Source organism: Marinobacter persicus, from assembly GCF_002934325.1.
Taxonomy (GTDB): Bacteria; Pseudomonadota; Gammaproteobacteria; order Pseudomonadales; family Oleiphilaceae; genus Marinobacter; species Marinobacter persicus_A.
On the sequence record NZ_PTIV01000026.1, the window covers coordinates 1 to 55,332 of the forward strand.

Consider the following 55,332-nt stretch of genomic DNA (forward strand, 5'->3'; position numbering starts at 1 on the left):
GGGCAACCCATATCTCTGGCAGCCTGAGCCAGGAAAACAACCGGATCATAGCTTAGGGACACCATCAGGTTGTCCAACTGGTTGGGTCCACCTCAGACCGTGATCCGGATATGCCAAACGATATGGCGTTAACCCCGCTCAATATCTGGAATTGGGGCATAAAGAATCGAACTGGTCGGTTGAAGAACGTATCGGAACAAGCCCTGCGGATTGCTTTGTTGCCGCGTCAAAAAGTCTATCTTTCTGATCTGGGGGTTAGTTGTTTTGGCGCTTACTACACGTCGAAGGAGTTGTTAGCCTCCGGATGGCTCCACCGTAACGGAGAACGCAGAGTCACAGACCTTCAGGCAGCCTACGATCCTGCAGTGGCTGATCATATTTATCTGTTCCCGGAAAAAGACAGTTCGGAATACTGGGTGTGTTCTCTGACCGATCGCTCACGCCAGTTTCGCGGCAAGTCCATGTGGGAGTTATGGACCAGCCAGGAAGAACAGCGAAAAGCCACGAGCGCCGCAAAAGTGGCCGAGACAATCAGTAAACGGGACCTGGAAAATCTGGTCAGCAACACCATCAAAAACGCCGAGCGTTCCCGTCCCACCATCAATAAACAGCAATCCAAAGCCGAAACGGTCAGGGGCATACGAGATAATCGCAAGCAAGAGCGAGATGCTCAAAGGGCCGAACAGACAAAAGCCCGGCAGCCCGACAATAGGAAACCGAAATCTGATGTAACCTACCTACATGGCAAACCCGACGATGGCGCCTATCCGGATTTACTGGATGAGCTGTTTGGAGACGACGAATGACCTTACCTTCCGGCATGGTAACTGCTGTTTACCAGGACACGGGAATACCGTCATACCATGGAAATCCACTGATTGAGGCTTTACCGCCAATTCCAGACCGTAAACAGCTCATAGCCGGGCTCAGTGAGACCACGGAGCTCCGACCGTCCGAAATATATCTGGACGGTCAGAGACGGGTTCATATCATCTCCCAGCTACTGGACGGCTTCTTTCAGCCGCTGGCACGCCATATTGAGCTGGAAGCAAAAATCTCGATCATGCTGCGCCAGGGGTACGTGGGTCGAAACATTGCTACTGGTGACCTCTCGGCCCACTTACAGAACGGCTATGAGCGCATCAAGAGTGGAGACTTGAAGGCATTCCGGTTTGACCATGTTGAGTCGACTGCGAAAAGCTTGGCGTTTATCGGGTGCTCGGGCTCCGGGAAAACCAGCTCTCTGAACCGTATTCTGGCAACGTATCCGCAGATGATTCACCACCCGGAACACAATTTCACACAGATTGTCTTCCTGAAAATCGACTGCCCCCACGATGGTGCTCTCAAGAGCCTATGCCATAACTTTTTCCGGGAAATCGATTCCATTCTAGGAACAGATTATGTCCGGCGCTACGGAGAAAAACGCCACGGCGTAGAAACAATGATTGCGTTGATGTCGCAGCTGGCAAACACCTATGCGATTGGCTTACTGGTCATTGATGAAATTCAGCACTTGAATGTTCGCGCCTCAGGCGGAGCGGAGAAAATGCTGAACTTCTTCGTAACGTTGGTAAACGAGATCTCCGTGCCGGTGGTAATGGTCGGAACACCAAAGGCTCGACCTGTCTTTGAAACCGACCTGAGGTCTGCTCGGCGCGGGGCGGGGTTTGGCTCCATATTATGGGAACCCCTGCGCCAGCCCACAGCTGAAGAAAATGTAGATCGAACCGAATGGGGCGCATTCACAAAAAAGCTCTGGAAGTACCAGTGGCTGACCAAAGCCAGTGACACTATGCCGGATGATTTAAGGGATCTTTGGTTCGACTTGTCTCAGGGCATCATGGATGTCGTCATCAAGTTGTTCGTGTTGTCCCAGATACGGGCGGTTGTAACAGGCACGGAACGAATCACGCCCAATATCATGAAAAAGGTTTATCACGACGAACTGAAGCCGATACACCCGATGATGGAAGCTCTGCGTTCCGGAGACCCGAGCAAGATAGCCCAATACTCAGACCTCACGATCCCTGATGTGGATAAGAAGATTTTGGAGCTCAGTACCCTCCTGGATTCAAGCAAAGACCAGATCCGGAAATCCGTTCAGTACAACGGCAACGATCAGGCAATTCGGCTGCACAACCTGCTGGTTGATATGGGCCATGAATCAGACCTTTTGGAACCGTTAATTCAACGAGCGTTCGAGGAGTACCCTGACCTACAGCTGAAAGACCTGATGCCCATCATTCTTAACTGGTACCAGTCTTCCGAGAAGACGCTACCGGTGACGGGAAAGCAAAAAATCAAATCGATTAAAATGAAAGAATGGCACACCCTTGAGTCAGACGATTTGCGCTTTATGCACTCCCAGGCGGCGAACGAGGACGAAATGCTGGATGCCGCGCGTCAATCGGGTCTGGTTTTTAACAGCGACGAGTGGCTCGGTTTTGGTAACCAGGCTTAGCTGCCATGCTGAACTTCCCGGTTCCGTACCCTGAGGAGCTGATATATAGCACAGTGGCCAAGGCAGGTATTCGGAAAGGAATTGCCAGCCCCAAGGAATTACTGACCGAAATTTATGGCAACCGCAATGTTATTGCAACGCTGGATTTGCCCAATCAATTGTCGAGGATTTCTCGGTGGCTGCCCCCTGATTATAGCGTTGAAGTGATTGCCTACTGCCACACGCTATTCCCCTTGTATGCCCCGTTTATCCCGGAAGAACGCCGAAAACGGTGCCTGGCATGGATGGCTGGAAAATGTCGAGGTGCGGCCCACCTGGCGATGGGTGTCGCTGCATCGCTTGTAAAAGTGCCTGGCCGTGTTCGATATTGTCCCGGGTGCCTCAAAGAGCAACAACGTACCTATGGAGAGTATTTCTGGAAGCGGGAGTGGCAGATAGCCGGAGTGGACTGTTGTGAGAAGCACGGCGAACTCTTACATACGGCCATTACCCGCCCCTTAGTCGATCAGCACCGCTACCATGACGCTTCGCCAGCCACTTGTCCGATATTCCCTCAAAAACCTGCTCGTAACGAATCAAAGATGGTTCTGACTCAGGTTAGGGAGCTATTGGAACAGCGACCGGCCATTTCACCGAGTTATGACCAGTGGTCTTCTCACTACCACCGATTGGCTCAACAGTCTGGTTTTATTCGCGGCCAGGCTCACATTGACCATGCCGCCATTGCCAAGTCTGTTTCAGATCACTGGCCTGCGAGGTTTTTGCGCCGATATGGTTTGGGAATAGATCGGAATTCGGATTACTGCTGGCTACGAGCGATTTTCCGGAAGCACCGGAAATCCTTTAGCTATCTGCAGCACATCGTTGTTCACCAAGCGTTGATCCCTGAGTGCTGGTCTATTACCGATGTTATTGAGGGTGTCAGAGAGTTGCCCTTGCCCGTACCTCCAGAATCATTAGAGTCAACCGGAAAGGCACACATTGGGTCTAAAGATGGTTTGACGCCAGATCAGAACGACTGGATTAAAATGCTGGCAGACCGGTCACCGAAAAAGGCCCGTGTGGCGGCCCCGGCACTTTACGCCCGGTTGTATCGGTACGATCGATTGTGGCTGAAGCAGGTCAATCAAGCTCAACCACGAACACAGGTTCTTAAAAGAAAACCGAGAATTGATTGGCGGCAGCGGGACCGGCATTATTTAACCAAACTGCGGGAAATTCTCAGGTTTTTGCGTGCGGCCCCACGCGGCCCCCGGCATTCACAAACGTATTTGCTGAAACAACTGGGTAAGCTCTCCACGCTGGAAAAGACACTCGATCGGTTGCCGCGAACCCGGCGACTGCTGGCACGTTATACCGAAAGCGTTCCCGAATACCAGGTACGGCGGCTGAGAAACGCTTGGTGGGAATTAAAGCAGGAGTTTCAGTACCCACCACGTTGGCGTTTGATCCGTATCGCCGGGCTAAGTGAAACACGGCTTACCGACCAAGCACGGGATTACTTGCATGGCCTCGAAGAGAACGAAGAAGACACCAACGATCAAGGGAATCAAGGACAACAGCCAGGTTAAAGAAATTGGCTCAATGGTTCGTGATCTGCGAACTCCAAACTGGTACATCGAGGTGAAGCTGGATCCGGCCCAAGAAAAGGAAAAGTTTGGCATATCCCAGCTGGGCCTGATACCGAGGCGGCGTGCGTTAAATGTGACAAAGGCCGGAGGCTCCAAAGTTGCCGGTTATGAAAAGGACTTAAAGATAAACAGTACCAGCACCTGGTCGTCTTGCCGGATAGCCGACTGTCCAATAGTAAACATTCGCAGGCAGGGAGACCGGCAGCAATGGTGTTTTAGCTTTGAAGCCGGCGATACACAGTTTTTCCTGCCACAAATAGAAATGGCCCGGGCCCTTTTTTTCCATTCTGCCTACCTGACTCGCCTAGCAATGAACCCGAATGGATTAGACGAGGAATTCGACGTTCAGATGGGTGAGAACCCGAATAGGGCAGAGATCCATATCTTGCCAAGTAGCTCACTGCCTAGGGTAGTGCGAGGTAACCCCAGCCAACGCAGAATGCTGGCGTGGCTTCTGTTGGATAAAAAGGTTCGGAACTCGTTTCAAAGCATCGCCCAATACCAACTGACAGAGGGCGAAGTTAGAAATGGTCGCCGGTACTGGCCGTTCCGTTTCGATCCCCCGCCTTTAGAAAACGTGAAAATGAAGGTGCGAGGTCAATACGCCAAAGAGTCTGAGCTTTTTTTCGTGTATGAAATACACAGTCTTACAAACCTGAGCAGCCAGATCCCGAAAGAGATAGAGTTCTTCGATCCGAAATTCAAGGAGCAAAAAGCAGGGAAAAAAGGCAGTACCACAGAAAGAGGGGGAACGGATGGCCCACCGGAGATTAATGATGACGAGCTGCCAACTACCGGTGCAGATGAGTACGTGCTGGAGGTCCCGGAAGTAGAATTGGAGTTCTCCGAGCCTGCTTACACTACCCGCAAGCCTTCGGATGGCAGACGTAAGTCTGCTGCCAGAAAGGGAAAATCAGAGGGAGGCGTTGTTGATCTGGCTGACGGCACAACGGATGTCAGTACTGATGAGCCAACCGTTCGAGGAGAGCTGCCAGCGGGTGTTTCTGATGGCATTGATGACCAGAGTGAGGATTCACATCTATTCACCCACAAATTTGAAGCATTTATTGCCATGAGCGACCTGTTGGAAATCAAAGGTTGCCGAATCGTGGCTGAAGAATGATTCCGCTACCGGCGCTGAAAGGTCACTCGAAATATCGACTGCCAGATGGCAACCCAAGATACTTGCTTTACCGTGTGTTCAGATATCAAAACCAGAATTATGCATTGGTGGAGGTTGATACCGTAGGCTCTGAAGCAAGACTCTCGACACTGCTTCTGAAGCAACCATCTGAAAAATACGATTGGCACTCAAAGCTTTCGGCTATGGGCTGGTCGTTGGTGAAGACTTCCTTACGTTGGCCCACCAATAAGAGGCTTGAAAAGGACTTTCCTGCCGGGTTTCGTCGAGTTCCTCATCAACAAAACATCCAATCAAGACTGGGCCGAAAAGACACCGCTACATTGAGCCATTGGATGGGCCGGCTCTATTCTGTACTTGCTGATTTACATACATCCATTTGATCCAGTATGATTGGCGGAGCAAATCGCGGGCGCTCAATGATTACATGGCAGAGATGGCCATGCTTGGCTAAGCTATTGTTTCATTGATTTATGTGTGGCGTGATTGATGGTTTACCGGCAGTAATAATGACCCAGTCAAATTTCTTCAATGATAAAGCGCGCTGCCTAATTGCTGTTATAAATCAGGGAGTAGCGATCAATGGAATGGCGCAAGGATGATTACCTAATAACTGACGATACATCCAAGGTGCAACTGGATGTCGTTCACCGCTTGCTTGCTGCAACCTATTGGGGTGACCGCCGTCCCACGGAAACAGTAGAGCGCATGGTTGCTGGCTCTATTTGTTTCAGCCTTTACCATGGTCCCACACAGATTGGTTTTGGGCGGGCAGTCACCGATAGTGCTACGTTCACCTGGGTAGCGGATATTGTGGTTGAGCCCGAGTATCGGGGCACTGGCTTGGGGCAGTGGATCATGGAATGCTTGGTTGCTCACCCGGCTGTAAAAGGAACCCAAATGGTATTGCAAACCCGCGATGCTCAGGGGTTGTACGAGAAGTTCGGCTTCTCTGGAAACAGCGCTCTCATGAGCACCAAAGTCACTGATTTATAACACATATGAGCCTTCTCGGAATCAACAGGCAATAGTCATTTTTTTGGCCGCGCCAGCGGCCAACCTAAACCCATGAGCAAGAACGCCTGCTTCGTCAGTCTCGCGGAGCTGTCAGGCACTTACAGCAAACACATATAGGGGCTCTCTTACGTGGCTTTAGGCCACCGCCTGACCGGTCGTTCCATCAGTGGGTCAGGGGCACCAGACATTCATCGGTTAACCGGTCACTGGCACTATTCAAGGTGTCGGGCTGCATGGCTCCAGTTAGTGTCAGGCTCAGGACCGGTGTAAGCGCACTGGCTCATGGTATTAAGGCACGCCCACGGGCTGGCCAATCAAGGCATCTGGTTTCGACATCGGTGACAGAAAACCGCTTCGGCATCGGCGTACCAGTCAGCGGACTCGCAGTCTTCGGTGTCATCCTTTCTGATCCAGTTAGACGTCATGCTCAGCCCGAGGCGTGACTAACCTTTCAGGAACCGTTGTTCATCGAACACCCGTTTGTCTTTGAGCATGAAGTACACCGCTCGTCCCAGCTTGTGGGCCAGGGCCGACAGGGCCTTGGCCTTGTTCATCCGCCTCTGAAGCTTCTCAACGTAGCGCTTGGCCTTGTCGTTGTTACGGATGAACAGCACAGCAGCTTCTGAGAACGCCCACTTCAGATGGGCATTGCCGATCTTGTTGCCCTGAGTGCCGTAAACCTTGCCGGCGGATTCCGCCTTGCACTTCACCAGGCGAGCGTAGGACGCGAATTTCTGAACCGATTCGAAGCGCTGGATATCGCCGACTTCGTAGAGAATGGTCAGGGCCAGGATTCGACCGACTCCTGGAATGGTTTTCAGCACATTGAGTGATGCCGGGTCGTGTTTCTTGGCTTGCTGCTCCAGGTGCCATTCAAGCTTTTTGAGTTCGTGCTGGTAACAGTCGACGATCGCCAGGTCCAGATCGACGTTGCGCTGAACATCTGGATCGGTAAACGCAGCGGTCAGTTGTGAGCGGCCGCCAGGGTTGTTGAGGTTGGCTTTGCTGGGCGGCATATTGTACTGCCCCAGAGTGTTCACAGCGTGGGCCTTGAGCATGGCCCCATGCCGGACGATGCGAGTGCGACGGCGCAACAGATCGCGGGTGGCCCGCATCTCCTTGGGGTAGACGTAAGCCAATGGGAAATTACCGCCCCGCATGAGCATCGCGATCTTGAAGGAATCGATGCGGTCGTTCTTGGCTTTACCGCCGTGGATCGCCTTCATGTACAGCGCATGGCCCAGAATGAAGTTGATGCCGTGTTCTTCGCACAGGTCCGAGATCCAGTACCAGCAGTGCATGCACTCGACCCCGACCACCAGGTCATCACGAAAGGGTTCCAGCAGAGCCAACAGCGATTCCGGGCGGGCTTTGACTTCCTTGTGCAGCAACACCTCGCCTTGCTGGTCGATGATGCAGACATACAGGTTGCGGGCGTGCAGGTCGATTCCACAATAATGGCGTTGCTCTCGGAGACTCCACTGCTCTTCTGTTTTCTCTACTAGGCTTGGGAGCTCTTTTAACCACCTCAGCGTTTTGGTTCACAGTGGTCAAGTGGGCCGGAGGTCTTTACCTCCTTTACCTGGGAATTAAGCTTCTACGTTCTGGTGTTCAAATTGGAGGAATCGAAAAGACAGCAGGGGGTGGATCGAGATGGAAATTGTTCCTCAATACCTATCTGGTAACCGCCCTTAACCCAAAAGGAATTGTTTTTTTCGTTGCGTTCTTGCCCCAGTTTGTGACGCCAGCCGCGAACGTTACGCAGCAGCTCTGGCTTCTGGCGATTACATTCGTGGTCTTGGCCACGATCAACGCAACACTGTACGCTCTGTTTGCCGCATCGGCCCGTCGGTTTCTCACCTCGCCCAGAGCACAACGTCGTTTTAATGTGGTGGGCGGCACTCTCTTGTCTTCTGCTGGGGTGTGGGCATTGCTGGCAAAAAGGTCGGTTTGAAACGTATAGGACATAGAAAAGAGATCAGGAAGCTGGGAGCATGCAGTTGTTCCGTGGTTCGAACCCGTGAAGAAGTTAGTATCTCGGTGATGCTGATTGGCAACACTGTGGGGATGGTAGAAATAGGGTTAGAGAGTACGAAGCATGTCACCATCTAGAACGTGGAGCATCACCTGGTGTTGCTGGACGAGGCGCCCCGGATACGCATCTCATTAAATCTTCCATTTGGCACTGATAAATACGTAGACAATGCCTTGGTGAATGCCCGCTGGTTAATTGCAGTGACGGCGCGTCAGGCGGCACCTCCTTGCTGTTAGCCGGATGCGAACGAGAGCCTTAGTAGCACTAGGATGCTGCCGCTATTAGCACCTCATAATTGACATTTCCTTGTTCCTTTTGTAGAACGTTCTATAAATGGAACATTGGAAGTGGTTTACATGGATCAGCATTCTCTCGAAACCCTGGGGCGACACCTTCAGTCCCTTCGGGTAGCTCGCGGATGGTCGCTCTCGGGGCTGGCCGCCGCTGCAGGTGTTGCCAAGTCGAATCTTTCCCGCCTGGAACAGGGAAATGGGAATCCGACCCTGGATACCATCTGGCGACTGGCGGTTCAGCTTAATGTCCCCTTCGGCAACCTCGTTGCCCCGATCCGTGTGCCGGTTGGTGAGGAAGGTGTGCAGGTCCGGCTTGTGGATCAGGGGGAAGACAATCCCCGGGTAGACGCTTACTGGATGTCGTGCGCTCCCAATACCACACGCATGGCGGAGAGCCATACGCCGGGAGCAGAGGAATCCGTTACCGTTGTCAGTGGTCAGCTGGAAGTCGGTGTCACTGGCCACAGCCAGCATTTGCGGGCTGGGCAGAGTCACACCTTCGATGCGGAGCAACCTCACCTTTATCGCACCCGGGACTCCTGGGCCACGTTACTGGTCACCATCGTGTATCAGAAAGAAGGTGAGGAATCATGAGCGACCAGGCAATCAGTGCGGGCGGGCGCGCGTGGGTGAGTGGGGTACGGGATGCGACTCCGCTGCTCGGTGGCTACATTCCGGTGGCGATTTCGTTTGGCCTGATCGCCAATCAGGCCGGTTTCAGCAGCTGGGAAGCCATCATCATCTCCCTGGTTATCTATGCGGGTGCCTCCCAGTTCCTGTTTGTTGGCATGGTGGCGTCGGGAGCCCCCTTGTGGCTTGTGGTTGTGATGACGCTGCTGATCAATGCCCGGCATCTGGTTTATGCCCCGAACCTGGCCCCCTGGCTCAACGGGAACCGGTGGTGGTTCTGGTTGATGCACGGGCTGACGGATCAGGTCTTCGCTCTGGCGCACACCCGCCTGCCGGCGTTGCCACCCTCGGAACGCCTGGGGTGGTTCACTGGCGCCATGTTGCTGGCCTGGTTCAGTTGGGTAGGGGGCACGGCCCTAGGAGCTTTTGTGGGGCAGGAGCTGACCGGGCGCTGGCCATTACTGAATGACGTTATGCCCTTCGCGCTACCGGCCCTGTTTGTGGTTCTATTGGCCCCGAGATTCACTTCCTGGTTATGGGCTGCAGCGCTCGGGTGTGCCATTGTCGTGGCGTTGTTGTTCGCGGCTAATGGCCTGCCCAATATGGCGATACCGGTTGCGGCGCTTCTGGGCGCGGCGGTGTTCTTTGTGATGCAATCCAATACACGGGCGGAGGTTTAACGCATGGCTGGTGAGCTGTGGGTTGCGGTGATGGTTGCCGCAGCGGGTACATTGTTAATGCGTTTGTTACCACTGGTGTGGATGCAGAGGCGTCTGGCTCGGGAAGACAGTCAGGGCGGTACAGCGGCCATGCCCAGGTGGCTCGGGGTGCTCGGCCCGGTGATGATTGCGGCCATGCTGGGGGCTTCGCTGGTTCCCGCAGCCGGCACCCTGAATGCCTGGGTTGCAACGGCTGTTGGGGGATGCGTAACCCTGCTAGTCTGGTGGAAAACAAAGTCCCTGGGGTGGCCGGTTGTCTCGGGCGTTGTGGTGTTTGGTGTGGTGCGGTTTCTCAATTTCGTTGTGATTTAACTGATCAAGGATTGAAGTGGACCCCAAATTTTGGACAGGAGCCTAAGCTCTGATTCATCATCTCCAGAAGGAGGAGAATCATGAGCAAGAAACGCAAGCAATACAGCGCATCATTCAAGTCCAAAGTTGCCCTGGCCGCCATCAAAGGTGACCAGACCACATCCGAAATTGCTGCCCGTTTCCAGATCCACCCCACCATGGTCAGCACCTGGAAGCGCGAGTTGCTGGAGAATGCCCCGGGTCTCTTCGAAGGCAAGAAGAAGGCCGGCAAGCAATCCGATGAACCCAGCACAGACGAGCTGTACCGCGAGATTGGCCGACTGACGGTGGAACGCGATTTTTTGTCGCGCAAGCTCGATCAGTAAGCCGTCAACAGCGGTTGGCGATGATCGAGCGAGGTCATCCCAAGATCAGCCTTTCGCGCCAGTGTGAGCTGCTCAAGCTGAGCCGCTCATCGGTGTACTACGTCCCTCGTGAGCAATGTCAGGAGGATTTGCATCTGATGTATCTGATTGATCAGCAGCACCTGGAAACGCCGTACTATGGCTCTCGCAAGATGCGGGTCCACTTGCAGCACCAGGGCTACCGGGTCAATCGGAAACGGGTGCAGCGGCTGATGCGCACCATGGGCATTCAGGCCGTGTACCCGCGACCAAGAACCAGTGTTCCGGGCGACGGGCACAAGGTGTACCCGTACCTGCTCAAGGGCTTGAAGATCGATCGTCCCAACCAGGTTTGGGCAACTGACATCAGCTACGTGCCGCTGGCCCGGGGCTTCATGTATCTGGTCGCCATCATCGACTGGTACAGCCGCAAGGTGCTGTCCTGGCGGATCTCCAACACCATGGACACAGACTTCTGCGTCGATGCACTGGAGGAGGCCCTACAGCGCCACGGAACACCGGAGATCTTCAACACCGATCAGGGCGTCCAGTTCACCAGCGAGGCCTTCACAAGCGTTCTCAAAGAGCATGGCCTCCGGATCAGCATGGACGGTAAAGGCTGCTACCATGACAACATCTTTGTGGAACGGCTCTGGCGCAGCGTCAAACACGAGTGCGTCTACCTCACTGCCTTCGAGGATGGCCGACACTTGAAGCAGGCGCTCCACCGGTACTTCCGGCATTACAATCAGACCCGGTACCACCAAACCCTTGATTACCAAACGCCCGATGAGGTGTACTACGGGCAATCCATATCTCTGGCAGCCTGAGCCAGGGAAACAACCGGATCATAGCTTAGGGACACCATCAGGTTGTCCAACTGATTGGGTCCACCTCAGATAGGAGTGAATATGAGTACTCATACTTCCAGCCAGAAGATAACAACCTCTAAGATTCAGGCCATGAAAGGACGAGGTAGCATTGTTTCCCTTACAGCATACACGAAGCCCATGGCAGAACTCATGGACCCTTTTGTCGATCTGATCATCGTCGGGGATTCCACAGGGATGGTGGCTTACGGATACGATTCTACGCTGCCCGTTACTCTGGATATGATGATTAACCATGGTGCAGCAGTGGTGCGTGGCAGCCAGAAAGCCTGCGTCGTTATCGATATGCCCTATGGCTCGTATCAAGAAAGCAAGGAGCTGGCTTTCCGAAACGCGGCGCGCTTACTGACAGAAACTGGTGCTCAGGGCATCAAGGTTGAAGGTGGGTTAGAGCTTGTTGAAACGGTGGAGTTCCTGGTCAGTCGTGGTATACCGGTAATGCCACATATTGGCTTGCGTCCTCAGCATGCAAACACTATGGGCGGATTTAAGGCCCAGGGCAGAGATGAGGCTGCAGCCAAACGGTTGGTTGAAGAAGCACAGGCTTTTGAGTCTGTAGGCGCGTTCTCAGTCTTAATTGAAGGGGTATTTGAAGCCGCCGCGCGGCGTGTTACGCAATCTTTAACCATTCCTGCCATTGGTATTGGCGCATCTCCCGAGTGTGATGGCCAAGTGCTGGTAACGGAGGATATCCTAGGCTTGTTCTCTGACTACACGCCGAAATTTGCCAAAAAGTACGTCGATCTGAGCGCCCAAATCAAGGATGTGTTTGCGCTGTATGAAAGAGAGGTCAGAGCCGGCGAATTTCCCGCAGAGGAGCATTGCTTTGGGATTAAGAAGCAACCAACTTAGATTGTCGGGAGGGCCAAGGGGTTGTGTGTGAACAAGTGCGAAACAAAGGGAATGAGCCGAACCTGGGCAAGCCTGAGTACCTCTATCACGGTAGTCGACAAAAAACCGTTCGGCTAGGAGTCTGCGCGGCAGAAGTATTTTAAGCCAACATTCCCACTGCACCTGACAAACGGTTGGGCTCATGGTCGCGGCCGACCGAGATATCCAGCCAGGCTAAATCTCGATTTTCCGCCACCGTCCTGGCTACAGGCAAGATGACAGCCGTACATTGGGCACTCTATACGGCAAAGTATCCCTCAGATTTTCTACATCAGTCTCATCAGTGTGCTCATCCGCCTGAGGTTGAGCGACAGGCAGACCAGATCCCATTCACCTTGTACCGCGTTGAGACCTCGCAGACTGAACTGCCGGAACCCCAGCACATTCTTGATCCAGCCGTTGACCGCTTCAATCAAGTGCTTGCGCTGCCCATAAACGGATCGTCCGGCTGCGGTGGCCAGTTTCTCCGCCATCCGCGCCGTCGCCGGATACCGGGTCGCATCTATTTCTCCGGGTTTTCTGCCTTCCCGTCGCAGTGACACATAACCATCAATATCCTTGGACTCCAGGGTCTGAAGATCATCTTCCTTACGGTAGCCGGCATCGGCCAGACACTGCCGGGGATAGGTACCCAAGGTGTCTTTCACCTCGTTCAGTAAGGGCAGCAAACAACCGTTATCACTGGGATTACTACCCTGATGATTGGCAACAATAAGCTGGAACTCACCATCAACGGCCAGCTGGCCGTTGTAGCATTGCTGGAACCCATCTGAGGTTTTCATAATCCGGCTTTGGGGATCGGTGAAGTTACTCTGATCCTTGTCGTCCGGTACCCCGTAATCCCGTTTGAAATTCCGGCCACCACGGGGTGAGCGGCGATCGTCGTCCGGAGAGCGGCCCCGGGCCTTGTCCCGCTCCTTCTGGTCCGCTTCCAGCTTCTCCTTGGCGGCACGGATCTTGTCCAGTCGTGCCTGGCGGTGCTGAAGCTCTTCAGGGAGTTCATCACCGCGTTGATCCGGGCCGAACTGCTGATCTTCCTCTTCATCCGTTCGACGAGCCTGGCGGCACAGCTCATCCACCTCTTTGGACAGGCGTTTCTCTTCTTCCTGCATACGGCCATAACTCATGGCCTTGTGTTTGCTCGCGTTGGCCCGAACCTTGGTGCCATCAATCGCAAGTGTCCCCAAAGTGATCAGTTCCGCTTCCTGGGCGATCCGGACGACCTGAATAAACACAGCCTTGAACGCCGCCAGATGCTGTTTGCGGAAATCGCAAATGGTTCGATGCCTGGGAAAATTGCCTGCTGCCAGTACCCGGAAGGCCACGTCCTCTTCCAGCTTCCGGGCGATTTTGCGGGATGAAAATGTGCCCGTCGCGTAGGCGTAGATCAGAACCTTCAGCATCATCCGTGGATCGAAGGGGGAATTGCGCCGGCCGTCACCGTCGTAACGGGCATAAAAGGGCCACCTCACGAGACGGAAAATATCGCACGCTAAGCCTCTCGCGGCGTTCGGAGCGGCCACACCGGGCAATGACAGCCGGGAAGCGCTAGAGGGGTATGACCAGTGGCGGGAGGAAAGGGCCGCTTGAACTATATAGATGCCTAATGTTTATACTATAAGGCGTTTTAGCCCGATTCTGGCCAACCAACCATGAGATACGCCCATGAAAATCGTTAAAGTTCAGGACATCATTGGTACCGAGCGTGAAGTCAGCGACAAGCAGTGGACCAGCCGCCGCCTGCTGCTCAAGAAGGACGGAATGGGATTTTCCTTCCACGAAACCATCATCAAGGCAGGCTCCGAGCACACTTTCTGGTACAAGCACCACCTGGAAGCCGTTTACTGCGTTGCCGGTAACGGGCGCATCAAGGACCTCGCCACGGGTGAAGTTCACGAGATTACCGACGGTACCCTCTACGCCCTGGACAACCATGACAAGCACACTCTGTACGGTGGTACCGAGGACATGCGCCTGATCTGCGCCTTCAACCCGCCGGTGACCGGCCAGGAAGTCCATGACGAGGACGGAGCCTACCTGGCGGACACCAGCGATAACTGATCCGCCCTGATAGGGCGGCTGATCTGACCGCTGGCACACCGCCAGCGCGCCTGCTGCCGGTGTTGCTTTGGCTGGCACGCCCTTACCAGCGAGCCCCGATCTTGGTGGCGCCACCACTGGCACGTTTGTCCGGCCTGCGCCTGGGCATTGGTAAAGAATGAGACGGGCTATGACCACAGCATGGCTGCGGCTAGCATGTGAAGGCGCTATCGGAAGCACGCAAGTGAGTTAAACAGAGTTTCCACAGAGGTCCACACCACCGCAATAGAGGAGGGGGTCCATACACGTCCAATAATTTCCTATGGTGACATGGGCCCGTGCAAGCTTCTGTAAAGCGCGTTTTCAAAAATGAAGGGATCTCAACGGCGGAAGTAACCACCTGGAGATTAGTGGCAGACGATCAATAAGCCATTGGTTTACCGAGCGAACTAACCAAAGCGCTCAGTGCGTCTCTTCAAACTGACTTTCCGCTGTAGATCAGGGGCGTGGTTGTTGTATCGGGGCTTTCTTAACACCCAATTTATGAACGCTTGCATTTCATCTCTGCGGCCAAAAGCGGGATATGATGACTTCAGGCTTTTTAGTGAGGTCAAAATGTACACTTTATTAATATCGGGTTGATCAACGGAGCAAATCCCTTGCTCCGACATACTGGTGTCCATCTTGCAAAACTACAGCGAAAACTCCGTCAGTGATGACGTTGATATAACTCCCCACGTCACCGGCGAAACTTCAGAGTATTTGGGGCGGCTGCTCATTGGTGACGATGAGCCGCGGTTGCTTAACAGTTTATGTTCGATATTGCGTGACAAGGGGTTCGAGGTTGACGGTGCCGAGGATGGCGACGCCGTCTGCCAGCGATTACGAGAGAATGCCTATGATCTGGTTTTGTTGGATATCCGCATGCCTGGAAAGAGCGGTTTAGAGATCATGGCCTGGTTGAAAGAAACGGGCGTTGACGCTCCGGTCATCATTATCAGCGGGCATTCCGACTATCGCATCGTCAGGCAAGCATTCAAGCTGGGTGCCTGCGATTATCTAAGAAAGCCCTACGATGTAGATGAATTAATTCGGGCTGTCGGCGGCACGGTTTTAGAACGACGGCAGGCCCGCTCTCAGGCGGCTACGGGCTGGTCTAACCCGCTAACGGCCGATTTTTTTAAGCACACACTTGATCATCTTCCGGATCTGGTTTTTTCACTGGATGAGCGCAAGTGCATCAACTATCTGAATCATCACTCCGAGAGTCTCTTGGGATTACCGACAGAGGAGCTGATTGGCCAACCGTTTTCTCAGCTCGTTCATGAGGGTGACATCGCTAAGCTTCCACTGTTATTTGGTAAGAACGAGGTGGGAGAGTCAGTAACCCAAGAGATCAAACTTAAAACTTACCATGGAGGGATCGGTTACCTGGATTGTGACATTACAGTTGCCTCTCCGCTCGAGGCGAACAACACCGCGCTAACTTATGCAAAGCCCCCTCCAGCGAAGCCTCCTTTTTTGGGCATTGTGCGGGACATCACGGAGCACAAACGGACACTGGCATTGATGGAGTTTCATGCTTCTCACGATACACTGACCGGGCTGCCGAATAGGAGCCTGTTTATGGACCGACTTACCTTGGCTGTCAGTCAGGCGAGCCGAAATGGGCAGAAGCTTGCCGTGCTTTTTATCGACCTGAACGATTTCAAAGCGGTAAACGATACCTACGGGCATGGGGTTGGCGATCAGCTGTTGCAAAAAGTCGCCGCCGGTCTGACACATTGTCTGCGAGAGGGGGATACCCTTGCCCGCTATGGTGGTGATGAATTTACGGTCCTGTTGCCCTCGCTTGACGAAAAAAAGGACGCCGCAACGGTCGCACGCAAACTTATGAACTCGCTCGAAACCCCTTTTCAGTTTGAGGGCACCGACCTTCGTGTCTCTATCGGAACCAGCATCGGGATTGCAATGTACCCTGAAGACGGGGCGGGGGCGGAAACGCTGGTAGAGCGGGCAGACATGGCCATGTATGCCGTGAAACAGAAGAAAAAAAACGACTTTTATTTTTACAGCTAAGCATGATGGACGACAAAAGACCGGACAACACGTCGCCCTAAACCCGTCCTCCAAACCACGCGGGCTCCCCAATGAAAAACACCTGAGACTTGAGCGACAATAGCCTTGCAGTAGGCTTTAAAACATAGTCTGGAGGAATTTCAAGAAACTCTGTCCACCTCGTCGGAGTCGTTGCCAGCGCTCAAGCGATCCAACAGCTCATTCTTCACGCTCAGCTCGGTTTCAAGCTGCTGCACCTTCGCTTTCAGTTGGTCGTTCACGCGCTGCTGCTTTTCAAGGGCAGCCTTTCGCTGGCGTAACGCCACGACTTGCTGCTCTAGCCGCACTGTTTTGTCGGCCAGACGACGATTTTCGCGCTCCCGCTCGCCCAGCTGCCGGGTCAACTGATCCGACTGCTTTCGAGTTTCAGTCACCTCCGTGAATAGCCGGGTAATCTCCCGGGTGGCCTGGGTCTGCTCGTCGCGTTTCACGGCTAAGGCTTGTTGCAGGTGGCGTTGCTCTTCCTGGACTTGCTGAATCTGCTGCTCATGCCGCCGCTGATCCTGATCGCGCTGCTCTTTCACGGAGCCGCGATAGTGCTCCAGCGCCTGCCGGGCATGGTTGTGTTTTTCTTCGAGTGAATTCACCTGGCGTTGCTTGTCCTGAACCTGCTCAGTCAAACTTTCAATGCGTTGGGCCTGTGCGCGGTTATCGCTTTCGAGTTTTGAGAGCGCCTCACGCAGCCCATGGATCTCCGCCTGTAAATCATCCCGCGCCTGAGCCAACACTGCATTTTGCGCCTGGTGTTGCCTGGTCTCAGCGGTCTGTGCCGTCAAGGCATCCTGCAGGCTGGCCACCTCGGCCTGGTGGCGCTGTTCGGCCTGCTCAATGGTCTCCCGCGCGTCCTGGCGTAATTGCCGAGCCAGTTGGCCCACCAAGTCGGTTACGTGGTTGCTCAGAAGCGCTTCGTCGTCCAGACGGGTGCTTTCACGCGCCTCAATCGCTCTCAGGTGGTTGCTGATGGTGGTCTTTGAGCCGGTGTTGCCCAGCTCGGCTCGTATGGCGTCGATGGAGGGGTGAACATTGCGAGCCAGAAGACGTTTACGGGCGTCCTCGACCAGGGGTTGGGTGATGCCGCCTCGGGCCATGATCGTGTCCTTATGTCTATTTCGTACTGTGGTACGTATTATGTAATTACATACTATATACACCAGAAAGATCGTTGGAAAGTACAGCTTTACAGACATGTGATAATCCAGAGTTATCCATTGTGATGCTCATTTCGACGGCTATACTGACCGATGCTCGGTACGATATGACTCGAGTTGCCGCCCCGGACCAAGGCCGCACCAGGAGATCAAAAATGCACAAACAAGCCGAACCACTCGATCAACACGAGTGCGAAGCAGCCGAACGTTGGATAAGGGAAGCGACAAGAACATTGCCGAAATCGGACGACGCTGGTGCGCCCAATGACGGTTGATCGGTACGTTCGGGCTGCTACCCGCGACAATACCCGACGGAGCTACCGATCCGCAGTCGAGCATTTTGAGGTGACCTGGGGTGGGTTTCTGCCCGCAACCGCCGACAGCGTTGCTCGCTATCTCGCCGATCATGCCGAGAGGCTTTCTGCCGCCACCCTGAAGCAGCGCCTGGCGGCGCTGGCACGCTGGCACCGGGACCAGGGTTTTCCAGATCCGACGAAAGCTCCTTTAGTGCGCACGGTTCTGAAGGGCATTCGCGAAGAGCATCCCTACCGGCAAAAACAAGCCAAGCCACTGGCCATCACCCAGCTCCAGCAACTGGATCAGTGGCTGGCCGAACAGATCGCGCAGGCGCGTCAGCATGATTCAAGGCGCCTCGGGGTCTGGTTACGCAATCGGGCTATGGTCTTGCTCGGATTCTGGCGAGCCTTTCGCAGCGACGAACTCTGTCGGTTAACCATTGAAGATGTCGCACTGGCCCCCGCTGCCGGTATGTCCTTGTACTTGCGGAGGAGCAAGGGGGATCGTCAGGCCGATGGTCGCCTGTACAAGGTGCCAGCTCTGAGGCAGTGCTGTCCCGTGGACGCCTGTCAGGATTGGCTGGACTTTTTGAACCAGCCCAGCGGTGCGCTATTCAGGGCGATTGATCGCTGGGGAAATATTTCCAATACTTCATTGCACCCGAACAGCATCGTGCCGGTACTGCGCCAGCTTCTGGCCGACGCAGACATTGACGCTGTGGAAGCGTTCAGCAGCCACTCGCTGCGACGCGGTTTTGCCACCTGGGCCAGTGCTTCCGGTTGGGAAATCAAAGCGCTGATGGAGTACGTCGGTTGGCAGGATACCCAGACCGCCTTGCGATACATTGAAGCTAAATCGCCGTTCGAGCAGGCCCTGATGCAAATCCCAACCCAAGTGGCGTCGTCTGTCGGCCAACCACGCCTGGCGAGCGTATTCGAACCGCGCCACCGGGCATTGACCGTCCAGCTCACCCTGGAGCCGCAACGTCCTCGCAGCCGGAAACACCACCAGGCCCGCACGGTAATCGAAGCCCATTGCCTGAAACCGTTCGAGATGGAACAGCAGAACAATGGAGACTACCGCATTGAGGTGCCTGCAACGTCGGATGAGCAGCTGGACGAAATGATGGACGACTTGATCGATGAGATACACCGCATTGCGTCCGACAAAGCCTGCTGGGTGGAGACACTGATCACGGACCCGGCCACCGGGCAAGCATGGGATTGAGCCGGTCATGAGTGCTATTCAGGAAACAGCCTATCCACGGTTTCGGACGGATATCCCGCAACAGGAACTTGATGCAGTGTACACGCCCACGTCCGGCGAACAGCGCTGGGCTCGTCGGCGCACCCGGCAGATCCTGGAGCGCTTCTTTTTATTGCTGCACCTGAAGGCGTATCAGAAACAGGGGTTCTTTTCCTCGTCGGTCGGTTTGCCGGGCGATTTGCGTCGTCACATTGCGCAGTGCCTTGGTCTCGACAAGCAACCGACCAAAGCCCAACGACAACAGTATGATCGTTCTGCCACCCGTAAACGCCATATCCCGTGGATTCGAACCTATGTGGGCAGCCGGACTCTGGACGAGGCGGCTCATGCTTGGCTATCGAGCCAAGCGAAGAAAGCCGCCGAGTCCCGCGAGGTGCTGGCCGATATCATCAATATCCTTCTGGAAGAGTTGGTGCGTCACCGTTTCGAAATTCCCGGCTTTACGGTGTTATTGAGGCTCGCCAAGAATGCCCGGGCCACCGTCAATGACCGCTGTTACCGGTCCATCGTCAGCGAACTCAACGACGAAACAAAGGCACTGGTCAATGACTTGCTGGTATCGCCACCGGGAATCGAGATCAGCGGTTGGCAACGGCTGAAGCGAGAAATCCGCAAGCCGACCAATAAAGAAATCCGGTCCTACCTGCAACACCTCAAGTGGCTGAAGGATATCGTCGAGCAATTGCCGGGTGTCAAATCAATTCCCGTGATCAAGCGGCGACAGTTCGCCCACGAAGCACGAGCGCTGGATGTGGCCAAAATGGCTCGAATCCCTGCGCGTAAACGCTATGCCCTGGCGGTGGTCCTGATCCGGCAACAGTATGCCCAGGCGCTGGATGATACCGCCGAGCTTCTGATCAAGCTGATGAGGCAACTGGAAACCACCGCCCAGCAAAATCTCCTGGCCTATCAAATGGAGCAGACCCAGCGCACCGATCGACTGGTCTCCTGCTTTAAAGACGTGTTGACTGCCATGGAGGCCGAGCCGAACCCGTGGCAATCGCTTCAGGCCGTTGTCGGAGACAAGCGCCAGGAGTGGCTGGACGAATGCGAGGAGCATCTGGCCTACGCGGGCAATAACTACCTGCCGTTCATGTTGCGACCGTTTCGAACCAAACGCAGCCTGCTGTACAACTGCCTGGAAATACTCACGTTTCAAAGCACCTCCAGCGACTTACTGTCGATTCAACTGATCGAGTTACTCCGGAAGACCCGTTCATTGAAAGCCGAGACGTTGGATTTGCGGGTCCATTCGCCGGATCTGGTCGAAATCATCCAGCAGACCAAGTGGACGCTCGAAAAGTGGCGCCGTCTGATTTTCATCCGGCCGGACAGTGTGACGGTTCACCGTAAATATTTTGAGTTGGCCGTTTTGAATCTGGTGAAACAGGAACTGAAGTCTGCCGATCTGGCGGTTGTTCACGGGGATCGCTTCGATGACCATCGCGATCAACTGGTGAGCTGGTCGGATTACGAGCAGGAAATTGATCAGTACGGGCTGGAAGTGGAGCTTCCCATCGAACCGAAGGCTCTCAGCCGCCATCTCAAAGATCAGTTGACTCAGGTAAGCCGCTTGGTGGATGCCGCCTTCCCGGACAATACACACGCCGCAATCGAAGACGGTCGCATCGTGATCAAACGCAACCAGAAGCAGGGGTCACCGACCAATTGGCAGGCCCTGGATGACGACATCACGCGGCGGCTTGGCACCCGCAGCATCGTCGACGTACTGGTTGATGCGGAGCGATGGCTTGGGTTACACCGTGAATTCGGGCCACTGTCAGGCTACGAGGGGCGCGTGGAAAATCCCAGGCTACGGTTCATCGCTACGCTCTTCTGCTACGGCTGCAATCTGGGTCCCTCCCAGACGGCGGACTCTATCAAGCAACTGAACCGTCGCCAAGTGGCCTGGCTCAATCTCAACCACGTCACAGAAGATAGACTGGACCGCGCGGTCGTCAAGGTCATCAACGCGTACAAAAAATACGAACTGCCCGGTTACTGGGGCACAGGCCGACGGGCTGCCGCCGACGGCACTAAATGGAACCTCTACGAGCAAAACCTGCTCAGCGAATACCACATCCGCTATGGCGGTTACGGCGGTATCGGTTACTACCACGTCTCGGACACCTACATCGCGCTGTTCAGTCACTTCATCCCCTGTGGGGTTCACGAGGCGGTGTACATCCTCGACGGATTGCTTGAGAACCAGAGCGATATCCAGCCGGATACCTTGCACGGTGATACGCAGGCCCAGAGCTATCCCGTTTTCGGGCTGGCGTACCTACTGGGGATCAAGCTGATGCCGCGTATCCGGAATATCAAGGATCTGAACTTCTACCGGCCCGACAGGCGGTTCCGTTACGCGCATATCGAAGAGCTGTTCAACGGTCATATAGACTGGGCGCGGATTGAACGACACCTCCCGGATATGTTGCGTGTGGCCGTGTCCATCAAGCTTGGTAAAATTACGGCATCAACGATCCTGAGGCGGCTGGGAACCTACAGCCGCAAGAACAAACTGTATTTCGCCTTCCGGGAGCTGGGTAAGGTCGTGCGGACCGGTTTCCTGTTGAACTACATCGACGATGTGGAATTACGTCAGACCATTCACGCCGCAACCAACAAGAACGAGCAGTTTAACGGGTTTGCAAAATGGAGTTTTTTTGGTGGCGAGGGCATCATTGCGGCCAACCTCCGGCACGAACAGCAAAAGGTGGTGAAGTACAACCACCTGGTGGCGAATATGCTTATCTTACACAACGTCGAAGCCCTCAGCCGGGTGTTACGCGATATGGCAGCGGAAGGGATCGCCATCACCGAAGATGTCTTGAAAGCGCTATCGCCGTACCGAACCCGTCATATCAATCGTTTTGGAGATTACACATTGGACTTTAGACGTCCGGTAGGGCAGCAGTTGTTTGATTTGAAACTTGCTGAGCTTACCCCTCAAGGGACGGCCGGTGATCAGGTTAACCCCAAACATGAGCCGAAAAATACGGGCTAAACTACAACTAATTCATTTGGTTAGGGGTGTTTTTAGACTATTTTTCACGTTTGTCTGCCAACCCTCATATACTGAAACTACCTTAGCTTGGACTTCTCAAAGCACAAGGTACACGCACGCACAACTGCGCATAATGTATATTATGTTAAATTAGATATCTATCGATTGTCGAACATCATCTGCAGAAGCCCTTTTCTTGCGGTTGGCACTGCCCCCAAGTATCCTGACGCCGTTTCTTTCTAGTAGCTGACTCGAGCCACATACCTTGAGAAACCTGACCCCTGTCATATTTATCGTCAGCGCCATGTTCGTGCTGCTGAGTATCTTCATGACGCTGCCAGCGCTGCTCCTGTTGGGCGATCCTGGTGGTGCGCCCAACTCTATGGCGTTTGCCGAGTCAGCAGCCATTGCCTGTGGTCTGGGCGTTCTGGGATTGCTTGCCACCTACCGGAACACGGGCGATCTGAAGACGCGGTACATGTTCGTGCTCACGGTCTCCAGCTGGTTCATTATCTCGCTGTTTGCGGCCCTTCCTTTTTATCTCAGTGATAACAATATCTCTTTCGTTGATGCCGTGTTTGAAGGTACCTCTGGTATTACGACCACCGGCGCTACCGTTTTCAGCGGGCTGGATCAGATGGACCGTGATCTGCTGCTTTGGCGCTCTATTCTGCAATGGCTGGGTGGTATCGGGATTATCGGTATGTTCGTTGCCGTGCTGCCGTTCCTGCGCGTCGGTGGCATGCGCCTGTTTGCCACGGAATCGTCAGAATGGACCGAGAAAGGCCTGCCGCGCATGAAAACGCTCAGCCGCGGGTTGCTGTTTGTGTATGTGGTGTTTTCTGTTGTGGCGGTGGTGACTTACTGGCTATCCGGGATGACGCTGTTTGATGCCTTCAACCATGGTTTGACCAGTATTGCCACTGGCGGTTTTTCCACATCTGACTTATCCATGGGGAAATTTAGTGATCTTATTCTCATGGAAGCCACCTTGTTTATGATCATCGGCAGCTTGCCGTTTTTCCTGTTTGTTCGGGAAATGCACGGTCAGCATGGTGTGCTGTTCAGGGACAAGCAGGTGCGATTGTTTCTCGCCATTCTTTTGGTTGTTCCAGCGCTGATGACCGTATATCACTGGTGGGTATCACCGGTGGATTTCGACCTTCTGCACAACTATGCCATCACGGTATTCAACATTACCTCTGTAGTGACAACAACCGGCTATGCCTCTGAAGACTATTCCGCCTGGGGGCCACTTGCTTTCGTGGTGTTTTTTTTCCTGATGTTTGTGGGCGGTTGTTCGGGCTCCACGGCAGGTGGTATGAAGATTTTCCGCTTCCAGTTGTCGTTGATCATCCTGCGCGAGCAGTTAATGCGCCTTTTGCATCCTCGGGCAGTGTTCACGCGAAACTACAACAATCGGGCGGTCAGCGATGAAATCATCTCCTCGATGATTGCCTACACGTTTATTTTTCTGCTGTGTTTGCTGATCATCACGATATTACTGGCATCGCTCCAGTTGGATTTTGTTACGGCCCTGTCGGGTGCCCTCACCTCTCTGACCAATGTCGGCCCCGGCCTGGGCGAAATCATTGGGCCTGCCGGCAACTTTGGCCCCCTGCCCGATGCAGCCAAGTGGATACTGGCGGTCGGTATGTTGATGGGGCGTCTGGAAATCCTGAGCGTGGTGATCGTGCTGACGCCAGCGTTCTGGAGGCACTGAGACAGCCCCGCTGAATGGGGCCGCCTGAACAGGTGCGGCTCAGGCGGCAAGAAAGAGATCACCGGTTAGTGGGCTGTGTAGCCCCCGTCAATCACCAGCTCACTGCCAGTCATGAACTTGGATTCATCCGAGGCCAGATACACAATACCCCAGGCGATATCATCCGGCTCGCCCATATGCCCGACCGGATGCAATTCTGCGGTTGCCTGCCTTGCGGCTTCGGGGTCATCCATAGTCTGCATGTGTTTCTCAACCAGTGGCGTCCAGATGAAGCCAGGGTGAACGGAGTTAACGCGGATTTTTTCCTTGGCGTAGGTCATCGCATCGGTTTTGGTCATTAGCCGGACAGCGCCCTTGGAAGCGTGGTACGGCGGAATATCCGGGGCACTCACCAGCCCGTAGATCGACGACAAGTTGATAATGCTACCGGCACCGGCAGCCCTCATGTGGGGAATGGCGTGCTTGGTGCAGAAGAATACGCCTTTTACGTTGATGGCCTGCACCTGGTCCCATTCTTCTTCGGTCAGTTCATCGGTTGGCTTGTTGGGCCCGGCAATACCCGCGTTGTTGACGATTACATCCAGTTTGCCGAAATGCTCGGCCACGCCATCAATCGCTTTTTTGACCTGATCTTCGTCGGCAACGTCGCAGTGCCAGTACTCTACTTTAAAGCCTTTAGCGGCCAATTCCGTCACCAGCGCTTTGCCTTCGTCATCCAGTATGTCCAGAATGCCCACGGCTGCGCCCTCTTCCACCATGCGCTCAACCGTAGCCCTGCCAATCCCCACGGTGCCACCGGTTACCGCTGCTACCTTGCCTGCTAGTCGTGACATAATAAATTGCTTCCTTTTATGTTTGGTTCAATGGAGCCTGCCGTGTTCAAGCAAACACGTCATTAGCCATCTTGAGCTGCATGGGTATTCTCATTCAACCACATGATTAATGCGAAGATTGCCCGCGTATTGTTTTCTGCACCGTCGAAATCAAGGCCAAAGCCATCCTTGGAGCGCCGTACCACATGGGCGCTGAGCGTCTGGTGGTCTTCGGTGATTTCCGGCACCCGAAAACCCAACTGTATCGTCTGGTTCAGGCGGACGTCGCTATAATCGGTGCTGACAAAAACGCCTCGCCGAGAGGCATCCCTGATTTCTCCGGTGCCTACGGGCATGCCCTTTTTATAAACAAGTATCGGTAACTGCCCTTCAATTCGCTGGCTCAGTCGGTGTTCCATTTTCTGCCCATCCTCGGTTTGCTAAAGCCTGTTTGGAGCACTGTGCTCCCTCGATATTTACTTTTTTATATCGTGTTTGTTTTTTGATCAATTTGATTTAGGTCAACTATTGATCGAAGTTTGAACAGCGTCCATAGAGCTTTAATAATTCCCGAATGCGGGCGACATCGGCCAGGCTCTGGGCGTCATCAGAAAGCCTCCATAACCAGTTGTTTTCCGGGGTGCCAGGGGTGTTGAATCGGGCATCGGAGCCGAGCCCTAACAAATCCTGCATAGGTATAATCGCGAGGGCGGATACGGACTCCAGAGCCGCCTGGATGATTGGCCAGGGCATCTCCTGTAGACATCCGTCAGAGATTCGAAGATAACGATGCAGGTAATGACGGGTGTGGTCATCCAGGCTGAGGTACCAGCCCAGCGTGGTGTCGTTATCGTGGGTACCGGTGTAAACAAGGTCTTCACGCCGATGATTGTGCAGCAAGTGCGGGTTATCCGGGCTGCCATCAAAGCCGAACTGCATAACCGCCATGCCTGGCAGGCGAAACCGGTGCCGGAGCTGCTCCACGTCTTCACTGATCAACCCCAGGTTCTCTGCCACCAGGGGCAAATCCGGTAGCTCTTCAAGGCACGCTTGGAGGAAATCGCCCCCCGGCCCTGGTACCCAGTAGCCATTTACCGGTTGAGGATCCTCGGCCGGAATTTCCCAGAATGCCTGCAGGCCTCTGAAATGGTCGATCCGCAGGAGGTCAAATTGCTCCCTTTGGCTGGCCAGGCGTTCCAGCCACCATCGGTAGTGATCGTGGGCCATGGCATTCCAGTCATACAGCGGATTGCCCCAGTGCTGGCCATGTTCGGAAAAATAGTCGGGAGGAACCCCGGCCACGACCGTCGGGTGACCGTTTGCGTCCAGCTTGAAGAGCTGGGGGTTGGCCCAGACATCCGCGCTGTCGTGAGCGACAAAGATGGGGATGTCACCAAAGAGCAGGACACCGTGATCGTGGGCGTAGCGGCGCAGGCTGGACCACTGGCAATGAAAAATAAATTGTTCAAACCGTATTTGTTCGATGGCATCGTGGTGTTGGTGGCGGTACTCGGCCAAAGCGCCCTGCTCCCGACAGCGCAAGGGCTCTGGCCAATCCGGCCATGAGATGTCCGGATAACGGTCCCGGATCACCATGAAAAGGGCAAAATCATCGAGCCAGTTGCGGTGCGCTGCCAGGAAATGCTGCCACTGGTTGTGATTGATAGAGCTATCGGGCGTGTATTCGCCGGCCTGGAACCGGGCCGCTGCCCTGCTGAGCAGTTCGGCGCGCGTGGCATCAGCCGGCTCCTGGTGCGACAGCAAGTCCGTGGAAAAAAGTTCCTGAAGATCAATGAATTCAGGGTTGCCCGCGTGCGCCGACAGGGTTTGGTAAGGAGACAGGTTTGAGTGTGTGGGCCCGGTTGGCAGGGTTTGCCAAACGCTCATGCCGGCCTGCTGAAGAAAATCGACGAATTGTCGGGCGGCATGCCCCAGTTTGCCATAATCCCCGTTTAACGCCGTGGGATGCAGCAGCACGCCCGCGCGGCGACGGGCAAACACCATCTCCGCTGAAGACCTCGCTGTCATGATTCATGACCGGGCCGCATGGCGCCCCCGCGCGGCGGTTGCCCACCACCCTGGCTCAACGGCTGGAACAGGCTGGGTGGTGGCGGGCAATCAATGGCCTCATACAGGTTGACCAGGTGCCGACGGTACATGTGTTCAAAATCTTTGACCACCTCGGCCGGATTGTAGTCCCCAAACCACCAGAACCAGTCGGAGCCTTCGCATAAGCCCAGTTGCCGGCTGGCCCGGGTTTGTTGTTCCGCGTTAAGAGTATTCGCTTCCATCGCTTCGTCGTAATGCCCCTTGGCTTCACACAGGAGGTCCCAAGCGCGGTTTGTGTCCCGGTCTCCGATCCAGGTTGAAAATGTCCCGTAGATCCAGCTGCCCGCCACAAGGTATGGAAGTGGTTGAGGATGCCACTCCTCTTGCTCCATGCATGCCTGGAAAGTGGAAAGGCGCAGTTGTGGATGACTTTCCAGCACCCGGTACAACTCGTCCAGAAAGTGATAGCCGTTCTCGGGGTAGTGTTCCCAGGCATTTTCGCCATCCAGAATCACCGAAATTACGCAGTTCGCCTTATCCGTGTGGTTACTGGCTATCTCTTCCATGTGATGTACCAGATCCCCCACCGCATCTTCAGCGTGCCAGTCGGCATAACTGAAACCAATCAGGTCCGACAAGCCATCGTCGCGAAAGAAGACCGTCAACGGTATCTCAGCAAACTGAAACGGCCGGTGTATTCCCGGTGCCTTTTTGATGGTTTTTTCCGACCGGGCCTTATTCAGGCTGTTGTTAAGAACGGAGTCACCGCTGGCAGTCCATTTGAAGCCCTCCTCGCTGAACAAAGACAGCGTTTGCTGGCTCAGTCCACCCTCTGAGGCCCAGCAACCCACCGGCTGCTGCCCGAAAAAGCGCTCGAAAACCCGTTTGCCCTCCTCCAGATGCCACTTCGCACGCTCGGCACCACCGGGGTAGCTCTCGTAACCCGGCAATGGGGCGTCTGGCAGGGTTTCCTTCACGGCTTTCAGATCCAGCAGGAGAGGAACGATGGGGTGAGCCCAGGGATTCATTGCCAGCTCAACCTGCCCGGTCTGGGACAGGTGGCGGTAACGGGGGCCGATACTGGCGATCAGTTCAGTCACAACATTGAACAGGCTTTTCCGGTCGTCCAGAGAGTAATGATGGCCTTTCTCCTGCAGGCTCTGGATCACCGAATGACTGCGACGCACGGTTTCACCGAGCCATCCCAGGTGATACCAGACCACCAGGTCTGACAGGAATTGAGGGGAGAGATAGCGCTGGATTTCCGGCCGGCTATGGTACACGCCAGCCACCTCGGCGAGTCTGGCAAAGGGGGCAAAACGCCGGATGATTCGGTCGGGATTTGCCCTAAGGCACTTATCCATCAGCTCCAGGTATCCAGTGGACCCCGGTTCAGGCAGGTTCTCGCTGACCAATGCAGCCAGCACTGAGTCGCCAATCGGTGCGCCCCCATGCCGCCATCGTTCTATCTGGATAAGGTAATCTTCAATCTGCTCAAGAAGAACCGGTGAAAAGTTGATCACAGCACGGGCTTGGGGATGAGCCTCCAGGTGCGCCGCCATATCCACGTAATCCTTGATGCAATGCAGATACACCCAGGGAAACAGGAATTCACCGGTGCTGTGATCCCGGTAGTCCGGCTGGTGCATGTGCCAGCAGAACACGACCGGAGTACGACTATCCGGTTCAGCTTCAGAGGCCATGAGGATAATCCTGCCCGAGCATCTCGGGGGTAACCAGAATGATGCCCTTGGGCGATACGTGGAATCGCGCCTCGTCCTGCTGCCGGTCGAATCCAATCCGGGTACCTTCGGGAATTCGACATCCCCGATCAATCAAAGCCGAGCGGATCTCGCAATGCCGGCCAATTTCCACATCTGGAAAGACCACGGAGTCCTCGACCGTGCTGTAGGAGTGCACATGGACCTGGGAGAACAACAGAGAGTGCTTGACCTTCGCGCCGGAGACAATGCACCCGCCGGCGAGCATCGAGTCCACGGCGGTGCCACAGCGGTCTGCGTCATTGAAGATGAACTTGGCGGGAGGCAGTTGTTCCTGATAGGTCCATATCGGCCAATCCAGGTCATAGAGATTGAGTTCGGGGCTGACATCAATCAGCTCCATATTCGCCTGCCATAGTGAATCAATGGTGCCAACATCGCGCCAATAGGCCACCTTATTGCTGACCGGGTCCCGGAAAGGAAAAGCACAAACCCGCAAACGTTTTATGACCGATGGAATGATGTCTTTGCCGAAATCGTGTGAGGACGAGCTGAGGTCGTGGTCTTTCGTTAGCTCCTCGAACAGCGTTTTGCTGTTGAACACATAAATGCCCATCGACGCCAGGGCCTTGCCCGGTGCCCCCGGCATGGGCTTGGGGTCCTTGGGCTTTTCCTCGAACTCGGTAATCTGCAGGTTGTCGTCCACCGACATGACGCCGAAAGCCGATGCTTCCTCCAAAGGCACTTCGATACATCCAATAGTGACGTCCGCCTCCTGTTCCACGTGGGCGGCCAGCATGGTGCCGTAGTCCATTTTATACACATGGTCACCTGCGAGGATCAGCACGTACTCCGGATTATGGCTTCGGATAATGTCGAGATTTTGTAATACCGCATTGGCCGTACCCTCGTACCAGGAGGTCTCAATGCGTTGTTGAGCGGGAAGCAGTTCCACAAATTCCCCGAACTCGCCACGCAGAAACCCCCAACCGCGCTGGATGTGGCGCATGAGGGAATGAGACTTGTATTGTGTGATCACCCCAACCTGGCTAATACCGGAGTTCACGCAGTTGGAAAGGGGAAAATCAATAATCCGGAACTTGCCCCCGAAAGGCACTGCCGGCTTTGCTCGCCACTTGGTAAGGTCGTGCAGCCGGCTTCCCCTGCCTCCGGCCAGCACCAGAGCGAGAGTTTGCCGTGTCATACGGCTGACAAAACGCTTGGTGGTATGCATCATTCTGGCTTCCATAGGATTATGACTTAGACTTAGCTTAGGTTATTTTCCGAACATTGCTAAAGCGTGAACCCATGCAGAGTTCCACCCTGAACAACTTCGATCTCGACCTGTTCTCCGCAGGTCGCCACTGGCACATCTACAACGTGATGGGGGCCCACCTTTCAACCCGGAACGGCACCGGGGGGGTCCGCTTTGCCGTTTGGGCGCCGAATGCCCGGTCGGTCAGTGTGGTGGGGGATTTCAACCATTGGGACCCTTCAAGCCATGCCATGGAAAACCACGACAAGTGCGGCGTCTGGTCGCTGTTTGTGCCGGGAGTTAAGCCCGGAGCCCTGTACAAATATGCAATCACAACGCAGGACGGAGACCTGATTAGCAAGACCGACCCCTATGGCCAGGCCTTTGAGCTCCGGCCGGCCACAGCCGCCAGGGTGATTGAACGCAAAGCCTATGCCTGGGGTGACGGCAACTGGTTACGAGAAAGAAGCCAGTTCGACTGGCAACACAGCCCCATTGCGATTTACGAAGTCCACCCCGGTTCCTGGCGTCACCACGGTTCCGGGCGTTGGCTGACCTACCGGGAGTTGGCCGAACAACTCATTCCCTATGTACTGGAAACCGGGTTCACGCACATCGAATTGATGCCGGTGACCGAGCACCCGCTGGATGAATCCTGGGGTTACCAGACCACTGGTTACTATGCCCCGACCAGCCGATACGGCAGTCCGGACGACCTGCGTTATTTGATAGACCAATGTCATCAACAGGGCATCGGCGTCATTCTGGACTGGGTGCCGGGTCACTTTCCGGAAGATAGCCACGCCCTGGCCCGGTTTGATGGTACCGCCCTGTACGAGCACGAAGACCCTCGCCGTGGCCGTCACCGGGACTGGAACACCCTGATTTACAATTACGGTCGGCACGAAGTCCGAAACTTCCTCATTGGCAGTGCCCTTTTCTGGCTGGACACCTTTCACGTGGACGGTCTCCGGGTGGATGCCGTCGCTTCAATGCTGTATCTCGATTACTCCCGTAACGAAGAAGACTGGATACCGAACGAATTCGGGGGCAACGAGAACCTGGAAGCCATCGAGTTTCTTAAAGACCTCAATGATGTTTGCCAGAGTCGTTTCCCGGGCACACTGATGATGGCCGAGGAATCCACCTCCTGGCCGCAGGTTACCCGTCCGTCAGCCATCGGCGGCCTGGGATTCAACCTCAAGTGGAACATGGGCTGGATGCACGACACTCTCAACTACCTGCAGCAGGACCCGGTGTTTCGTCAGTACCACCACGACAAGCTGACCTTTGGACTGGTGTACGCCTTCACAGAAAACTTCCTGTTGCCGCTATCCCACGACGAGGTGGTCCATGGCAAGTCCAGCCTGATCCAGAAAATGCCGGGCGATGACTGGCAACAACGGGCCTCTCTACGCTTGCTGTTCAGTTACATGTACACCTACCCGGGTGCCAAGTTGCTGTTTATGGGTGGAGAATTTGGTCAGAGGCAGGAATGGAGTGAAAAACGGGAACTGGATTGGTCGCTGCTCCAGTACGAAGGGCACCAGGGTATTCAAGCACTGGTGAAGGATCTGAACCACCTTTACCGCTCGGAACCCGCCCTGTATAAACAGGGCTTCAGTCGGACGGGGTTCGACTGGATTGACTGTCACGACTCTCCCCAATCGGTGATCAGCTACCTGCGTAGCGGGGGAGACCAGCAAAGGGTTATCGTCGCCAACTTCACGCCCATCCCTCGGCACCATTACCGCATAGGGGTACCAGTCGGTGGCCAGTGGCGGGAGCTATTCAATTCCGATTCCACGTATTATGGGGGCAGCAACGTGGGTAACCCGTATGATCTTGAGGCCATTGGGCATTCCTGGATGGGGCGACCGCATTCCCTGGAAGTCACTCTACCGCCCCTGGGGCTCATTGTTCTGGGGCCGGAATCATGATTCGGATTCTGTTTGCGACCAGCGAAGCCTACCCGCTGGTAAAAACCGGCGGCCTGGGCGATGTCTCAGCAAGTCTGCCAGAGGCTCTGTGCCGAGCGGGACATGACTGCCAGATTCTCCTACCTGGTTATCCAGCGGCGATCAACGCCGCGATAGACGCTGGCTCAAAACGCACAACGCGGATCAGACACGGCCAGTATGACATCGGTCTTTGGAAAGCAAACCTGCCGGGCACCTCGGTAGGACTCTGGCTGGTGGAGTGCCCAGCCCTGTTTGAGAGGCAGGGTGATAGCCCCTATCAAGATACAGGCGGCGAGGACTGGTGGGATAATGCTTACCGGTTTGAACTTTTTGGCCGCATTGGTGCAATGATGGCCATGGGCCAGTTGGGCCTTTCCTGGAAACCGGATGTTGTGCATTGCAACGATTGGCAAACCGGTCTGCTCCCGGTATTTCTAAAAAGTTTTCATGCGTCGCCACCAACGGTCTTCACCGTCCACAACCTCGCCTATCAGGGGCTGTTCTCCCAGGAGACATTTCGAGCCCTCGGGCTACCGGATCATTTGTGGAACTTTGAACAGCTGGAATTCCACGACCAGCTGTCTTTCATCAAAGGCGGCCTGGTGTTCAGTGACGCCATTACCACCGTAAGCCCGACTTACGCACGGGAAATCAAGACACCGGAACTTGGCTGTGGGCTTGATGGGCTGCTGCGCCACCGGGCCGCGCGCCTTAGCGGTATTCTTAACGGCATTGACACCGAAGTCTGGGATCCGCAACACGACCCCTACCTGAAAGTGCACTACAGCCAGGAGGATCTGACCGGAAAAGCCGAGTGCCGGAAGCAACTGCAGCAGGCACTTGGTCTCAAAATCGGTCCAGCGCCATTGTTGGGATTTGTTGGTCGGCTCGTTGAGCAGAAAGGGCTCGACTGGTTATTGGAAGTTATCCCCGCCCTGCTCCGCCAAGGGTGCCAGTTCGCCCTGCTGGGCTCGGGCGACGCCCGTTATAAGAAAGCACTTCAAGCCCTCGCCAGCCAGTGGCCAGACCAGCTCGCGTTAACGCTGGGTTATAACGAAGCCATGGCCCATCGGATTACCGCTGGGGCAGACCTGTTCCTGATGCCCTCAAAATTCGAACCCTGTGGGCTCAACCAGATGTACAGCCTGCGTTACGGCACCCTTCCCGTGGTGCATGGTGTGGGCGGCCTGAACGACACCGTGTTCGACCCCGCAGAAGCCTCGAGCGACATCGCCAATGGGTTTGTCTTTCGCCAACCCTCATCCGGGGCATTCATGAATGCCATTGAAAGAGCCCTTAACGCCTGGGAACAGCCGGAAACCTGGCTGCAACTGCAAAAAAATGGCATGGCTGGCGACTACTCCTGGAAAAGCCGGGCCAAGGACTACATAAACCTCTATCGCTCATTGATTAATGAGCAGTGACAGTGACCGCAGGGAGGTCGTGAACATGCGCAAGGCAACCCAATTCTGGCTGGAAGCCCGTCCCCGCGTCCCGGAAGCCATTGCCGGCCTTGAAGCTCTGGCAAATGATCTGTTTTACAGCTGGGATCATGGCGTGCGCAGTCTCTACGCCCGGATAGACCTGCGGTTGTGGCAGAAGGTGGAACACAATCCCAAGCTGTTCCTCCGGAGGGTCTCCCAGGACCGGCTAGACGAAGCGGCAGAGAACCCCGCCTTTTTGACCGAATACCGCCGGATACTGTCGAATTACGAAGCCTACGTGGCCTCGGAACCGGGCAGTGAAGTGCTTCAGGCGCTAGACCCCGAAACCAGCCTGGTGGCGTATTTTTGCGCTGAATTTGGCTTCCACGAAAGTTTCCCCATCTACTCCGGCGGCCTGGGTATTCTGGCCGGCGACCACTGCAAGGCGGCCAGTGACCTGAGCTTACCGTTTGTAGCGGTAGGGCTTCTTTACCAACAGGGGTATTTCATTCAGAGCATTGATGCGCAAGGGCACCAGATCGCCACCTACAAGTGCCATTCCAGTGATGAACTGCCCATCTCGCCGGTGGAGAGAGACGGTAAACCGGTTGTGATCTCGGTGCCCTTTCCCGAACGTGAGGTTCATGCCCGGGTCTGGCAGGCGAAGGTTGGGCATATTCGCCTCTATCTGCTTGATGCCAACACCCCGGAAAACAGCGAGGAAGACCGCGCGCTAACGCTTCAGTTATACGGCGGCGATGCCACCACTCGCATCAGCCAGGAGATGCTGCTGGGCATCGGCGGCACCCGGGTGCTTTCGGAACTGGGCATACGGCCAACCGCCTGGCACATCAATGAAGGTCACGCAGCTTTCCAGATACTGGAACGCTGCCGCCAGACCATGGCCGAAGGGCTGAGTTTTGAGGAAGCACTGGAAGCGGTGGCAGCATGCACCCTGTTCACGACTCACACGCCCGTTCCCGCAGGCCACGATATTTTCCCCCGTGACTTGGTGGCCCATGCGTTATGGCCCTACCTGGAAGCGTCGGGGCTTATCTTTGAAAAGGTCTTTGCCCTTGGCGACCGGAACCAGACCGACAAATTCAACATGACCAGCCTGGGCTTGCGCGGATCCCGCTTCCACAACGGGGTTAGCCGTATTCACGGACGGGTCGCCTCGCAAATGGAATCCGATATCTGGCCACAGGTGCCCCCCGAAGAAAACCCCATCGGGCACATTACCAATGGCGTTCATGTCGCCACTTTCCTGGCCCCGGAGTGGGCTACGCTGTTTGATATTCAGGCGCCGAACTGGAAAAGCGAGCTTCGCAACCCCGAGTTTTGGAACTTTGTCGACAAGATCCCGGATTATCACTACTGGAGCATCCACAAAGCGCTAAAGCAACAGATGGCCGAGTTTGTCGTCCATCGCCTGAAGCGTCAGCACAAACGTAACGGAACTGGTTATTCAGTCACCAAAAGAATGACCGAAAAGCTGACCGCATCAGACAAAGACGTCATGGTGGTCGGCTTCGCCCGGCGCTTCGCCACCTATAAGCGCGCAACACTGATTTTCTCTGATCTAGCCCGCCTGGAACGATTGCTTACCAATCCAGACCGTCCGGTGGTGCTGGTGTTTGCCGGCAAGGCTCACCCCCAGGACAATCCGGGCCAGCAACTGATCAAAGTGATTCACGATCTGTCCATGCACCCGCCCCTGATGGGTCACATCCTGCTACTGGAAGACTATGACCAGGCCATGGCGCGCCGACTATTGAGCGGGGTCGATGTCTGGTTGAACAATCCCGAATACCCCAAGGAAGCCAGCGGAACCTCCGGCGAAAAGGCGGCGATGAATGGAGCAGTCAATCTGAGCGTGTTGGATGGCTGGTGGGGAGAAGGTTACGACGGCTCCAATGGCTGGGCCATTGCACCTCGGGACATTGATCTGGATGAGGAATTCCGCAATCGGGAGGAAGCCCGGGATTTGCTGGATCTTCTGGAGTTTGAAGTGCTGCCCCTCTATTACGACCGGGCAGCCCAGGGCTATTCCGAAGGCTGGGTTGCCTGCTCCAAGGCTTCCATGAAAACCATAACCCCGAAATTCAACGCCCAGCGCATGGTGATGGACTATGTTTGGCAGTATTACGAACCGGCGACTCTCCAGGGACGGCGCCTCATGGCGGATAACGGCAGGCTGGCCCGGGAATTGGCATCCTGGAAAGCCAAAGTCCACCAGGCCTGGGGCGGAGTTTCCATCAAAGTGCACGGATGCGTGACGGACCAATGCACCTGGGGTGACGAAGTAGGACTGGAAGTGGAGATGGAGCTCAACGGGCTGGCCCCGGAGGACGTGCGCGTGGAATGCGTGGTCGCCATGGAATGCTCGGGCGCCCACAGTGATCCGGGCTCTGACCGTTTTCTACTTCAACCGGTAAAAAACCAGAAGGGCAAAACCACCCTGTTCTCCACACAAGTGAAGCCGCCCTACCCGGGCCTTCAAACACTGCGCATCCGCGCTTATCCCTATCACGAGGCGTTAAGCCACCCGCTGGAGATGGGCGCGATGCTTTGGGTCTGAATCAGTCCTCGGACGGTGTTGGTGTCAAAACCTCGCCGTCCTTGTTGGCGGCCAGTGCATTCACCACCGGATTGGCATACATATCGAGCAGGTAGGGCTGGCACTCAGGGCTGCATTGTTCCATCCGGCGGGCCAGCTCGGACTTCGCTGTTTCCAGGTCAACCTCTGACCACTTCTCGGCCAGTTCCACATTCTGGGCAACCTGCTCGAGGCTGGCGCTGTCGCCCGCCCGTTCAGCGCGCATCTGGAAAGCGGCCAGGTTGGAAGCATGCAGGTGGTAATTGGCGTGCATTTCATGATCGATACCTGCCGCCAGTTCCTTGGGGTTGCCCGGAGAATCGGTAATCGGCGCACCAAAGTGCACGTGCACATGGCCTTTGTAGCCGGTCATGCCCTTGATGATCTGCTCGCTATCTTCCCCTTCGGTTTTCTGGTACTCGCCGGTGCGCGCCCGGACTTCCAGCTCCCGGGCCTTGTCCCGGTCACACGGATCGTATTCGTAGGCCACGGATACCGGCACGATATGCAGGCGGTTCATGGCCTCGTCAAACGCCAGGCCAGACTTTTTGCGGCTCATGTAAAACATTTTGATGATCGCAGGATCGGTGCCATCAATGCCGTCTTTCGCCCGCCCTTCACGCTGGGCAATCCAGACACTCTGGCTGGTATCGATGCAGTGATTGATGAAGCCGGAAAGGGTCAGATAGGCGTCCCGCATTTCCCGTGGGCTGGTCATGTTGCGGCGAACCACAAAGCTCTTGTTCAGGCGCATGATTTCCGCGAACACCCGGTTCTGCAGCAGGTTGTCGCCAATCGCAATCTGGGTGGTGCTGAAGCCGTGCTGGAACAGCTGGTGGTTCACCAGCATGGGGTCGCAAACGATGTCCCGATGGTTACAGATAAACAGGTGCGGAGCTGTCTTGCTCAGATTTTCCAGCCCGCTCTGGGTCACCCGGGACGTGGAGCCGTCCACCAGCTCTGCAATATAGGGAGACAGGCCCGCCTGGAGATCATCAATCCTGTGGTAATGGCCAAAATGACGAAGCAACCAGCGGCGCACAAACACCCGCAACAAACCGGGTGCCCATTTGGCCAGTTTGGGTGTTTTGAATCGGCCGACCATATCCAAGAATTCGCGGTCGTTAACCAGCCGACGAATGGTTGGAGCGGTTTCCTGGTCCGAATAAGGTCGGATGGCGTCAAATTCCTGCATGCAAGCCCTGTTTATTTACTAAACAATTAATCACGGTCTGAATGAAAGGGCGCTATTGTATCCTTTCTCAGGCTGCTTTGCCTCTCCCTGGAAAATCGAAGGGCTGGATCTGTTATCATCCGCCGCACGTTTTCCGCCCTTATTCCGCAAAGAAAGAAGCGCCTTATGTACCCGGATCCGGACGAACTGACCTGCGAACCGCCCTCGGCCGCCCGCCGAACCCCGGAGCAGATTCTACACGAAGTGTTTGGCTACGAACGTTTCCGTCCCTTACAGGGGGAAGTCGTCCAGGAACTGGTGGAAGGCCGGGATGCCCTGGTCCTCATGCCCACCGGCGGCGGTAAATCCCTGTGTTACCAGGTCCCAGCCCTGGCACGCCCGGGCACGGCGGTGGTGATCTCGCCATTGATCGCCCTGATGCATGACCAGGTGGCAGCACTGCGGGAACTGGGCGTGAAAGCGGCATTCCTGAATTCCAGCATGGATTACGAACAGGCGCGGGCAACCGAATACGCCCTGACCACCGGCGAACTGGACCTGCTCTACTGCGCCCCGGAGAGGCTGATCCAGCCCCGTACCATCGAATTGCTCCACCACGCTTCCCTGTCATTGTTTGCGATTGATGAGGCGCACTGCGTTTCCCAATGGGGCCACGATTTCCGGTCTGACTACCTGCAACTGAGCATGCTGGCCACCGAATTTCCAACGGTGCCCCGGGTAGCACTCACCGCCACTGCCGATGAGCGCACACGCAAAGAAATTGCCGAACGCCTCTCGCTGACCGAGGCCAGGCACTTTATCAGCGGTTTCGATCGCCCGAACATTCAATATCGAATTACGCCAAAAACCAACGCCAACAAGCAGTTGCTGGACTTTATTAAAGCAGAACACGAAGGCGACTGCGGCATTGTCTATTGCCTGTCACGGAACAAGGTGGATGCCACCGCTCGCCTGCTGGCCAGCAAAGGTTACACCGCTCTGCCCTACCACGCCGGCTTGAGTTCCGAAGAACGGGCGCGAAACCAGGAACGCTTCCTGCGGGAAGACGGCGTGATTGTGGTGGCCACCATCGCCTTTGGCATGGGCATCGACAAGCCCGACGTGCGTTTTGTCGCCCATATGGACCTGCCCAAGAGCCTGGAGGCCTACTACCAGGAAACCGGCCGCGCGGGGCGCGATGGCAAACCCTCCACCGCCTGGATGGTGTATGGCCTGCAGGATGTCATCAAGCTGCGGCAAATGCTGGAAGCCTCCCAGGGCAGCGACCAGTTCAAACGTGTGGAACGCCAGAAGCTGGATGCCATGCTCGGGCTCTGTGAAGTCACCGAATGCCGCCGGCAGGTGTTGCTCCGGTATTTTGGCGATAACCCGGATTCGGCCTGTGGCAACTGCGATACCTGCCTGACGCCTCCGGAAACCTGGGATGGCACCGTCGCGGTGCAGAAGGCGCTTTCCTGCGTGTACCGCACTGGCCAACGTTTTGGGGTGAATTACATCATTGATGTACTTCGCGGTTCCGAAAACGAGCGGATCATCCAGGCCGGCCACCAGACCGTCTCCACCTATGGCATCGGCGCGGACCTTAAAGCCGCCGAGTGGAAGTCGGTATTCCGCCAGCTGGTGGCCAACGGCTATCTGCGGGCAGACCCGGAAGGCTTTGGCTCTCTGCAGCTCACCGAGCGTTGCCGCCCCCTGCTCAAGGGCGAGCAGAGCATTGAGTTGCGCAAGGACCCTGTCGCGAAAAAGGCCGCCGCCACCAAGTCGTCGGGCACCAGGCGAACCGGCCAGAACGTTCGCGACCAGATTACCGACCATGACGGCTGGGAAGCGCTTCGGGCCTGTCGTAAGGAATTGGCCGACCAGCAGGGTGTGCCGCCTTACGTGATTTTCCACGACACCACCCTGTTCGACATGCTGGAGCGCCGTCCACAAACCTTGGAGGAGCTGGCCGAGGTCAATGGCGTTGGCGCGGCGAAGCTGGAAAAATACGGTGAACTGTTCCTGGAAACCCTTCGGGACCTGCCCGGCAAAAAGACAGAGGCAGAATTCTGAATTTGAACTAACTTCAACGATGTGCTTTGTGTTTCGCCGGGTTAAGGAAAGCCAATTGTCAGCTGCTGTTCGCCCCCTCATAACCTGCTTTGTAGTCGCCGCCCTGACACTGGGCCAGCGATGGCGAACGCGCAAGCAGACGTTGAACCACGCCATTACACCCTGTGGTACCGCAATTACGATAACCCGGCTACTTATGCGCTGGTGGAGCTTGCCCTTCAAAAGACACCAGAATACGGTGAATTCGCGATTCATCGCAGCCAAGAAATCACCCAGGGTCGGGCGCTCAGGGAGCTTGCCACCAACAGCCGGTCCCTACCGCTGGATATCGCTAACGTTGCCACGACAGTGGAACGGGAAACCGCTCTGAATACAGTACCGGTGCCGGTGGATGGTGGACTTCTGGGTTTAAGGGTGTGCCTGGTATTACCGGAAAACGTGGACCGTTTTAGCGAAATCGACAATATCCGGGATCTGCGGGCAAGCGACATCCGTATTGGCCAGGGCGCACACTGGCCCGACTCTTCCATCCTGAAAGCCAATGGCGTCCCCGTTATCACCCACACCCGCTACGAAATTCTTTTTCGAATGCTTCGCAATCATCGGTTTGACTGCTTTGCCAGAGGTGTCAGCGAAGTACTCTATGATCAACGGGTTCAAAACGCCGAGGACCTGGTGATAGAACCACACCTACTGCTCGCCTACCCCATGCCTTCTTACCTCTTCACATCCCCGGAGGATCATGCCACCGCGCAACGGCTGCAGCTGGGTCTGGAGCGAGCAATTGAAGATGGCAGCTTTGGCAACTACCTAAGGACCTGGTACAGCCGTCCGGTAGCCGAACTGCAGCTGAATAAAAGAGCCATCATCAGATTATCCAATCCCTTCCTCTCCGAGGAGTCTCGCAATATTGGCAGGCATGTCCTGAAAAACCTGGACCGGCGGATCGATCTACTGACCGCTCCGCATTAGTTTCCGGTCAGCCTCACTCTGTAACCACCAACTCTTTAAAACTGTCTGCTAGAATGCTCTTTCGCCGCAACTGGCGTACCTATCCGGGAAAATTGGAGAAGCTGAATGGCCCACGAAGACCTGCATCTCAATCTGCGTAACCTCACTCTGGACGATTACGACCAACTGCAGGAGTTGATGGACGACGTCTACGACGACATCGGTGGCGCCTGGCCAAAAGACACCATCAAGGCTCTGGTGGAACAGTTCCCGGATGGCCAAATCTGCATTGAGGATAACGGCCACATCGTTGCAGTTGCATTAACGGTGTGCGTCAAATATGAGCGTTTTAGCAACCCGCACGCCTATGATGACCTGATTTTGCGCAACGAAAAAATCTGGCATAACGCCAATGGCGATTCCCTGTACGGCCTGGATGTCTTCATTCACCCGGATTACCGGGGCTACCGGCTGGGTCGCCGGCTGTATGAGGCGCGCAAGGAACTGTGCCGGTCCATGAACCTGCGCGCCATCCTCGCGGGCGGGCGCATTCCCAACTATTTCAAGTACTCCGCGCAATACACCCCGGAAGAGTACATCCAGCGGGTGGATCGCAAGGACATTTACGACCCGATCCTGACCTTCCAGTTGTCGAACGACTTCCAGGTCACCCGGCTGATGCACAAGTACCTGCCGGAAGACGAGAAATCAGAGGGCTACGCAACCCTGCTGGAATGGCGGAACATTCTCTACACCCCGCCCTCAGCCGTACTGGACGTCAAGAAAACCCAGGTTCGCATGGGCGCCGTGCAGTGGCAGATGCGTGAATTTACCTCCGTGGAGGAGGTGTTGGAACAAGTGGAATACTTCGTGGATGCGCTCTCCGATTACAAAAGCGACTTCGCGATCTTCCCGGAATTTTTCAACGCCCCGCTGATGGGCCTGACCGACCAGGTGGACCAGACCCGCGCCATTCGTTTTCTGGCCGGATTTACCGAGCAGTTCCGCCACCAGATGTCGGAAATGGCGGTCAGCTACAACATCAACATCATTACCGGCTCCATGCCTCTGATCGAGGACGACCGGGTTTATAACGTTTCGTACCTGTGTCACCGGGACGGCCGGGTGGACGAACAGCGCAAAATCCACATTACGCCCCACGAACGCCGGGACTGGGTTATCGAAGGCGGCAAAAAATTTCAGGTGTTCGACACCGATGCCGGGCGCGTGGCCATCATGATCTGTTACGACATCGAGTTCCCGGAACTCGGACGACTGGCGGCCCGCGAGGAAGTCGACATCATTTTCGTGCCATTCTGGACCGACACCAAGAACGGCTACCTGCGGGTACGGCATTGCGCCCAGGCCCGGGCTATCGAGAACGAATGTTATGTGGTCATCACCGGTAGTTGCGGCAACCTTCCCAAGGTGGAAAACCTGGACGTTCAGTACGCCCAGTCCTCGGTCTTCTCACCATCGGATTTCGCCTTCCCCCACGATGCAGTGATGGCGGAAACCACGCCCAACACTGAGATGATCATGTTCTCCGACATGGACCTGGAAAAGCTCAAGCTGGTACGGAACGAAGGCTCTGTCACCAACCTGAAAGATCGTCGTGTTGATATGTACGAACTGAAAACAATCTGAGAAATCTGCAGAAACGGCCGGGTTTGGTAAGAAAAAGCTCAAGTTCTTGCCAAACCAGCCGTTCATGGCTATTGTAAAATGCTGTTTACAGAGCGTTGATCTAATAGGTTTTGCAGGGAAAGCGAGTCATGCACGAACAATTACCGGACATCACCGCCCGCTTCCGCATCCGCCATGGTTTTTTTCGAAAGGAAACCGTGGAAGCCCGCTTGTACGAGCTCAATGGCTACGGCTGCGTCATGAAGACGGATAAGATTTTTGAGCCGGGTGATAACGTGGTCCTGGATCTGATCATGGACATGCCGGTGGATGAAATCACCGTGGAAGGCCTGTCGGGGCTGGTGACAGAGAAGAGAAAGCACTGCAGCAACTTCTTCTACTCCATTGATTTCAATAGAGCTGAGATCCCTGAAACGCTCACCGAACGGCTCCAACGTGTGGTGGACGTGCTGATTAAAAAGCAGACGCTGCGCTCTCGCCGTAACTCTGACCAACCCAACAACCTCAAACAGATGGTCCGCTACAACACGCCACCTGCCGCGTCTGCTTCCTGATTTACACCAGCATTTTGCCCGCGACGGCTTTTTCCAGCGCTTGTTCCAGACTTTGGCGCTCCTGCTCCGGGGTAAAAGTGTCAGCCAGGCGGCAGACTCTTTCATTCAGTTCCGCCAGAAACCCGGGATCGGTCTCTGCACGACGCATCAACTGCGCCAGGGCTTTTTCATCCTTGGGTGGAAAATAGCCGGGATAATCGTCGCCCAGCAGCCCCCGGTTCCCCGGAATATCCGATGCCAGAATGGGCAACCCGGCGCGACAGGCTTCAGACACCACATTGGCGCCGCCTTCCATCACTGAACTGATTACCATCAGGCGGCTCACCGCCATCAAGTGTTCCAGCGCAGGCTTGTCCAGTTGCTCCAAATAATGAAACCGGGGGTTTGCTCTGCTCTCTTCAAGGGCCTTGTTATGCCACGCCTCGTTATGAGCCTTCCCCGCGCAGGACACCATAATCTCAGACTCTTCTGGCAGATAATGGGTTGCCCAGGCCGCCCGCAAGGAGTCTTTTTCTTCCCGAAGGTGGCCAATCACACAGACATCAAAGCGCCCGGGCTCTGCTTTGGAACTGCCGGCAACCGTCGGCTTCTCTGCCGACTGGCGAAGCGTTATCAGTTTACTGCGGAAGGCTTCGGGAATATCCTGTGCCACCTGATCATGCAGGCCTATCAATACGTCCGCAGCGGCCATGGAGGCTCTTGTCGGTTCCGGGCACTCGTATTGGAAACGGTAGATGTCGGTGCCGGTCAGCACCACAATCAGCGGTTTGTCTGGCCAGTCTTCGCGAAACTGGCGCACCGCCTCGGCACTGCGCCAGGCATGCAGGGCGATCATCAGATCGCATGTTTCGCCCTGGTAGGCCGTCAGCACGTTTACCTGGTGCCCGGCGGTTTCCAGCAGAGCTTTCCAACGTAGAGCAGTTGCCCGATTGCCCGCTTTTGAATCCGGGCCTGCGGGGGTTACAACAACGATCTGCATAGAATGGCATGATCCGGCTATAGTTAAGGAGTCCTGATTAATTCAGTGGCTCCAAAAAAGTCTGCCTTTGCAGGTGCTCCGGGTAAAGCCTTTTTACGTACACCGGTTCAGAGAAGCGCAGAATACCGGTATCCTCCCTGCGCAATTCAAGAAAAACCCAAAACAGACCAAAGGATTGAAACATGAAGATAACGCCTATTCGCAAGTGGTTTGCAGCGACGGTTCTTTCGTTGTCGGTGGCACCGGCCGTTAGCGCAGAGACATTCGTTTTCACCGCCATTCCGGACCAGGACGAAACCAAGCTGGTTGAGCGCTTCAGCGGTGTGGCCGATTATCTTTCCGAAGAGCTGGATATGGACGTTCGCTATATTCCGGTCAAATCCTACGCGGCCGCCGTTTCCGCTTTCCGTAATAACCAGGTCCAACTGGCGTGGTTTGGCGGTTTGTCCGGCGTGCAGGCCCGTCGACTGGTCCCAGGCTCCGAGGCCATCGCCCAGGGTGAAGAAGACCAGGCCTTCCAGACCTACTTTATCGCCAACACCGCCACAGGCATTGAGCCCGCCGATGAGCTTTCCGAGCTGGAAGATGAGCTTCGCGGCAAAACCTTCACCTTCGGCTCCAAAGGCTCTACCTCTGGCCGCCTGATGCCGGAATTCTACATCCGCGATACCTTTGGCCAAGGTCCGGACGAAGTGTTCTCTCGCGTTGGCTTCAGCGGCAACCACACCCGCACACTACGTCTGGTGGAAGCCGGCACCTATCAGGTGGGTGCGCTTAACTTCCAGGTATGGGAGAAGGAACTGGAGAACGGCAACGTGGACACCAGCGCCGTGGAAGTGATCTGGGAAACCCCGCCCTATCCGGACTACCAGTGGACCATCCGTGGCGATGTTAACGAGCGCTTTGGCGATGGTTTCAAGGAAAAAGTAACCCAGGCCCTGCTGGAAATGGATGACCCCGAACTGCTGGAAAGCTTCCCGCGGTCAAGCTTTGTTCCGGCGTCCAACGACGACTATGAGCCGATTCGGGAGACCGCTGAAAACATCGGAATTCTGGACTGATGCCAGGACTGGAGTTCGATGGCCTGACAGCCAGCTTTAATGGAGAGCGGGTCGTCGGCCCGCTCTCGTTAAGCGTTGGCGAGGGCGAACACGTGGCCCTGGTGGGCCGCAGCGGTGCCGGTAAATCCACCCTTATCAAGCTGATGTATGAGCAGGTGGAACACGAGGCCTCGCTGATCCCGCAGGACTTGGGGCTGGTGAATGCCCTGCCCGTGTTCCATAACGTGTTCATGGGGCAGCTGCAAAAGCACAGCGTGTGGTACAACACCTGGACACTGCTAAAACCGTTTCGCAAGGACCGGGAGGCCGTAGCCAGCCTCCTCGAAGAGCTGGGCATGCCGGAAAAGCAATGGATTCCGGCGGCATCGCTTTCCGGCGGTCAGCGTCAACGGGTGGCCATTGCCCGGGCGTTCTATCGCGGCTCGCCGTTGTTACTGGCGGACGAACCCATTTCTGCGCTAGATGGTCTGCTGGGCCATCACGTCATGGAATGGCTGACTTCCCATTTCACCACCAGCGTGGTCGCGCTCCACGATGTTGAAATGGCGTTGAAATACTGCAGCCGCATCGTTGGTATCCAGAATGGCCAAATCGCCCTGGATGCACCGGCCAGCGAGCTTGCGCCTGCCGACATCATGACCCTGTACTGACGGCCGGCACACCATGTTCTCCTATCCCACTGTCAGAACCAGCCTTATTTTCCTTGCCATTGCCGTGGCCGGGTTGCTGGTGGCCGACATTGCGATAACCACCGCCAACCCCTGGCAGGACCTGGGGCGTTTCTTCCTGGGCGTGGCGACGCCTAACTTCTTCAGTACCGAAGGCCTGGCAACCGCCCTGCTGCGAACCATCGCGTTTGCGTTTGTGGGGGTGACCCTTGGCAGCTTCTTTGGCTTTCTGCTGTCACTGGTGTACCGGTTCCTGCCGGTACGCATCTTCTGCGCCTTTATCCGGGCCATCCACGAGCTGTTCTGGGCGCTGATCTTCCTTCAGTTTTTCGGCTTTCACCCGCTGACCGGGGTACTGGCCATTGCCATCCCCTACGCCGGCATATTTGCCAAGGTGTACTCGGAGATCCTGGAAGAAGCCGACCAGGAGCCCACACGACTGTTGCCGCCGGGCACCGGCGCCATTGCGGCCTTTTTGTACGCCAAAATCCCGGACTGCTGGGTGCAGCTTCGCACCTACACCGCCTATCGCCTGGAATGCGGCCTTCGCTCCTCCGCCATTCTCGGATTCGTGGGCCTGCCCACCCTGGGTTTCTACCTGGAGTCCTCGTTCTCCATGGGCATGTATTCCGATGCCGGAGCCATGCTGATCCTGTTCTACGTGCTGATTGCCACCATGCCTCTGTGGCTAAAGCCGAAACTGCTTCCCATTTATATTCTGGGTGCGCCGTTTTTCCTGGGCGAAGGCCTGCCGATCGTCTGGGGCAATGTGGAGCGGTTCTTTACCGAAGACATCATTCCCGCCCCCTTGCGGGATGGTGAAGGGCTCGCGGGGCTCATGCCCTGGCTGGGTGATGTCATGGTCACCGAGGCTCTGCCCGGTGTCTGGAACACGGTGGTGCTCACCCAGATTGCCCTGGTGGCCACCGGTATTTTATCTCTGCTGGCTTTTCCGTTGATCTCAAAACATTTCGGCGGGCCGGTGCGGCGGACTTCCGGGCATGTATTGCTGGTAATTGCCCGTTCCACGCCGGAATACATCCTCGCCTACATTCTGCTGCAACTGTGGGGACCGTCCATGCTGCCGGCGGTGGTGGCACTCGCGCTGCACAATGGCGGTATCATCGGGCACCTGATTGGTCGGCAGAGCAACACCATTCATCTGCGCCCGGACGCCCCTCATGGCTTTGCGCGATACACCTGGGAGCTGGTGCCCCGGTTGTACCGGCCCTTCCTGGCGTTTCTGTTCTATCGGTGGGAAATCATCATGCGGGAAACGGCCATCCTTGGCATTCTGGGTATCTACACGCTCGGGTTCTACGTAGACAGCGCGATCCAGAACATCCGGTTTGATCGGGCGATGCTGCTGATCCTGATCACCGCCCTGCTCAACATTGGCGTCGATGCCCTGGGCCGGTACATCCGGCGCAAGCTGGCACTTCAAACCATGCCAACCTGCTAGGGAATTATTTCACGGCGTTGAAGGTCATCAGTTTGCCATTGATATCCAGCGGACGCTCGCCGCTTCGCAGCTCCACCCGCCAAATCATCTCGGTACCGGTGGCACAGAAGGGCGCGGTAAAAGTGGCGGCGTAACGGCCTTCACTCTTTTCAACCAGCGGCACCGGGTACTCACCCATGTACATGGACTGGCCACGGAGCACGGCGAGGAAGCGCTCGGGCGCGACAGGCGCCTGCAGGCTGAAGTGGTACTGCACGCCCTGCTCTCCAGCTTCACCTGCTCTGAGGGAAGCGCGCCACTCACCTTCCCGGGTGGTCCAGGTGCATGGTTCGGGGCCCAGCAAGTCGCAGCTTGAAGACTGGCTTGACGACTCACCACCGCCAATCCACGGGGTATCGTCACCGGACGTCATCACGGTCAAGCCAATAACGGCAATCACTAATCCTACGGCGAGGTAAGCACGTAACATAAGATTCCTCTGAAACAGGTCATAAACACTAAGCGGGGCATTATGCGGGTATTTACCGCCGGGGCAAAGGTTTCTAAATACCGGTCGGCGTGAGAAAATGCCCGGTTTCACGTTCCCGTTGATGCAACAGACAGGATGGCACCGTGCAACCGGATATCTCCGTAAAGCACCTGAACAAAGTCTATGGCGGCGGTTTCCAGGCGCTGAAAGACGTTAACCTGGAGATCTACCCCGGGGAAATTTTCGCCCTTCTCGGCCCCAACGGTGCCGGCAAAACCACATTGATTTCCATTATCTGTGGCATCGTTAACAAGACTGATGGCGAGATCCGCGCCGCCGGGCACAACATCGTGACCGACTACCGCAGCGCCCGGGAAGCCATTGGCCTGGTACCCCAGGAGCTTCATACCGATGCCTTTGAAAGGGTCTGGGATGCCGTCTCGTTCAGCCGGGGGCTGTTCGGCAAGCCGCCCAAGCCATCCCATATTGAGAAGGTACTGAAAGACCTGTCGCTCTGGGACAAACGCAACAACCGCATCATGTCGCTCTCTGGCGGCATGAAGCGCCGCGTGATGATCGCCAAGGCGCTCTCCCACGAGCCCCGCATCCTGTTCCTCGATGAGCCCACCGCCGGTGTGGATGTGGAACTGCGCCGGGACATGTGGGAAATGGTGCGCAAATTACGGGAAAACGGCACCACCATCATCCTCACCACCCACTACATCGAAGAAGCCGAGGAGATGGCGGACCGCATTGGCGTGATCCGCGAAGGTGAAATCATCCTGGTGGAAGAGAAAAACCAGCTGATGTCGAAACTCGGCAAGAAAGAGCTTCGCCTGCAGCTGCAGAACCCGCTCGACAAGGTGCCCGGTGAGCTGACGCTGGAACCGGTGGAGCTGTCCGAAGATGGCTACGAACTGATCTACACCTTCGACGCCCAGGAACAACAGGCCGGCGTGGCGCGATTGCTGCGCACCCTGGGGGAGCTGGATATTGAGTACCGGGATCTGCAAACCCGGGAAAGCTCCCTGGAGGAAATCTTTGTCGGCCTGGTGCATGAGTGAGCGCAAACGGAGAAAGGCATGAATCTTTACGGCGTTAGAGCCATCTACAAGTTCGAAATGGCACGCATGCGGCGCACCATCATGCAGAGCGTGCTGGCGCCGGTAATCACCACCTCGCTGTACTTCGTGGTGTTCGGCTCCGCCATCGGCTCGCGCATGGGTGCCATCGAGAACATCAGTTATGGGGCCTACATCATTCCCGGCCTGGTCATGCTGTCCCTGCTGATGCAGAGCATTTCCAACGCCTCTTTCGGCATCTACATGCCCAAGTTCTCCGGCACTATCTACGAAGTGCTGTCTGCGCCCGTGTCCTACGCTGAAATCGTGTTGGGTTACGTGGGCGCCGCCGCGACCAAGTCTGTGATTCTGGGCGTGATCATTCTGATAACCGCCCGGTTCTTCGTGGATTACCACGTACTGCACCCCTTCTGGATGCTGTCATTCCTGGTGCTTACCGCCGTCACCTTCAGCCTGTTTGGCTTCATCATCGGCATCTGGGCGGATGGTTTCGAAAAACTTCAGATCGTACCCATGATGGTGGTGACCCCGCTGGTGTTCCTTGGCGGCACCTTCTATTCCATCGACATGCTGCCGCAGGTCTGGCAAACCATCAGCCTGTTCAACCCCGTGGTGTACCTGATCAGCGGTTTTCGGTGGGCATTCTATGGCGTGTCTGACGTGCACGTGGGCATCAGCGTGGGCATGACTGTCGTATTCCTGGCGGCCTGCATGGCTACGGTCTGGTGGATCTTTAAAACCGGCTACCGGCTGCGCTCATGAAAGCACTGGCCTTTATACTGGGCAGCGTGCTGTGGCTTACCGCCTGCAGCCCCGCCGATGCCGGCGAGCCCCAGAGCCTGCCAACCGTGGCCGCCTGCTTTGTCACTGCCGAAGCGCACCACCCGGTTACGCTGGAAGTGGCTGAGACCAACTCCGAACGCCGCACGGGCCTGATGTGGCGCACCACCCTCGCCCCAAACTCCGGTATGTTGTTCAGCTATCCCAGCGAGCGCTCACCAGACAGCGGCTTCTGGATGTATAACACCCGGATTCCGCTGGATATCGCCTTTCTCGACCAGGATGGCGTGATCGTAAACATCCGGCAAATGTTGCCCTGCGCCTCAAGCCGTCAGCAGGACTGCCCCACCTACCCGGCCGGAAAGTTCTTCTGGCACGCCGTGGAAATGAATGCCGGTTACCTGAAGGAGCGAAGTATCAAAGCTGGCGACAGGCTGGTGTGGCCTGTCACCAAGGGCCAGTGCGAGCGCTGAATTACTCGTCCCGCCACTCGGGATGACGTTTTTCCAGAAACGCCGAAATACCCTCCTGGGCATCGTTGGCATCCATATTCGAGGCCATCACCTCGGCGGTGTACTCATAGGCCTGCTCCAGCGGCATTTCCAGCTGCCGGTAGAACGCCTCCTTACCGGTTTTTACGGTAAAGGCCGACTTGCCTGCGATGTTTGCCGCCATGCCGTAGACCGTCTCATCCAGCACCTCGGAATCCACCACCCGGTTAATCAGACCAATCTGCTCGGCGCGCCTGGCATCCACCATATCGCCGGTGAGCAGCATTTCCATGGCGTGCTTGCGGGACACATTGCGGGACAGCGCCACCATGGGCGTGGAACAGAACAACCCGATGTTCACGCCCGGCGTGGCAAAGCGCGAGCCTTCGGCTGCCACGGCCAGATCACAACTGGCCACCAGCTGGCACCCTGCCGCCGTTGCCACACCCGACACGCGCGCTATCACCGGCTTGGGCAGGTTCACAATCTGCTGCATGACCTTGGCGCACTCCTGAAACACAGCCAGCTGGGCCTCGTGCTGATTGAACTGGCCTTTCAGTTCCTTCAAATCGTGACCGGCGCAGAACACATGGCCGGCCGCAGCCACGACCACCACCCGGCAGTCCGGGTTCGTCTCCAGATCCGAAAACACACTGGATAACACCTTCAGCATGGACAGGGAGAGGCTATTGCGTTTCTCAGGCTGGTTGAGGGTAACCGTGGTAATGCCTTTCTCCGTATACACGTGCACCAGATTGTCCGGCGATTCTGCTGACATGTCTCAATCTCCATTTTTGTTTTATCGTTATGAATTTCCAGTATCAGCCATGGTGAGGCGAACTGTCGAATCGACCATGGGCGAAGACGTTGCAATTCCCTCATTCATCCTCAGACTCTGTAGAAGAGGAACAAAGTAAAAGGAGATGACATGTTACGCTCCTACCTTCTCAGAGCCCTTGTAGCCATCGCTATCATTGGCGGCGGCATCTATGTAATTATCAAAGACGAGCCGGCGGTACCCACCGGCGACATCAACCAGATCCAGCCACTGCCAGAGCAGGACGACCCTGACCGATAACATTGCATTCACCAGGACATTGCTCTATCTTCATGATTTAAATGGCTTTCCCATAGAAAGGACTCGCCGGGATGAATAACGAACTCCCCGTTCTGGAACGGCAACAACTTATTCACGAACTGATCGCCACACACGCGCCATTGCGGCAGACGCTGTGTGCGGTTGCCGACTGGTTAGGGGTGTTCTTCCCCGATGCCACCCTTTCCCTGATGTCCTACGACCCAGGCAGCCACACTCTCAATACCCTTCCCGATCGCTGCAGCAAAGCCGAGCCCACTCCCCAGCTAACCGATATCCCCGTTGAAACCGGCGTTGCCTCATTTGGAACCGCGGCGCATTTGCGGTCTTTCGTGGCAACGGAAGATATTGCCAGGGATGAACGCTGGAAGGATTACCGGGAAACCATGGTAACGGCGGGCATTCGAGCCTGCTGGTCGTACCCGGTCCTGGCACCGGATGAAGAGCTATTGGGCATTATCAACCTGTATTACCAAACCCCACGGGCCACCTTCCCCGAGGCTGAAAGCCGGCTCAAACAGGCCGCCTCACTGCTCGCCCTTGCGTTGATCCGGGAGCGGGACACCGAGAGTCACCGGACGTTGTACGAATGGCACAGCGCGCTGTTCAACAACCATTCCGACAGCGTGTACGAGCTCAACCTGGACGGGCATTTCCAGCGGGGCAACACGGCCCTGGAGCTCATCAGCGGCTTCTCAGAAGATGATCTTGTAGGCATTCATTACAGCAAACTGATTGTTCCCGAAGACCAGGAACACACCGAGGCAGCCTTCAATGCCGCTCGCTGCGGCCAGACGGTGACCTATGAAACCCGGGGTGTGCATGCCCGTGGTCATATTCTGAACCTGGAAGTCACTAACTTCCCCGTGGTGATTGACGACGAGATTGTCGGCGTTTGGGGTATTTGCCGGGACATCACCGAGCGCAAGCGCCAAACCGATGAAATGCGGTTGCTCAAGCGGGGCATTGAAGCCGATCCCAACGGGCTGATCATGGTGGACGCCAAAAAGCCGGACATGCCCATTGTCTTCACAAACCCCGCGTTTTCCGACATCACCGGTTACCCCGCCCATGAAATCCTCGGCCAGAACTGCCGATTCCTGCAGGGCAAAGACACCGACCCGAATGCGGTCAGGGAGATTCGCGAAGGGCTGCAAAAGCTCGAGCGTGTCGACACGACGCTGCTTAACTACCGCAAGGACGGCACCCCGTTCTGGAACCGGGTCGTTATCAGCCCGGTGATGGATGCAGCCGGCGAATGCACCCACTTCATTGGCATTCAACAGGACATCACCCGCCAGAAAGAACAGGAAGCCCAGATCGCCTACCAGGCCACCCACGATTTGCTGACCGGGCTGCCCAACCGCATGGCCTTTTCCGATCGCATGGTGGAGTTGTTTGAAGGCTGCCGCAAAAACGGGACTGCCCTGGCCTTCCTGTACCTGGATCTGGATGGTTTCAAAAGCATTAACGACGGTTTGGGTTACAACATCGGTAACCAGCTACTGGCCGAAGTGGCCAGGCGCCTCAAAGCTTCAATCCCGACCGAAAACGTGGTTGGCCGGCTGGTGGGCGACGAATTCGGCATTCTCTTGTGCGATTACCGGGACTCAAGCCACGTCATTGAAATAGCCGAAGAGATCCTACGCGAGTTGGTCCGCCCCTTCGAAATTGGCGAACTGGCACTGCATTTGAGTGGCAGCATGGGCATTTCCGCCACCGCCTCCGATCTCACCCAGCCCCACGAACTCATGCAGTACGCCGACATCGCCCTGAACCAGGCCAAACGCAAAGGCCGGAACACCTGGCAGTGGTACCGTGGCGGTGGCGCCAAAAGCACCCGGGACAGCGTTTTGCTGCGTAACGAGCTGCAAAAGGCGCTGGAAACCAACCAGTTCACCGTCTACTACCAGCCTCTGGTGGATGCCGTAAGCGGCAAGATCCGCAGCGTGGAGGCCCTGGTACGCTGGAACCACCCCGAACGGGGCATGGTCTCGCCGGGCGACTTCATACCCCTGGCGGAAAGCACCGGCCAGATCATCCCGCTGGGCCAATGGGTGCTGAAGCACGCCTGCCAGGAAATCGCCCGGCTCAACGAAAACAGCGAGCGAATGCTTCCGGTAGCCGTGAACATCTCCTCCCTGCAATTCCTGCGCGAAGACTTCCTGGCCAACGTGGACAAAGCCCTGGAAGAATCCGGCCTACCGCCCCAGTTCCTGGAACTGGAAGTCACCGAGAGCGTGCTGCTGGACGGGGCCGAGCCCGTCATTGCATTGATGCAATCGCTCAACAAACGGGGCATACACGTCGCCATCGATGACTTCGGCACCGGCTTCTCCAGCCTCAGCTACCTGCGCGATCTGCCCACCCACAAGGTGAAACTGGACCGCAGCTTCATCAACAAAACCCTCACCGACCGCCGAACCGCCGCCATCGTACAGGGCGTGATCACCATGGCCCATCACATGGATATGGTGGTGGTTGCCGAAGGGATTGAAACCGTTGAAGAACAGAATGATCTGGTACGGCGGAACTGTGATTTGTTGCAGGGATACCGGTTTTCAAAGCCCGTGCCGCTGGAGGTTCTAAAGGCGTTGCCGGATCGTTTGCCGGTGGAGTAGTTTGGCGGGTCAATGGCTTCAGTTGACGCGCTGCAGCTCTCCTAATCGATAACAATAGATCGGTGACTGGTAGAAATCATTGATCCGCATAGACACTTCCGGCTGGCAGGATGGTAAAGCAAAGTAATTGCTTATTAGAAAGCCGTTGAAGCCTTCCCCCGCTGTCAGCTTTTGGGCAAGTTGACGCATACCATCGGTATGTAAAAAGCATACAAGCACATCAGCACCAGACAGATCTACCTGTAAAAAATTCTTTTTGTAGATTTCGAGGTTGGGCAAGCCGAGTATTTTCTTGAAAATGACCGACACCAGCCATGGTACAAAGGAAACCTCGTACCCCACTATCTTTCGATCAGGGTATTTTCTGGCCAACCGTATAACCAATCCACCCCAGCCGCTGCCCAGGTCATAAACAGGGCCGGTGCCTGTATCTGCCATCAAACCGATGATTGCCTCGCGGGCCTTCCCGGAGCTCGGCGTAGGCGATATGCCGACTCTGGCGGTGCTCCAGGCGATGGAGAGCCCGACAACCAATATAGCCACTACTACAACAATATCTAACGCAAACAAACGGTACTCTCACTGGAAGTTTAGGCTTCTTCTCTAGCCCTTTCTTTCTTGGTGGATGAACTTCCGATGGTTAATCTGCGAAATCTCTATCAACCCAACAACCAGAGGCATGAGAAGTAAACCCATAGCAAGAATCAGTGCCGCAGGCACACCTGACACCGACCCACTCCCATCAGCCATTAACATCGTTATAACCAGTGCAACCGGGTAAAGGCATACCAATATCTTGCTAAGAACCAAAAAGAACTTTCCAATCTTTAAACCCCAGTTATTGCAATCCGGATAAATTGCAGGCTCCTTCTGCCAAAAAACTCGATAAACTCTGTAACTCAGCAGCATTAATGACAGCGGAAAAAACAATAAACAACTTGCGATCAGGCACACCCTGTAATAAATCCTGAAAGGTTCATCCATGACTTTCCCCTAGTTAATCCCGCATTTTTAATTTCGCAATCAAACGATGTTAATCGCCCCGATTTAACGCCCAATTCAGCGGGCAATTTTTGCGCAGCGAAAATTGGTCCGCTGCAATTGCTTGTTAAGTGATTTCATAACGTTGCTTTAATGCTGGTCTTCTTGATAAAAACCTCTCAATTTCAAATCCTGACCACGTTTCTACCTCTACTCGGCGGCTGCTAGAAATACCATCAAGTCGATCAAAAAGCGTAGAGTCGATATAGCAATTACACATCAGACCATAGCCTTCAGCTCCATACTGATCAATAACATCAGACACAGAGCCCACATTAGAGGTATTAATAGAGCTTTCTCTACCAGAAAGCTTACACTGAAAAATATACTTTTTTGGTTTCTCAGCAGCAATTGGCCTAGTAAAAACCACTATATCTCTACCACCATCTCTTGATCTAGATTTACCCATTTTTCTTATTGTATTTCTATCGAATTTTGAGCTGTGATAGATAATGTCGTAGCAAATCTGCTCAAACAATTCATCATCAAATCTACTCCAGTCAACGTAAACATCAGGATCAACTACTAACTCATCTTCCAAGGAAGATAATAGTTGCTTTGTTGCATCAATGAATTTTTTCGACTCATTACCCTTGACTTGCTCTATATCGAAAAGAACGATCTGGGCTGAACTTGTAGACACAACACAAAAATCTGAGAACTCTGAAGTAAAAACTTGATATAAATTAGGCTTCCTTACAAGATCCGGATATCTTCCATACAGATTATTCATTTCCGGTGAATGCTGAAAAAAGCTTCCATCCAGGCTTAATTTGTGCCGATACTCATCTCGTGAATGAGAAAATTCTTCATAACACGCAATAGCTTGTAACAATTGCCCCATTGGCAATTCAATAACTCCTAGCTCAGATATAGCCACAGTTTTTTGATTAATCATAAGAAGGTGAGATGGCAGCAAAGATATCTGATCTTCATATTGATGCCCACCAAAAACTTCATCTATACTGATTGAAACAGGAATTATCCAAGAACTAGTTGAATAAAGAACTTTCTCTTCTGAATTATTATATTTTGAACCAGAAAAATACCCATACTGTCTCTCTGGAAACTGCCTCAACTGATCAGCAATAACTTCATAATCTAATTCGTAGTAAGCGCCGTTTATTAAGTTGGCAAGATAATCATCTATTACATCAGGATGATTTAGACGAAGCTCGGTTACCCTTTCTTCATACTTATTAATTTCCTCTCTATAGTTGACGTAATCAGTTTCTAACTCTTGGTCTAGGGGGGACTGGAAATGTTAGTGGCCAATTAAAGTGACCCACTACTGGCCATTAATTTTGACCCACCCCCGGGTGGCCGTCAGGCCACAGAACCAGCTACTGTCCCCCGC

The 55,332-nt window shown here is 55.3% G+C and carries 45 protein-coding genes and 2 pseudogenes; 32 read left to right on the forward strand and 15 right to left on the reverse strand.

Annotated features, from left to right (window positions below):
- Window positions 1-122 precede the first annotated feature (122 nt).
- The 6 genes from BY454_RS12810 to BY454_RS12830 all read left to right on the forward strand — a co-directional run bounded on the left by BY454_RS12810 (window position 123) and on the right by BY454_RS12830 (window position 6,232).
- On the forward strand, window positions 123-806 hold the full coding sequence (locus BY454_RS12810) for a hypothetical protein (protein WP_181049779.1): 684 nt from the start codon (window positions 123-125) through the stop codon (window positions 804-806).
- Complete coding sequence (locus BY454_RS12815) at window positions 803-2,464, forward strand: AAA family ATPase (protein ID WP_091704491.1); 1,662 nt, start codon at window positions 803-805, stop codon at window positions 2,462-2,464. Before BY454_RS12810 ends, BY454_RS12815 begins: the two co-directional genes overlap by 4 nt.
- A 5-nt stretch (window positions 2,465-2,469) precedes the next feature.
- Window positions 2,470-4,035 (forward strand): TnsD family Tn7-like transposition protein, encoded by a 1,566-nt coding sequence (locus BY454_RS12820; protein ID WP_104417574.1) that lies wholly within the window; start codon window positions 2,470-2,472, stop codon window positions 4,033-4,035.
- Window positions 3,971-5,218: a transcriptional antiterminator gene (locus BY454_RS12825; protein ID WP_146082712.1), complete on the forward strand. Its 1,248-nt coding sequence runs from the start codon at window positions 3,971-3,973 to the stop codon at window positions 5,216-5,218. Before BY454_RS12820 ends, BY454_RS12825 begins: the two co-directional genes overlap by 65 nt.
- Complete coding sequence (locus BY454_RS17195; protein ID WP_181049707.1) at window positions 5,215-5,619, forward strand: Tn7-like element transposition protein TnsE; 405 nt, start codon at window positions 5,215-5,217, stop codon at window positions 5,617-5,619. The genes BY454_RS12825 and BY454_RS17195 overlap by 4 nt, the downstream gene beginning before the upstream one ends.
- Before the next feature lie 199 nt (window positions 5,620-5,818).
- The gene (locus BY454_RS12830) at window positions 5,819-6,232 is read left to right on the forward strand and encodes a GNAT family N-acetyltransferase (protein ID WP_104417576.1); all 414 of its coding nucleotides are present in this window, start codon (window positions 5,819-5,821) and stop codon (window positions 6,230-6,232) included.
- Window positions 6,233-6,696: 464 nt separating this feature from the next.
- Here the strand turns inward: BY454_RS12830 and BY454_RS12835 are convergent, their stop codons facing one another.
- Window positions 6,697-7,701: an IS110 family transposase gene (locus BY454_RS12835; protein ID WP_104417577.1), complete on the reverse strand. Its 1,005-nt coding sequence runs from the start codon at window positions 7,699-7,701 to the stop codon at window positions 6,697-6,699.
- 59 nt (window positions 7,702-7,760) lie between these two features.
- On the opposite strand from BY454_RS12835, the gene BY454_RS12840 reads away from it, so the two are divergent.
- The 6 genes and pseudogenes from BY454_RS12840 to panB all read left to right on the forward strand — a co-directional run bounded on the left by BY454_RS12840 (window position 7,761) and on the right by panB (window position 12,367).
- Window positions 7,761-8,207 (forward strand): LysE family translocator, encoded by a 447-nt coding sequence (locus BY454_RS12840; RefSeq protein ID WP_258075653.1) that lies wholly within the window; start codon window positions 7,761-7,763, stop codon window positions 8,205-8,207.
- Window positions 8,208-8,644: 437 nt separating this feature from the next.
- Window positions 8,645-9,175: a helix-turn-helix domain-containing protein gene (locus BY454_RS12845; protein ID WP_104417581.1), complete on the forward strand. Its 531-nt coding sequence runs from the start codon at window positions 8,645-8,647 to the stop codon at window positions 9,173-9,175.
- A complete protein-coding gene (locus BY454_RS12850; RefSeq protein ID WP_104417579.1) occupies window positions 9,172-9,891 on the forward strand; it encodes an AzlC family ABC transporter permease in 720 nt (239 codons plus the stop codon). The genes BY454_RS12845 and BY454_RS12850 overlap by 4 nt, the downstream gene beginning before the upstream one ends.
- Window positions 9,892-9,894: 3 nt before the next feature.
- Window positions 9,895-10,242 (forward strand): AzlD domain-containing protein, encoded by a 348-nt coding sequence (locus BY454_RS12855; RefSeq protein ID WP_104417580.1) that lies wholly within the window; start codon window positions 9,895-9,897, stop codon window positions 10,240-10,242.
- Between the two features lie 80 nt (window positions 10,243-10,322).
- A pseudogene (locus BY454_RS12860) lies at window positions 10,323-11,528 on the forward strand (IS3 family transposase).
- Window positions 11,529-11,536: 8 nt separating this feature from the next.
- The gene (panB, locus tag BY454_RS12865; RefSeq protein ID WP_104417066.1) at window positions 11,537-12,367 is read left to right on the forward strand and encodes a 3-methyl-2-oxobutanoate hydroxymethyltransferase; all 831 of its coding nucleotides are present in this window, start codon (window positions 11,537-11,539) and stop codon (window positions 12,365-12,367) included.
- A gap of 305 nt (window positions 12,368-12,672) precedes the next feature.
- Here panB and BY454_RS12870 read toward each other — a convergent pair.
- Window positions 12,673-13,866 (reverse strand): annotated as a pseudogene (locus BY454_RS12870) (transposase); the annotation flags it as partial.
- Between the two features lie 205 nt (window positions 13,867-14,071).
- On the opposite strand from BY454_RS12870, the gene BY454_RS12875 reads away from it, so the two are divergent.
- Together BY454_RS12875 and BY454_RS12880 are read left to right on the forward strand one after the other, a co-directional pair.
- Window positions 14,072-14,467: an ectoine synthase gene (locus BY454_RS12875; protein WP_053115217.1), complete on the forward strand. Its 396-nt coding sequence runs from the start codon at window positions 14,072-14,074 to the stop codon at window positions 14,465-14,467.
- Window positions 14,468-15,130: 663 nt separating this feature from the next.
- Window positions 15,131-16,525, forward strand: coding sequence for a diguanylate cyclase domain-containing protein (locus BY454_RS12880; RefSeq protein WP_146082713.1), 1,395 nt, complete (start codon window positions 15,131-15,133; stop codon window positions 16,523-16,525).
- A 140-nt stretch (window positions 16,526-16,665) separates the two neighbouring features.
- Here the strand turns inward: BY454_RS12880 and BY454_RS12885 are convergent, their stop codons facing one another.
- On the reverse strand, window positions 16,666-17,652 hold the full coding sequence (locus tag BY454_RS12885) for a DNA-binding protein (RefSeq protein ID WP_041335998.1): 987 nt from the start codon (window positions 17,650-17,652) through the stop codon (window positions 16,666-16,668).
- A gap of 324 nt (window positions 17,653-17,976) precedes the next feature.
- Here BY454_RS12885 and BY454_RS12890 point away from each other — a divergent pair, with 324 nt between their 5' ends.
- The 3 genes from BY454_RS12890 to BY454_RS12900 all read left to right on the forward strand — a co-directional run bounded on the left by BY454_RS12890 (window position 17,977) and on the right by BY454_RS12900 (window position 24,005).
- Complete coding sequence (locus BY454_RS12890; protein ID WP_104417068.1) at window positions 17,977-19,236, forward strand: site-specific integrase; 1,260 nt, start codon at window positions 17,977-17,979, stop codon at window positions 19,234-19,236.
- A 7-nt stretch (window positions 19,237-19,243) separates the two neighbouring features.
- A complete protein-coding gene (locus BY454_RS12895; protein ID WP_258075655.1) occupies window positions 19,244-22,282 on the forward strand; it encodes a Tn3 family transposase in 3,039 nt (1,012 codons plus the stop codon).
- Window positions 22,283-22,586: 304 nt separating this feature from the next.
- A complete protein-coding gene (locus BY454_RS12900) occupies window positions 22,587-24,005 on the forward strand; it encodes a TrkH family potassium uptake protein (RefSeq protein WP_104417069.1) in 1,419 nt (472 codons plus the stop codon).
- Window positions 24,006-24,070: 65 nt separating this feature from the next.
- On the opposite strand, the gene BY454_RS12905 is transcribed toward BY454_RS12900, so the two are convergent.
- The 5 genes from BY454_RS12905 to glgC form a co-directional block, all read right to left on the reverse strand.
- Window positions 24,071-24,838 carry an SDR family NAD(P)-dependent oxidoreductase gene (locus tag BY454_RS12905; RefSeq protein ID WP_104417070.1) on the reverse strand — a complete coding sequence of 256 codons (768 nt, stop codon included), beginning with the start codon at window positions 24,836-24,838 and terminating at the stop codon, window positions 24,071-24,073.
- A 62-nt stretch (window positions 24,839-24,900) separates the two neighbouring features.
- Entirely contained in the window at window positions 24,901-25,236 is a 336-nt protein-coding gene (locus BY454_RS12910) for a PilZ domain-containing protein (protein WP_104417071.1), read from the reverse strand.
- Between the two features lie 106 nt (window positions 25,237-25,342).
- Window positions 25,343-26,845 (reverse strand): 4-alpha-glucanotransferase, encoded by a 1,503-nt coding sequence (gene malQ, locus BY454_RS12915; protein WP_104417072.1) that lies wholly within the window; start codon window positions 26,843-26,845, stop codon window positions 25,343-25,345.
- A complete protein-coding gene (locus BY454_RS12920) occupies window positions 26,842-28,569 on the reverse strand; it encodes a glycoside hydrolase family 57 protein (RefSeq protein ID WP_104417073.1) in 1,728 nt (575 codons plus the stop codon). The genes malQ and BY454_RS12920 overlap by 4 nt, the downstream gene beginning before the upstream one ends.
- Complete coding sequence (gene glgC, locus BY454_RS12925) at window positions 28,559-29,824, reverse strand: glucose-1-phosphate adenylyltransferase (RefSeq protein ID WP_258075656.1); 1,266 nt, start codon at window positions 29,822-29,824, stop codon at window positions 28,559-28,561. The genes BY454_RS12920 and glgC overlap by 11 nt, the downstream gene beginning before the upstream one ends.
- 71 nt (window positions 29,825-29,895) lie before the next feature.
- Between glgC and glgB the strand changes: the two genes are divergently transcribed.
- The 3 genes from glgB to glgP are packed head-to-tail and all read left to right on the forward strand — an operon-like array spanning window position 29,896 to window position 35,808.
- Window positions 29,896-31,782 carry a 1,4-alpha-glucan branching protein GlgB gene (gene glgB / locus BY454_RS12930; protein ID WP_104417074.1) on the forward strand — a complete coding sequence of 629 codons (1,887 nt, stop codon included), beginning with the start codon at window positions 29,896-29,898 and terminating at the stop codon, window positions 31,780-31,782.
- Window positions 31,779-33,227 (forward strand): glycogen synthase GlgA, encoded by a 1,449-nt coding sequence (gene glgA / locus BY454_RS12935; RefSeq protein ID WP_104417075.1) that lies wholly within the window; start codon window positions 31,779-31,781, stop codon window positions 33,225-33,227. Before glgB ends, glgA begins: the two co-directional genes overlap by 4 nt.
- Window positions 33,228-33,252: 25 nt before the next feature.
- On the forward strand, window positions 33,253-35,808 hold the full coding sequence (gene glgP, locus BY454_RS12940; protein ID WP_104417095.1) for an alpha-glucan family phosphorylase: 2,556 nt from the start codon (window positions 33,253-33,255) through the stop codon (window positions 35,806-35,808).
- Between the two features lies 1 nt (window position 35,809).
- Here glgP and BY454_RS12945 read toward each other — a convergent pair whose 3' ends face one another.
- A complete protein-coding gene (locus BY454_RS12945; protein ID WP_104417076.1) occupies window positions 35,810-37,021 on the reverse strand; it encodes a 1-acyl-sn-glycerol-3-phosphate acyltransferase in 1,212 nt (403 codons plus the stop codon).
- Window positions 37,022-37,186: 165 nt separating this feature from the next.
- Here BY454_RS12945 and recQ point away from each other — a divergent pair, with 165 nt between their 5' ends.
- From recQ to BY454_RS12965, 4 genes are all read left to right on the forward strand, one after another.
- Complete coding sequence (recQ, locus tag BY454_RS12950; protein ID WP_104417077.1) at window positions 37,187-39,073, forward strand: DNA helicase RecQ; 1,887 nt, start codon at window positions 37,187-37,189, stop codon at window positions 39,071-39,073.
- A 120-nt stretch (window positions 39,074-39,193) separates the two neighbouring features.
- Window positions 39,194-40,045 (forward strand): hypothetical protein, encoded by an 852-nt coding sequence (locus tag BY454_RS12955; protein WP_104417078.1) that lies wholly within the window; start codon window positions 39,194-39,196, stop codon window positions 40,043-40,045.
- Between the two features lie 105 nt (window positions 40,046-40,150).
- A complete protein-coding gene (locus BY454_RS12960) occupies window positions 40,151-41,671 on the forward strand; it encodes a bifunctional GNAT family N-acetyltransferase/carbon-nitrogen hydrolase family protein (RefSeq protein WP_104417079.1) in 1,521 nt (506 codons plus the stop codon).
- A gap of 128 nt (window positions 41,672-41,799) precedes the next feature.
- Window positions 41,800-42,225: a hypothetical protein gene (locus tag BY454_RS12965; RefSeq protein ID WP_104417080.1), complete on the forward strand. Its 426-nt coding sequence runs from the start codon at window positions 41,800-41,802 to the stop codon at window positions 42,223-42,225.
- Window position 42,226: 1 nt separating this feature from the next.
- Here the strand turns inward: BY454_RS12965 and senB are convergent, their stop codons facing one another.
- Window positions 42,227-43,204, reverse strand: a complete 978-nt coding sequence (gene senB / locus BY454_RS12970) for a selenoneine biosynthesis selenosugar synthase SenB (RefSeq protein ID WP_104417081.1) — start codon at window positions 43,202-43,204, stop codon at window positions 42,227-42,229.
- Window positions 43,205-43,386: 182 nt separating this feature from the next.
- Between senB and BY454_RS12975 the strand changes: the two genes are divergently transcribed.
- From BY454_RS12975 to BY454_RS12985, 3 genes are read left to right on the forward strand one after another with little or no spacing between them, the layout of a single operon-like run.
- Window positions 43,387-44,265, forward strand: a complete 879-nt coding sequence (locus BY454_RS12975; RefSeq protein ID WP_104417082.1) for a putative selenate ABC transporter substrate-binding protein — start codon at window positions 43,387-43,389, stop codon at window positions 44,263-44,265.
- Window positions 44,265-44,915, forward strand: a complete 651-nt coding sequence (locus tag BY454_RS12980) for an ATP-binding cassette domain-containing protein (protein ID WP_104417083.1) — start codon at window positions 44,265-44,267, stop codon at window positions 44,913-44,915. The genes BY454_RS12975 and BY454_RS12980 overlap by 1 nt, the downstream gene beginning before the upstream one ends.
- A gap of 13 nt (window positions 44,916-44,928) precedes the next feature.
- Entirely contained in the window at window positions 44,929-46,395 is a 1,467-nt protein-coding gene (locus tag BY454_RS12985) for a PhnE/PtxC family ABC transporter permease (RefSeq protein WP_104417084.1), read from the forward strand.
- A 4-nt stretch (window positions 46,396-46,399) separates the two neighbouring features.
- On the opposite strand, the gene BY454_RS12990 is transcribed toward BY454_RS12985, so the two are convergent.
- Complete coding sequence (locus BY454_RS12990; protein ID WP_146082714.1) at window positions 46,400-46,864, reverse strand: hypothetical protein; 465 nt, start codon at window positions 46,862-46,864, stop codon at window positions 46,400-46,402.
- Window positions 46,865-47,007: 143 nt separating this feature from the next.
- Between BY454_RS12990 and BY454_RS12995 the strand changes: the two genes are divergently transcribed.
- From BY454_RS12995 to BY454_RS13005, 3 genes are read left to right on the forward strand one after another with little or no spacing between them, the layout of a single operon-like run.
- Window positions 47,008-47,928, forward strand: a complete 921-nt coding sequence (locus tag BY454_RS12995) for an ABC transporter ATP-binding protein (RefSeq protein WP_104417086.1) — start codon at window positions 47,008-47,010, stop codon at window positions 47,926-47,928.
- Between the two features lie 18 nt (window positions 47,929-47,946).
- Complete coding sequence (locus BY454_RS13000; RefSeq protein WP_104417087.1) at window positions 47,947-48,708, forward strand: ABC transporter permease; 762 nt, start codon at window positions 47,947-47,949, stop codon at window positions 48,706-48,708.
- A complete protein-coding gene (locus BY454_RS13005; RefSeq protein ID WP_104417088.1) occupies window positions 48,705-49,199 on the forward strand; it encodes a DUF192 domain-containing protein in 495 nt (164 codons plus the stop codon). Before BY454_RS13000 ends, BY454_RS13005 begins: the two co-directional genes overlap by 4 nt.
- A gap of 1 nt (window position 49,200) precedes the next feature.
- Here the strand turns inward: BY454_RS13005 and BY454_RS13010 are convergent, their stop codons facing one another.
- Window positions 49,201-49,995 (reverse strand): enoyl-CoA hydratase, encoded by a 795-nt coding sequence (locus BY454_RS13010; RefSeq protein ID WP_104417089.1) that lies wholly within the window; start codon window positions 49,993-49,995, stop codon window positions 49,201-49,203.
- Between the two features lie 150 nt (window positions 49,996-50,145).
- On the opposite strand from BY454_RS13010, the gene BY454_RS16900 reads away from it, so the two are divergent.
- On the forward strand, window positions 50,146-50,295 hold the full coding sequence (locus BY454_RS16900) for a hypothetical protein (protein ID WP_181049708.1): 150 nt from the start codon (window positions 50,146-50,148) through the stop codon (window positions 50,293-50,295).
- 71 nt (window positions 50,296-50,366) lie between these two features.
- Window positions 50,367-52,934 (forward strand): bifunctional diguanylate cyclase/phosphodiesterase, encoded by a 2,568-nt coding sequence (locus BY454_RS13015; RefSeq protein ID WP_104417090.1) that lies wholly within the window; start codon window positions 50,367-50,369, stop codon window positions 52,932-52,934.
- An 18-nt stretch (window positions 52,935-52,952) separates the two neighbouring features.
- Here BY454_RS13015 and BY454_RS13020 read toward each other — a convergent pair whose 3' ends face one another.
- The 3 genes from BY454_RS13020 to BY454_RS16785 all read right to left on the reverse strand — a co-directional run bounded on the left by BY454_RS13020 (window position 52,953) and on the right by BY454_RS16785 (window position 55,053).
- Window positions 52,953-53,504 carry a class I SAM-dependent methyltransferase gene (locus BY454_RS13020; protein WP_104417091.1) on the reverse strand — a complete coding sequence of 184 codons (552 nt, stop codon included), beginning with the start codon at window positions 53,502-53,504 and terminating at the stop codon, window positions 52,953-52,955.
- A 33-nt stretch (window positions 53,505-53,537) separates the two neighbouring features.
- Window positions 53,538-53,918, reverse strand: a complete 381-nt coding sequence (locus BY454_RS13025) for a hypothetical protein (protein WP_104417092.1) — start codon at window positions 53,916-53,918, stop codon at window positions 53,538-53,540.
- A gap of 124 nt (window positions 53,919-54,042) precedes the next feature.
- Window positions 54,043-55,053, reverse strand: a complete 1,011-nt coding sequence (locus BY454_RS16785) for a restriction endonuclease (RefSeq protein WP_146082715.1) — start codon at window positions 55,051-55,053, stop codon at window positions 54,043-54,045.
- Window positions 55,054-55,332 lie beyond the last annotated feature (279 nt).

Coding starts and splice junctions, on each gene's coding strand:
- BY454_RS12890 (WP_104417068.1), top strand. CDS start 17,977: ATGACGGTTGATCGGTACGTTCGGGCTGCTACCCGCGACAATACCCGA.
- BY454_RS12945 (WP_104417076.1), bottom strand. CDS start 37,021: ATGCAGGAATTTGACGCCATCCGACCTTATTCGGACCAGGAAACCGCT.
- BY454_RS12855 (WP_104417580.1), top strand. CDS start 9,895: ATGGCTGGTGAGCTGTGGGTTGCGGTGATGGTTGCCGCAGCGGGTACA.
- glgP (WP_104417095.1), top strand. CDS start 33,253: ATGCGCAAGGCAACCCAATTCTGGCTGGAAGCCCGTCCCCGCGTCCCG.
- BY454_RS12965 (WP_104417080.1), top strand. CDS start 41,800: ATGCACGAACAATTACCGGACATCACCGCCCGCTTCCGCATCCGCCAT.
- glgB (WP_104417074.1), top strand. CDS start 29,896: ATGCAGAGTTCCACCCTGAACAACTTCGATCTCGACCTGTTCTCCGCA.
- glgC (WP_258075656.1), bottom strand. CDS start 29,824: ATGATGCATACCACCAAGCGTTTTGTCAGCCGTATGACACGGCAAACT.
- BY454_RS12895 (WP_258075655.1), top strand. CDS start 19,244: ATGAGTGCTATTCAGGAAACAGCCTATCCACGGTTTCGGACGGATATC.
- BY454_RS12985 (WP_104417084.1), top strand. CDS start 44,929: ATGTTCTCCTATCCCACTGTCAGAACCAGCCTTATTTTCCTTGCCATT.
- BY454_RS12955 (WP_104417078.1), top strand. CDS start 39,194: ATGGCGAACGCGCAAGCAGACGTTGAACCACGCCATTACACCCTGTGG.
- BY454_RS12990 (WP_146082714.1), bottom strand. CDS start 46,864: ATGTTACGTGCTTACCTCGCCGTAGGATTAGTGATTGCCGTTATTGGC.
- BY454_RS13015 (WP_104417090.1), top strand. CDS start 50,367: ATGAATAACGAACTCCCCGTTCTGGAACGGCAACAACTTATTCACGAA.
- BY454_RS17195 (WP_181049707.1), top strand. CDS start 5,215: ATGATTCCGCTACCGGCGCTGAAAGGTCACTCGAAATATCGACTGCCA.
- BY454_RS12905 (WP_104417070.1), bottom strand. CDS start 24,838: ATGTCACGACTAGCAGGCAAGGTAGCAGCGGTAACCGGTGGCACCGTG.
- BY454_RS16900 (WP_181049708.1), top strand. CDS start 50,146: ATGTTACGCTCCTACCTTCTCAGAGCCCTTGTAGCCATCGCTATCATT.
- BY454_RS12845 (WP_104417581.1), top strand. CDS start 8,645: ATGGATCAGCATTCTCTCGAAACCCTGGGGCGACACCTTCAGTCCCTT.
- BY454_RS13000 (WP_104417087.1), top strand. CDS start 47,947: ATGAATCTTTACGGCGTTAGAGCCATCTACAAGTTCGAAATGGCACGC.
- BY454_RS13025 (WP_104417092.1), bottom strand. CDS start 53,918: ATGGATGAACCTTTCAGGATTTATTACAGGGTGTGCCTGATCGCAAGT.
- recQ (WP_104417077.1), top strand. CDS start 37,187: ATGTACCCGGATCCGGACGAACTGACCTGCGAACCGCCCTCGGCCGCC.
- BY454_RS12980 (WP_104417083.1), top strand. CDS start 44,265: ATGCCAGGACTGGAGTTCGATGGCCTGACAGCCAGCTTTAATGGAGAG.
- BY454_RS13005 (WP_104417088.1), top strand. CDS start 48,705: ATGAAAGCACTGGCCTTTATACTGGGCAGCGTGCTGTGGCTTACCGCC.
- BY454_RS12820 (WP_104417574.1), top strand. CDS start 2,470: ATGCTGAACTTCCCGGTTCCGTACCCTGAGGAGCTGATATATAGCACA.
- senB (WP_104417081.1), bottom strand. CDS start 43,204: ATGCAGATCGTTGTTGTAACCCCCGCAGGCCCGGATTCAAAAGCGGGC.
- BY454_RS12885 (WP_041335998.1), bottom strand. CDS start 17,652: ATGGCCCGAGGCGGCATCACCCAACCCCTGGTCGAGGACGCCCGTAAA.
- BY454_RS12975 (WP_104417082.1), top strand. CDS start 43,387: ATGAAGATAACGCCTATTCGCAAGTGGTTTGCAGCGACGGTTCTTTCG.
- panB (WP_104417066.1), top strand. CDS start 11,537: ATGAGTACTCATACTTCCAGCCAGAAGATAACAACCTCTAAGATTCAG.
- BY454_RS12830 (WP_104417576.1), top strand. CDS start 5,819: ATGGAATGGCGCAAGGATGATTACCTAATAACTGACGATACATCCAAG.
- BY454_RS13010 (WP_104417089.1), bottom strand. CDS start 49,995: ATGTCAGCAGAATCGCCGGACAATCTGGTGCACGTGTATACGGAGAAA.
- BY454_RS12900 (WP_104417069.1), top strand. CDS start 22,587: ATGTTCGTGCTGCTGAGTATCTTCATGACGCTGCCAGCGCTGCTCCTG.
- BY454_RS12850 (WP_104417579.1), top strand. CDS start 9,172: ATGAGCGACCAGGCAATCAGTGCGGGCGGGCGCGCGTGGGTGAGTGGG.
- malQ (WP_104417072.1), bottom strand. CDS start 26,845: ATGACAGCGAGGTCTTCAGCGGAGATGGTGTTTGCCCGTCGCCGCGCG.
- BY454_RS12920 (WP_104417073.1), bottom strand. CDS start 28,569: ATGGCCTCTGAAGCTGAACCGGATAGTCGTACTCCGGTCGTGTTCTGC.
- BY454_RS12815 (WP_091704491.1), top strand. CDS start 803: ATGACCTTACCTTCCGGCATGGTAACTGCTGTTTACCAGGACACGGGA.
- BY454_RS12825 (WP_146082712.1), top strand. CDS start 3,971: ATGGCCTCGAAGAGAACGAAGAAGACACCAACGATCAAGGGAATCAAG.
- glgA (WP_104417075.1), top strand. CDS start 31,779: ATGATTCGGATTCTGTTTGCGACCAGCGAAGCCTACCCGCTGGTAAAA.
- BY454_RS12960 (WP_104417079.1), top strand. CDS start 40,151: ATGGCCCACGAAGACCTGCATCTCAATCTGCGTAACCTCACTCTGGAC.
- BY454_RS12910 (WP_104417071.1), bottom strand. CDS start 25,236: ATGGAACACCGACTGAGCCAGCGAATTGAAGGGCAGTTACCGATACTT.
- BY454_RS12875 (WP_053115217.1), top strand. CDS start 14,072: ATGAAAATCGTTAAAGTTCAGGACATCATTGGTACCGAGCGTGAAGTC.
- BY454_RS12810 (WP_181049779.1), top strand. CDS start 123: ATGGCGTTAACCCCGCTCAATATCTGGAATTGGGGCATAAAGAATCGA.